This is a genomic window from Streptomyces sp. NPDC046379 (assembly GCF_055587785.1).
Window position 1 is genome coordinate 225,582 of sequence record NZ_JBVJFP010000010.1, and the last position, 56,676, is coordinate 282,257.

Annotated in this window: 51 protein-coding genes and 2 riboswitches (2 of these 53 running past the window's edge); of the genes, 12 read left to right on the plus strand and 39 right to left on the minus strand. The window is 72.6% G+C overall.

What is annotated here, in order from left to right; genetic code table 11:
- A protein-coding gene (locus tag ACZ6KF_RS19500; RefSeq protein ID WP_469158951.1) for a purple acid phosphatase family protein crosses the window boundary here: on the plus strand, positions 1-1,221 show its 3' portion. 339 nt of this gene lie to the left of the window's left edge; the window shows 1,221 of its 1,560 coding nt (coding positions 340-1,560); its start codon lies off the left edge, out of view; the stop codon is at positions 1,219-1,221.
- Between the two features lie 14 nt (positions 1,222-1,235).
- Here the strand turns inward: ACZ6KF_RS19500 and ACZ6KF_RS19505 are convergent, their stop codons facing one another.
- From ACZ6KF_RS19505 to ACZ6KF_RS19520, 4 genes are all read right to left on the minus strand, one after another.
- Complete coding sequence (locus ACZ6KF_RS19505) at positions 1,236-1,367, minus strand: hypothetical protein (protein WP_356632855.1); 132 nt, start codon at positions 1,365-1,367, stop codon at positions 1,236-1,238.
- A gap of 268 nt (positions 1,368-1,635) precedes the next feature.
- Complete coding sequence (locus tag ACZ6KF_RS19510; protein ID WP_469239379.1) at positions 1,636-2,172, minus strand: GNAT family N-acetyltransferase; 537 nt, start codon at positions 2,170-2,172, stop codon at positions 1,636-1,638.
- Between the two features lie 106 nt (positions 2,173-2,278).
- On the minus strand, positions 2,279-3,910 hold the full coding sequence (gene pruA / locus ACZ6KF_RS19515) for an L-glutamate gamma-semialdehyde dehydrogenase (RefSeq protein ID WP_356632851.1): 1,632 nt from the start codon (positions 3,908-3,910) through the stop codon (positions 2,279-2,281).
- 38 nt (positions 3,911-3,948) lie between these two features.
- Positions 3,949-4,875, minus strand: coding sequence for a proline dehydrogenase family protein (locus ACZ6KF_RS19520; RefSeq protein WP_469177130.1), 927 nt, complete (start codon positions 4,873-4,875; stop codon positions 3,949-3,951).
- 182 nt (positions 4,876-5,057) lie between these two features.
- Here ACZ6KF_RS19520 and ACZ6KF_RS19525 point away from each other — a divergent pair, with 182 nt between their 5' ends.
- Positions 5,058-6,218, plus strand: coding sequence for a PucR family transcriptional regulator (locus tag ACZ6KF_RS19525; protein WP_356632847.1), 1,161 nt, complete (start codon positions 5,058-5,060; stop codon positions 6,216-6,218).
- A gap of 86 nt (positions 6,219-6,304) precedes the next feature.
- Here ACZ6KF_RS19525 and serA read toward each other — a convergent pair whose 3' ends face one another.
- From serA to ACZ6KF_RS19555, 6 genes are all read right to left on the minus strand, one after another.
- A complete protein-coding gene (gene serA, locus ACZ6KF_RS19530) occupies positions 6,305-7,894 on the minus strand; it encodes a phosphoglycerate dehydrogenase (RefSeq protein WP_356632845.1) in 1,590 nt (529 codons plus the stop codon).
- A 240-nt stretch (positions 7,895-8,134) separates the two neighbouring features.
- Positions 8,135-9,133, minus strand: coding sequence for a ketol-acid reductoisomerase (ilvC, locus tag ACZ6KF_RS19535; protein ID WP_356632843.1), 999 nt, complete (start codon positions 9,131-9,133; stop codon positions 8,135-8,137).
- Positions 9,134-9,252: 119 nt separating this feature from the next.
- The gene (ilvN, locus tag ACZ6KF_RS19540) at positions 9,253-9,777 is read right to left on the minus strand and encodes an acetolactate synthase small subunit (RefSeq protein ID WP_043504310.1); all 525 of its coding nucleotides are present in this window, start codon (positions 9,775-9,777) and stop codon (positions 9,253-9,255) included.
- A 26-nt stretch (positions 9,778-9,803) separates the two neighbouring features.
- Positions 9,804-11,654, minus strand: coding sequence for an acetolactate synthase large subunit (locus ACZ6KF_RS19545; RefSeq protein ID WP_356632841.1), 1,851 nt, complete (start codon positions 11,652-11,654; stop codon positions 9,804-9,806).
- A gap of 237 nt (positions 11,655-11,891) precedes the next feature.
- Positions 11,892-14,882 carry a putative bifunctional diguanylate cyclase/phosphodiesterase gene (locus ACZ6KF_RS19550; RefSeq protein WP_356632839.1) on the minus strand — a complete coding sequence of 997 codons (2,991 nt, stop codon included), beginning with the start codon at positions 14,880-14,882 and terminating at the stop codon, positions 11,892-11,894.
- Positions 14,883-15,307: 425 nt separating this feature from the next.
- Positions 15,308-16,255, minus strand: a complete 948-nt coding sequence (locus tag ACZ6KF_RS19555) for a 2-hydroxyacid dehydrogenase (protein WP_469239382.1) — start codon at positions 16,253-16,255, stop codon at positions 15,308-15,310.
- Between the two features lie 72 nt (positions 16,256-16,327).
- Here ACZ6KF_RS19555 and ACZ6KF_RS19560 point away from each other — a divergent pair, with 72 nt between their 5' ends.
- Complete coding sequence (locus ACZ6KF_RS19560) at positions 16,328-17,326, plus strand: aldo/keto reductase (RefSeq protein WP_356632835.1); 999 nt, start codon at positions 16,328-16,330, stop codon at positions 17,324-17,326.
- 341 nt (positions 17,327-17,667) lie between these two features.
- Complete coding sequence (locus ACZ6KF_RS19565) at positions 17,668-18,843, plus strand: PQQ-dependent sugar dehydrogenase (RefSeq protein ID WP_469239384.1); 1,176 nt, start codon at positions 17,668-17,670, stop codon at positions 18,841-18,843.
- A gap of 10 nt (positions 18,844-18,853) precedes the next feature.
- Here the strand turns inward: ACZ6KF_RS19565 and ACZ6KF_RS19570 are convergent, their stop codons facing one another.
- From ACZ6KF_RS19570 to ACZ6KF_RS19590, 5 genes are all read right to left on the minus strand, one after another.
- Complete coding sequence (locus ACZ6KF_RS19570) at positions 18,854-19,087, minus strand: DUF6191 domain-containing protein (RefSeq protein ID WP_469158945.1); 234 nt, start codon at positions 19,085-19,087, stop codon at positions 18,854-18,856.
- A gap of 37 nt (positions 19,088-19,124) precedes the next feature.
- Positions 19,125-22,178 carry a helix-turn-helix transcriptional regulator gene (locus ACZ6KF_RS19575; protein WP_469239424.1) on the minus strand — a complete coding sequence of 1,018 codons (3,054 nt, stop codon included), beginning with the start codon at positions 22,176-22,178 and terminating at the stop codon, positions 19,125-19,127.
- 410 nt (positions 22,179-22,588) lie between these two features.
- On the minus strand, positions 22,589-22,774 hold the full coding sequence (locus ACZ6KF_RS19580) for a hypothetical protein (RefSeq protein WP_356632829.1): 186 nt from the start codon (positions 22,772-22,774) through the stop codon (positions 22,589-22,591).
- Between the two features lie 234 nt (positions 22,775-23,008).
- The gene (locus ACZ6KF_RS19585; RefSeq protein ID WP_356632827.1) at positions 23,009-23,563 is read right to left on the minus strand and encodes a hypothetical protein; all 555 of its coding nucleotides are present in this window, start codon (positions 23,561-23,563) and stop codon (positions 23,009-23,011) included.
- A 133-nt stretch (positions 23,564-23,696) separates the two neighbouring features.
- Positions 23,697-24,056 carry a hypothetical protein gene (locus tag ACZ6KF_RS19590; RefSeq protein ID WP_469239386.1) on the minus strand — a complete coding sequence of 120 codons (360 nt, stop codon included), beginning with the start codon at positions 24,054-24,056 and terminating at the stop codon, positions 23,697-23,699.
- A 74-nt stretch (positions 24,057-24,130) separates the two neighbouring features.
- On the opposite strand from ACZ6KF_RS19590, the gene ACZ6KF_RS19595 reads away from it, so the two are divergent.
- Positions 24,131-24,937, plus strand: a complete 807-nt coding sequence (locus ACZ6KF_RS19595; RefSeq protein WP_469158943.1) for an SAM-dependent methyltransferase — start codon at positions 24,131-24,133, stop codon at positions 24,935-24,937.
- 176 nt (positions 24,938-25,113) lie between these two features.
- On the opposite strand, the gene gatB is transcribed toward ACZ6KF_RS19595, so the two are convergent.
- The 9 genes from gatB to ACZ6KF_RS19640 all read right to left on the minus strand — a co-directional run bounded on the left by gatB (position 25,114) and on the right by ACZ6KF_RS19640 (position 36,127).
- Positions 25,114-26,625, minus strand: a complete 1,512-nt coding sequence (gene gatB, locus ACZ6KF_RS19600) for an Asp-tRNA(Asn)/Glu-tRNA(Gln) amidotransferase subunit GatB (protein WP_356632821.1) — start codon at positions 26,623-26,625, stop codon at positions 25,114-25,116.
- A 15-nt stretch (positions 26,626-26,640) separates the two neighbouring features.
- Positions 26,641-26,880 carry a hypothetical protein gene (locus tag ACZ6KF_RS19605; protein ID WP_356632819.1) on the minus strand — a complete coding sequence of 80 codons (240 nt, stop codon included), beginning with the start codon at positions 26,878-26,880 and terminating at the stop codon, positions 26,641-26,643.
- Positions 26,877-28,373, minus strand: coding sequence for an Asp-tRNA(Asn)/Glu-tRNA(Gln) amidotransferase subunit GatA (gene gatA, locus ACZ6KF_RS19610; RefSeq protein ID WP_356632817.1), 1,497 nt, complete (start codon positions 28,371-28,373; stop codon positions 26,877-26,879). The genes ACZ6KF_RS19605 and gatA overlap by 4 nt, the downstream gene beginning before the upstream one ends.
- Before the next feature lie 5 nt (positions 28,374-28,378).
- Complete coding sequence (gene gatC, locus ACZ6KF_RS19615) at positions 28,379-28,675, minus strand: Asp-tRNA(Asn)/Glu-tRNA(Gln) amidotransferase subunit GatC (RefSeq protein ID WP_004925108.1); 297 nt, start codon at positions 28,673-28,675, stop codon at positions 28,379-28,381.
- 116 nt (positions 28,676-28,791) lie between these two features.
- The gene (locus ACZ6KF_RS19620; RefSeq protein ID WP_469177118.1) at positions 28,792-31,185 is read right to left on the minus strand and encodes a putative bifunctional diguanylate cyclase/phosphodiesterase; all 2,394 of its coding nucleotides are present in this window, start codon (positions 31,183-31,185) and stop codon (positions 28,792-28,794) included.
- A gap of 259 nt (positions 31,186-31,444) precedes the next feature.
- On the minus strand, positions 31,445-33,640 hold the full coding sequence (gene ligA, locus ACZ6KF_RS19625) for an NAD-dependent DNA ligase LigA (protein WP_469177116.1): 2,196 nt from the start codon (positions 33,638-33,640) through the stop codon (positions 31,445-31,447).
- 13 nt (positions 33,641-33,653) lie between these two features.
- Positions 33,654-34,661 carry a methionine synthase gene (locus ACZ6KF_RS19630; protein ID WP_469239389.1) on the minus strand — a complete coding sequence of 336 codons (1,008 nt, stop codon included), beginning with the start codon at positions 34,659-34,661 and terminating at the stop codon, positions 33,654-33,656.
- A gap of 210 nt (positions 34,662-34,871) precedes the next feature.
- Positions 34,872-35,561, minus strand: a complete 690-nt coding sequence (locus tag ACZ6KF_RS19635) for an SDR family oxidoreductase (protein ID WP_356632808.1) — start codon at positions 35,559-35,561, stop codon at positions 34,872-34,874.
- A gap of 26 nt (positions 35,562-35,587) precedes the next feature.
- Complete coding sequence (locus ACZ6KF_RS19640; protein WP_469239391.1) at positions 35,588-36,127, minus strand: LOG family protein; 540 nt, start codon at positions 36,125-36,127, stop codon at positions 35,588-35,590.
- A 51-nt stretch (positions 36,128-36,178) separates the two neighbouring features.
- Between ACZ6KF_RS19640 and ACZ6KF_RS19645 the strand changes: the two genes are divergently transcribed.
- Positions 36,179-36,502 (plus strand): DUF427 domain-containing protein, encoded by a 324-nt coding sequence (locus tag ACZ6KF_RS19645; RefSeq protein WP_469158937.1) that lies wholly within the window; start codon positions 36,179-36,181, stop codon positions 36,500-36,502.
- A 73-nt stretch (positions 36,503-36,575) separates the two neighbouring features.
- On the opposite strand, the gene mnmA is transcribed toward ACZ6KF_RS19645, so the two are convergent.
- Positions 36,576-37,706 (minus strand): tRNA 2-thiouridine(34) synthase MnmA, encoded by a 1,131-nt coding sequence (gene mnmA, locus ACZ6KF_RS19650; protein WP_356632802.1) that lies wholly within the window; start codon positions 37,704-37,706, stop codon positions 36,576-36,578.
- A gap of 60 nt (positions 37,707-37,766) precedes the next feature.
- Between mnmA and ACZ6KF_RS19655 the strand changes: the two genes are divergently transcribed.
- Positions 37,767-38,429 (plus strand): N-acetylmuramoyl-L-alanine amidase, encoded by a 663-nt coding sequence (locus ACZ6KF_RS19655; protein ID WP_356632800.1) that lies wholly within the window; start codon positions 37,767-37,769, stop codon positions 38,427-38,429.
- On the opposite strand, the gene ACZ6KF_RS19660 is transcribed toward ACZ6KF_RS19655, so the two are convergent.
- The 4 genes from ACZ6KF_RS19660 to ACZ6KF_RS19675 form a co-directional block, all read right to left on the minus strand.
- Positions 38,320-38,802, minus strand: coding sequence for a DUF1304 family protein (locus ACZ6KF_RS19660; RefSeq protein WP_469239426.1), 483 nt, complete (start codon positions 38,800-38,802; stop codon positions 38,320-38,322). The genes ACZ6KF_RS19655 and ACZ6KF_RS19660 overlap by 110 nt on opposite strands.
- A 93-nt stretch (positions 38,803-38,895) precedes the next feature.
- The gene (locus ACZ6KF_RS19665; RefSeq protein WP_469158935.1) at positions 38,896-40,065 is read right to left on the minus strand and encodes a cysteine desulfurase family protein; all 1,170 of its coding nucleotides are present in this window, start codon (positions 40,063-40,065) and stop codon (positions 38,896-38,898) included.
- A gap of 126 nt (positions 40,066-40,191) precedes the next feature.
- A complete protein-coding gene (locus tag ACZ6KF_RS19670; RefSeq protein ID WP_469239393.1) occupies positions 40,192-40,458 on the minus strand; it encodes a DUF4190 domain-containing protein in 267 nt (88 codons plus the stop codon).
- An 83-nt stretch (positions 40,459-40,541) separates the two neighbouring features.
- On the minus strand, positions 40,542-40,709 hold the full coding sequence (locus ACZ6KF_RS19675; RefSeq protein WP_356632792.1) for a hypothetical protein: 168 nt from the start codon (positions 40,707-40,709) through the stop codon (positions 40,542-40,544).
- A 174-nt stretch (positions 40,710-40,883) separates the two neighbouring features.
- On the opposite strand from ACZ6KF_RS19675, the gene ACZ6KF_RS19680 reads away from it, so the two are divergent.
- The gene (locus ACZ6KF_RS19680) at positions 40,884-41,510 is read left to right on the plus strand and encodes a TetR family transcriptional regulator (protein WP_356632790.1); all 627 of its coding nucleotides are present in this window, start codon (positions 40,884-40,886) and stop codon (positions 41,508-41,510) included.
- Positions 41,511-41,556: 46 nt separating this feature from the next.
- Here the strand turns inward: ACZ6KF_RS19680 and ACZ6KF_RS19685 are convergent, their stop codons facing one another.
- From ACZ6KF_RS19685 to ACZ6KF_RS19730, 10 genes are all read right to left on the minus strand, one after another.
- On the minus strand, positions 41,557-42,405 hold the full coding sequence (locus tag ACZ6KF_RS19685; protein ID WP_469239395.1) for a thioesterase family protein: 849 nt from the start codon (positions 42,403-42,405) through the stop codon (positions 41,557-41,559).
- Between the two features lie 25 nt (positions 42,406-42,430).
- Complete coding sequence (locus ACZ6KF_RS19690; RefSeq protein WP_469158931.1) at positions 42,431-43,138, minus strand: trimeric intracellular cation channel family protein; 708 nt, start codon at positions 43,136-43,138, stop codon at positions 42,431-42,433.
- A 106-nt stretch (positions 43,139-43,244) separates the two neighbouring features.
- On the minus strand, positions 43,245-44,399 hold the full coding sequence (locus ACZ6KF_RS19695) for an ABC transporter ATP-binding protein (protein ID WP_356632786.1): 1,155 nt from the start codon (positions 44,397-44,399) through the stop codon (positions 43,245-43,247).
- Positions 44,396-45,400, minus strand: a complete 1,005-nt coding sequence (locus ACZ6KF_RS19700) for an ABC transporter ATP-binding protein (protein ID WP_356632784.1) — start codon at positions 45,398-45,400, stop codon at positions 44,396-44,398. Before ACZ6KF_RS19700 ends, ACZ6KF_RS19695 begins: the two co-directional genes overlap by 4 nt.
- 6 nt (positions 45,401-45,406) lie before the next feature.
- Entirely contained in the window at positions 45,407-46,363 is a 957-nt protein-coding gene (locus ACZ6KF_RS19705; protein WP_356632782.1) for an ABC transporter permease, read from the minus strand.
- Position 46,364: 1 nt separating this feature from the next.
- Positions 46,365-47,369: an ABC transporter permease gene (locus ACZ6KF_RS19710; RefSeq protein ID WP_356632780.1), complete on the minus strand. Its 1,005-nt coding sequence runs from the start codon at positions 47,367-47,369 to the stop codon at positions 46,365-46,367.
- A gap of 100 nt (positions 47,370-47,469) precedes the next feature.
- Positions 47,470-49,137, minus strand: a complete 1,668-nt coding sequence (locus ACZ6KF_RS19715; RefSeq protein WP_356632778.1) for an ABC transporter substrate-binding protein — start codon at positions 49,135-49,137, stop codon at positions 47,470-47,472.
- A gap of 273 nt (positions 49,138-49,410) precedes the next feature.
- Complete coding sequence (locus ACZ6KF_RS19720; protein ID WP_469158930.1) at positions 49,411-50,199, minus strand: enhanced serine sensitivity protein SseB C-terminal domain-containing protein; 789 nt, start codon at positions 50,197-50,199, stop codon at positions 49,411-49,413.
- A 73-nt stretch (positions 50,200-50,272) separates the two neighbouring features.
- Complete coding sequence (locus tag ACZ6KF_RS19725; RefSeq protein WP_356632774.1) at positions 50,273-51,076, minus strand: enhanced serine sensitivity protein SseB; 804 nt, start codon at positions 51,074-51,076, stop codon at positions 50,273-50,275.
- Positions 51,077-51,675: 599 nt separating this feature from the next.
- Positions 51,676-52,338, minus strand: a complete 663-nt coding sequence (locus tag ACZ6KF_RS19730; protein WP_356632772.1) for an AAA family ATPase — start codon at positions 52,336-52,338, stop codon at positions 51,676-51,678.
- Between the two features lie 180 nt (positions 52,339-52,518).
- A riboswitch (glycine riboswitch) is annotated at positions 52,519-52,619 on the plus strand.
- Positions 52,620-52,732: riboswitch (glycine riboswitch) on the plus strand.
- Between the two features lie 75 nt (positions 52,733-52,807).
- Between ACZ6KF_RS19730 and gcvT the strand changes: the two genes are divergently transcribed.
- From gcvT to ACZ6KF_RS19750, 4 genes are all read left to right on the plus strand, one after another.
- Complete coding sequence (gene gcvT, locus ACZ6KF_RS19735) at positions 52,808-53,926, plus strand: glycine cleavage system aminomethyltransferase GcvT (protein ID WP_356632770.1); 1,119 nt, start codon at positions 52,808-52,810, stop codon at positions 53,924-53,926.
- A 124-nt stretch (positions 53,927-54,050) separates the two neighbouring features.
- Complete coding sequence (gcvH, locus tag ACZ6KF_RS19740) at positions 54,051-54,428, plus strand: glycine cleavage system protein GcvH (RefSeq protein WP_356632768.1); 378 nt, start codon at positions 54,051-54,053, stop codon at positions 54,426-54,428.
- Positions 54,429-54,443: 15 nt separating this feature from the next.
- A complete protein-coding gene (gene glyA / locus ACZ6KF_RS19745; RefSeq protein ID WP_469239397.1) occupies positions 54,444-55,706 on the plus strand; it encodes a serine hydroxymethyltransferase in 1,263 nt (420 codons plus the stop codon).
- Positions 55,707-55,823: 117 nt separating this feature from the next.
- Positions 55,824-56,676 carry the 5' portion of an L-serine ammonia-lyase gene (locus ACZ6KF_RS19750; RefSeq protein ID WP_356632764.1) on the plus strand. 515 nt of this gene lie beyond the right edge of the window, so 853 of the gene's 1,368 nt are visible here — the first part of the coding sequence; its start codon is at positions 55,824-55,826; its stop codon lies off the right edge, out of view.

Consider the following 56,676-nt stretch of genomic DNA (forward strand, 5'->3'; position numbering starts at 1 on the left):
CTCGGGGAGCGGATCGAGGCGGAGGTGCGCGATCTGTACACGCCGGAGCTGGACGGGATCCGCGCGGCGGTGCAGCAGTACTACGTCCACGCGGCGCTGGACGGCCTGCTGCCGGGCGCGACGTACTACTACGGCATCGGACACGAGGGCCGCGATCCCGCCTCGCCCGAACACCGCGCCGCCATCGGCTCCTTCCGCACGGCGCCGGCGCGGCCGGAGTCGTTCGTGTTCACCGCCTTCGGCGACCAGGGGGTCGGGGACGCGCCGGAGACCAACAACGAGCTGATCCTGCGCCAGAAGCCCGCCTTCCATCTGCACGCCGGCGACATCTGCTACGCCAACGCCAAGGGCCGGGGCAAGAAGTCGGACGCCTACGATCCCTCCTTCTGGGACCACTTCATGGCGCAGACCTCCCAGGTGGCCGGGTCGGTGCCGTGGATGGTGACGACCGGCAACCACGACATGGAGGCCTGGTACTCCCCCGACGGCTACGGCGGCCAGTTCGCCCGCTGGTCGCTGCCGGACAACGGCTTCGACCCCAAGGGCGCGCCGGGGGTGTACGCGTTCCGGTACGGCAACGTGGGCGTGGTGGCGCTGGACGCGAACGATGTGTCGTACGAGATCCCCGCCAACCTCGGGTACAGCGGGGGCCGGCAGACGGCGTGGCTGGAGGCGACGCTGGGCGAGCTGCGCGCGGCGCCGGAGATCGACTTCGTTGTCGTGTACTTCCACCACTGCGCCTACTCGACGTCCTCGCACGCCTCGGACGGAGGGGTGCGCGCGGAGTGGGTGCCGCTGTTCGCCCGGCACCGGGTGGACCTGGTGATCAACGGGCACAACCACGTCTACGAGCGGACCGACGCGATCCGGGACGGCGAGGTGGGCCGGCCGGTGCCGATCGGCGGGACGACGGACCCGGCGAGGGACGGGACCGTGTACGTCACGGCGGGCGGCGGCGGCAGGGAGCTGTACGGCTTCCCGGCGGGCGTGCCGGAGAGCTACGAGGGCTCGGTCCAGGACGTCGAGTCCGTGGACACCTTCCGCTGGACCCGGTCGCGCGGGGACGCCCGGGAGACGGTGGAGTGGTCGCGGGTGCGCTACCGGGGCTTTTCGTTCCTCAAGGTGGAGGCGCACGCCGGGGCGGCACCGAGGCTCGCGGTGTCGGCGCTGGCGGCGACCGGGCAGCGGGTCGACCACTTCGAGGTGCGGCGCGGGCGGTAGGGCCCGGCCGTGGCTCAGTGGCCGGTGGCGCCGCCGTTGTCGCGGCGGTCGAGGGCGCGCTGGAGGGCCGCGGCGGCGTTCTTGCGGTCGGCCTCGCTGCTGCGGGAGACGTGACGGACTCGGCGGCGTGCGGTCGTCTCGGACATGGCGGATCGGCTCCTTCGTGGTCCCGGAGTGCGGGGAGGAAAGGGGGATGCGAGACGCCGGAAGGGACGGGGAGCGACGGTGCCGCAGGGGTTGCCTGCGCGGGCCCGGCTCACGGCCGTCATTCGCTTGGTCGAGCGAGACGTTCGGCTCCTACAAAACTAAGCGAGGACGGCGCATCTGTCTCCACAATTACTCGGACTTCCTACTATCTGAGACGGCCGGACGGACCACGCCCCGCCGACCTGCCGCTTTCCCGGCCCGTGTGGCTCAGAGCACGTCGCCGTCCCGCCAGTCGAAGCACAGCTCGCCCTCCGCGTGGAGGGGCCCGGCGAGCGCGGCCCGCACGTAGGTGCTGCCCTCCTCCTCGGGGAGCCGGACGACGCCCCCGGGACCCAGCGCGGCCACCCTCCCCGGCCACGCGCTCCAGCCCCGCGCCTCGTACAGCGCGGCCCCCTCGTCGCTGGCGGAGAGGGCGCCGAGGTCGTAGGCACGGTCGACGATCCCCTCCAGCACGCCCATGACCCGGCCCCCGAGCCCGGTACGGCGCACGTCCGGGCGCACGGCGACGTTCTCGACGTACCCGGTGCGCAGCCAGCGCTCCCGGTGCCGCACCCGCCGCATCACGACCGCCCCGTGCGCGGCGAGCCCGGCGTCGTCGTCCACGAGGACGTGCATCCCGCCGAGACCGTGGTCGAAGTCGTCGTCGCTGAAGTCCCCCGCGAACACGGCGTCCAGGAAGCCGCGCAGGGCACGCAGTTCGGCGGGGGCGAGGTCGGCGGTGTGGACGGTACGGATCGTCGTCATGGGCCCAGTATTCGGGATGCCGTGACCCGCGCGGGCCGCCCGCCGCCTCCCACGCGAACGGGCCGGGTCCCCGTGGACCCGGCCCGTCGGCGACGGCTGACGGAGGTCAGCCCATGTGCGGGTAGGTGTAGTCGGTCGGCGGGACCAGCGTCTCCTTGATCGAGCGGGTCAGCGTCCAGCGCGTCAGGTTCTGCGGGGCGCCGGCCTTGTCGTTGGTGCCGGAGGCGCGGCCGCCGCCGAAGGGCTGCTGGCCGACGACGGCGCCGGTCGACTTGTCGTTGATGTAGAAGTTGCCCGCCGCGTAGCGCAGCTTCTCCATCGTGTACGCCGCCGCCGCGCGGTCGCCCGCGATGACCGAGCCGGTGAGGGCGTAGTCGGACACCGACTCCATCTGCGTCAGCATCTCGTCGTACGTGTCGTCCTCGTAGACGTGCACGGCGAGGATCGGGCCGAAGTACTCGGTCGTGAAGACCTCGTTCTGTGGGTCGGTGCACTCGATGACGGTCGGGCGGACGAAGTAGCCGACCGAGTCGTCGTAGGAGCCGCCCGCGACGATCGTGCACGCCGGGTCCTGCTTGGCGCGCTCGATGGCGGCCTTGTTCTTGGCGAAGGCGCGCTCGTCGATGACCGCGCCGATGAAGTTCGACAGGTCGGTGACGTCGCCCATGGTGAGGTAGTCGACCTCGGCCGCGAACTCCTCCTTGAAGCCGGAGTTCCAGATCGACGCCGGGATGTAGGCGCGGGAGGTCGCGGAGCACTTCTGGCCCTGGTACTCGAAGGCGCCGCGAGTCAACGCGGTCTTCAGCACCGCGCGGTCGGCGCTCGGGTGGGCGACCAGGAAGTCCTTGCCGCCGGTCTCGCCGACCAGGCGCGGGTAGGAGCGGTACTTCTCGATGTTGGCGCCGACCGTCTTCCACAGGTACTGGAACGTCTTGGTCGAGCCGGTGAAGTGGATCCCGGCGAGGTCCCGGTGGTGCAGGGCCACCTCGGAGACCTCGATGCCGTCGCCGGTGACGAGGTTGATGACGCCCTTGGGCAGCCCGGCCTCCTCCAGCAGCCGCATCAGCAGCACGGCGGCGTGGGTCTGGGTGGGGGACGGCTTCCAGACGACGACGTTGCCCATCAGCGCGGGGGCGGTGGGCAGGTTGCCCGCGATGGCCGTGAAGTTGAACGGCGTGATCGCGTAGACGAAGCCCTCCAGCGGGCGGTGGTCCAGACGGTTCCAGACGCCCGGGGAGTTGGCCGGGGGCTGCTCGGCGAGGATCTGCCGGGCGTAGTGGACGTTGAACCGCCAGAAGTCGACCAGCTCGCAGGGGGTGTCGATCTCGGCCTGCTGGGCGGTCTTGGACTGGCCGAGCATGGTGGACGCGGCCAGCGTCTCGCGCCAGGGTCCGGCCAGCAGCTCGGCGGCGCGCAGGATGATCGCCGCGCGGTCGTCGAACGCCATCGCACGCCAGGCGGGCGCGGCGGCCAGGGCCGCGTCGATGGCGTCCTGCGCGTCCTGCCGGGTGGCGTTGCCGTACGTGCCGAGGCGGGCCTTGTGGTTGTGCGGCTGGACGACGTCGAAGCGCTCGCCGCCGCCCATCCGCCGCTCGCCGCCGATGGTGCAGGGCAGGTCGATCGGGTTGTCGGCCAGCTCCTTCAGCCTGGCCTCCAGCCGGGCGCGCTCGGGAGAGCCGGGGGCGTAGCCGTGCACCGGCTCGTTGACGGGGGTGGGGACCTGGGTCACAGCGTCCATGAGATCCGTAACTCCTTGAACTTGAGCGGGTGGTGGGCTCAGCCCTTGCTGACCATCGAGCGGACGAAGAAGCGCAGGTTCGCCGGCTTCTCCGCGAGCCGCCGCATGAAGTAGCCGTACCAGTCGGTGCCGTACGCCGTGTAGACGCGCATCCGGTGGCCCTCGGCGGCGAGCCGCAGGTGCTCCTCGCCGCGGATGCCGTACAGCATCTGGAACTCGTAGTCGCCCGGCTTGCGTCCCGCGCGGTGGGCGAGTTCCTGGGCGATGGCGATCAGACGCGGGTCGTGGGACCCGATCATCGGGTAGCCCTCGCCGTCCATCAGGACGCGCAGGACGCGGACGTACGCCTTGTCGATCTCGTGCCTGTCCTGGAGCGCGACCTTCGCGGGCTCCTTGTAGGCGCCCTTGACCAGGCGGACCCGGCTGCCGTTCGCGGCCAGGCGGCGGGCGTCGGCCTCGGTGCGCAGGAGGTACGCCTGGATGACGCAGCCCGTCCGGGGGAAGTCCCGGCGCAGCTCGTCGTGGATGGCGAACATCGAGTCGAGGGTGGTGTGGTCCTCCGCGTCCAGTGTGACCGTGGTGCCGATCTCCGCGGCGGCCTCGACGACCGGGCGGACGTTGGCGAGGGCCAGCTCGTGCCCGCCGGGCAGCGCCTGGCCGAACATCGACAGCTTCACGGACATCTCGACGCGTTCGCCCAGCTCCAGCGGCTTCAGGCGGTCGATCAGCTCCAGATAGGCGTCACGGGCGGCGGTGGCCTGCTCGGGCGTGGTGATGTCCTCGCCGACGACGTCCATGGTCAGTTCGAGGCCCTTGGCGGTGAGGTCCTCGACGATCGGCACGATCTCGTCCACGGTCTCGCCGGGGATGAACCGGTCGACGACCTGCTTCGTCACCGGGGCCGCCGAGATCAGGCGTCGCATCCGGTCGCTGCGCGACGCGGCGAGAATCACGGGACCCAGCACGGGGCACCTCCACATACCAACCCGAACGAGGCCGCATCCCGACGGTCCGGGAACGGCACGGAGAACCACCGTGAAAGTTAAGGATCCCTCGGATCGTCGGCCATCGACAGCTGTCACGCATCCCCGCCGCAGATCTCAGACATCTGTATGAAGGTGGCGCGAAAGTGCGGGAGAATGCCGTGGTGACGTCGGATTACAGGGGTGACTACCAGGAGCTGGTCGACGAGATCTCCGAGCTGCTGGGCGCCCCGGCGACGCTGGAGAACCGCGACTTCGAGCTGATCGCCTTCGGCGCCTACGACAGCGAGGGGGAGCTGGACGCCTCGGCCCTGGACCCGGTCCGGGCCCGCTCGATCCTGACCCGCCGCTCCACGCCCGCCGTCCGCGCCTGGTTCGAGGGCTTCGGCATCACCCGGGCGACCGGCCCGGTGCGCATCCCCCGGACGCCGGAGGCGGGGGTGCACCGGGGGCGGATCTGTCTGCCCGTACGCCATCGGGGTGTCGTCCGCGGCTACGTCTGGCTGCTGGAGGACGAGCCCGGGCCCACCGAGCGGCAGCTGGCCGCCGCCATGGAGGTGACCGCCCGCATCGGGGCGCTGCTCGCCGACGAGGCCCAGCACGGCGCCGACCTGACCCGTGAGCTGCGGGCCGCGGTGACCGCCGAGCGGGGCTGGCAGCGGGACATGGCGGTGGCCGCCCTGCGCACCGAGCTGGGGCCGCGCGCCGAGGGCCCGCACGCGGTGGTGTGCGTGGCGCCGTGGCCGTCCGCCGACCCGGAGGACGCCCCGTCGGCCCGTACGGTGCCCCATGCGACGGCCGTGTGCACGGCGCCGTGGGGAACGGCGGGGCAGGGCCTCGCGGTGCTGGTGCGGCTGCGCGCCGCGGACGTGCCGGGGCCGGCGCTGACGGCGGCGTCCCGGCTGCTCGGGGAGGGCGCGCGGGCCGGGGTCGGCGAGCCGTTCACCGGTCTGGCGGGTCTGGCGACGGCCTGGCAGCAGGCATCGGCCGCGGCCCGCGCCGCGCTCGCCGAGCCCCGCTTCGGGCCCGTCGCCGAGTGGTCCCGCATCGGCCCGTACCGCCTGCTCACCGCCCTGTCCCCGGAGGCGGCCCGCGACCGCGCCGTGGCCCCGCTGCTCTCTCCCGCCCAGGCCGAGCTGGCCCGCACCGCCGAGGCGTACCTGGACCGCGCGGGCCAGGCCGGCCGCACCGCCGCCGACCTGGGCATCCACCGCCAGACCCTGTACTACCGGCTGTCCCGTGTCGAACAGCTCACCGGCCTGGACCTGGCCGACGGCGAGGACCGCCTGCTGCTGCACATGGCCCTGAAGGCGGCCCGGATCTGACCCTCACCACCCGACCGTCGCCCGACATGGCGACGCCGGGCGGCCGAGGAATGCCTCGGTCGCCCGGCGTCGTGCCGAAGCGGGGGTCAGACCAGGTTCACCGAACGGGCCGACGTCGCCCCGATCTCCGCAGCCAGCTCGCCGAGCACGCCCGGGGAGACGGTGTCGTCCACGGTCAGCACGGCCAGCGCCTCGCCGCCCACGTCCGCGCGGGCGACCTGCATGCCGGCGATGTTGATGCCCGCCTCGCCGAGGATGCGGCCGACGGTGCCGACGACGCCCGGACGGTCCTCGTACCGCAGGACCACCATGTGGTCGGCGAGCGCGAGGTCCACGTCGTAGTCGCCGACCGCCACGAGCTTCTGCAGGTGCTTGGGACCGGCGAGGGTGCCGGACACCGACACCTCCTCGCCGTCGCCGAGGGTGCCGCGCACGGTGACGACGTTGCGGTGGTCCGGCGACTCGGAGCTGGTCGTCAGCCGCACCTCGACGCCGCGCTCCTGGGCGAACAGCGGGGCGTTGACGTAGGACACCGTCTCGTCGACGACGTCCTCGAAGACGCCCTTGAGCGCGGACAGCTCCAGCACCTTCACGTCGTGCTGGGTGATCTCGCCGTACACCTCGACGTCGAGGCGGACGGCGACCTCGCCGGCCAGCGCGGTGAAGATCCGGCCGAGGCGCTCGGCGAGCGGCAGACCCGGCTTGACGTCCTCGGCGATGACGCCGCCCTGGACGTTGACCGCGTCCGGGACCAGCTCGCCGGCGAGCGCCAGGCGCACCGAGCGGGCGACGGCGATGCCGGCCTTCTCCTGCGCCTCGTCGGTCGACGCGCCCAGGTGCGGGGTCGCGACGACCTGGTCGAACTCGAACAGCGGGGAGTCCGTGCAGGGCTCCTTGGCGTACACGTCGAGGCCGGCGCCGGCGACGCGGCCCTCCTTGAGCGCCGAGTACAGCGCCTCCTCGTCGACGATGCCGCCGCGCGCGGCGTTGACGATGCGCACGCTCGGCTTGACCTTGCGCAGCGCCTCGTCGCCGATCAGGCCGACCGTCTCGGGCGTCTTGGGCAGGTGGACGGTGATGAAGTCGGAGACCTCCAGCAGCTCGTCCAGCGACAGCACCTTGACGCCCATCTGCGCGGCCCGCGCGGGCTGCACATAGGGGTCGTAGGCGACGACCTTCATGCCGAACGCGGACATCCGCTGGGCGACCAGCGCGCCGATGCGGCCGAGGCCGACGACGCCGAGGGTCTTCTCGGCCAGTTCGACGCCGGTGTACTTGCTCCGCTTCCACTCGCCGTTCTTGAGCGCGGCGTTGGCCTGCGGGATGTTGCGGGCGGTGGCGAGGATCAGACCGCAGGCCAGTTCGGCGGCGGTCACGATGTTGGAGGTGGGGGCGTTGACGACCATCACGCCGGCCTTGGTGGCGGCGGACACGTCGACGTTGTCCAGGCCGACGCCGGCTCGTGCGACGACCTTGAGCCGGTTCGCGGCCGCGATGGCCTCGGCGTCGACCTTGGTTGCCGAGCGGATGAGGATCGCGTCGACGTCGGCGAGGGCGGGCAGCAGCTCGGCGCGGTCCGCGCCGTTGCAGTGCCGGATCTCGAAGTCCGGGCCAAGCGCGTCCACGGTCGCGGGCGACAGCTCTTCAGCGATGAGTACGACAGGTTTCGAGCTCACGTGAGTCCTCACATGTGCAATGCGGACGGCCGTCCCGACGGCCGCAGGCGGTGGAGGGGGGCTTGCCGCGTGTGACGCACGACGCTGTGGGCCTGACGCGTATTAGTACGGCAGTGTAGTGGCGCGGCGGTCGGCGGCTTGCGCCTCTGCGGAAGGATCACCCGTCCGTGGCTGGACCGGGTGGACAACACCGTGGCGCAAAGGGCCGGAGCGCATGGCTCCGGCCCTTCGTCCCGAGGCTTACGCCTCCTCGTTCACCCAGCTCATGAGCTTGCGCAGCTCCTTGCCGGTGGTCTCCAGCAGGTGCTCGGAGTCCTGCTTCTTGTACTCGTTGTACTTCTTCAGACCGCCGTGGTACTCGTCCATCCAGTTCCGGGCGAAGGTGCCGTCCTGGATCTCGGCGAGCACCTTCTTCATCTCGGCCTTGGTGGCCTCGGTGATGATGCGCGGGCCGGTGACGTAGTCGCCCCACTCGGCGGTCTCGGAGATGGACCAGCGCATCTTCTCCAGGCCGCCCTCGTACATGAGGTCGACGATCAGCTTCAGCTCGTGCAGGCACTCGAAGTAGGCGATCTCCGGCTGGTAGCCCGCCTCGGTCAGCGTCTCGAAGCCCGCCTTGACCAGCGCCGCGGTGCCACCGCACAGCACGGCCTGCTCACCGAACAGGTCGGTCTCGGTCTCCTCGGTGAAGGTGGTCTTGATGACGCCGGCGCGGGTGCCGCCGATGCCCTTGGCGTACGACAGGGCGAGCGCGAAGGCGTTGCCGGTGGCGTCCTGCTCGACGGCGGCGATGCAGGGAACGCCGCGGCCCTCCTCGTACTGACGGCGCACCAGGTGGCCCGGGCCCTTGGGGGCGACCATGCAGACGTCGACGCCGGCCGGGGGCTTGATGAAGCCGTAGCGGATGTTCAGGCCGTGGCCGAAGAACAGCGCGTCGCCGTCCTTCAGGTTGTCCTTGATCGACTCCTCGTAGACCTGGGCCTGGATGGGGTCCGGCACCAGGATCATGATGACGTCGGCCTCGGCGGCGGCCTCGGCGGGGGTGACCACGCGCAGGCCCTGCTCCTCGGCCTTCGCCTTGGACTTGGAGCCCTCGTGCAGACCGACGCGGACGTCGACACCCGAGTCACGCAGCGACAGGGCGTGGGCGTGGCCCTGGCTGCCGTACCCGATGACCGCGACCTTGCGGCCCTGGATGATGGACAGGTCGGCGTCGGCGTCGTAGAACAGCTCGGCCACTTTGGGTTCTCTCCTTGGGGTGCAGATGTTGCGTCCCACCGTATGACGGGGGGCGGAAGGGAAGTCTGGGGGTCTCGGCATACGGGCGGCCGGTCGTCGCCGGCCGCCCGGTCATGTCGTTACGCCGACCGGTCCAGTGCGCGCAGCGACCGGTCCGTGATCGAACGCGCTCCGCGTCCGATGGCGATCGTGCCGGACTGCACCAGCTCCTTGATGCCGTACGGCTCCAGCATCTTGAGCATGGCGGACAGCTTGTCGCTGCTGCCGGTGGCCTCGATGGTCACGGCCTCCGGGGAGACGTCCACGGTCTTGGCGCGGAAGAGCTGGACGATCTCGACGATCTGGGAGCGCGTCTCGTTGTCCGCGCGCACCTTCACCAGAACGAGTTCCCGCTGAACGGCCGAACCGGGTTCCAGTTCGACGATCTTCAGCACGTTGACGAGCTTGTTGAGCTGCTTGGTGACCTGCTCCAGCGGCAGGTCCTCCACGTTCACCACGATGGTGATGCGGGAGATGTCGGGGTGCTCGGTGACGCCGACCGCGAGGGAGTCGATGTTGAAGCCGCGGCGGGAGAACAGGGCGGCGATCCGGGCGAGGATGCCGGGGGTGTTCTCCACCAGGACGGAGAGCGTGTGCTTGGACATGGGTCTGATTCCTTTACCTGCGGCTCTCAGTCGTCTTCGTTGTCGCCGAAGTCGGGGCGGACGTCCCGGGCGGCCATGATCTCGTCGTTGGAGGTGCCGGCGGCCACCATCGGCCAGACCATCGCGTCCTCGTGGACGACGAAGTCCACCACGACCGGGCGGTCGTTGACGGAGTTCGCCTCCTCGATGACCTTGTCGAGGTCGGCCGGGTCCTCGCAGCGGATCGCGTAGCAGCCCATCGCCTCGGACAGCTTGACGAAGTCGGGCACGCGGGTGCCCCGGGCCTGCGGGTTGACGTCGTCCGGGCCGGAGTGCAGCACCGTGTTGGAGTAGCGCTGGTTGTAGAACAGCGTCTGCCACTGGCGGACCATCCCGAGGGCGCCGTTGTTGATGATGGCGACCTTGATCGGGATGTTGTTCAGGGCGCAGGTGGTCAGCTCCTGATTGGTCATCTGGAAGCAGCCGTCGCCGTCGATCGCCCACACGGTGCGCTCGGGCGCGCCGGCCTTGGCGCCCATGGCGGCCGGCACGGCGTAGCCCATGGTGCCCGCGCCGCCGGAGTTGAGCCAGGTGGCGGGCTTGTCGTACTCGATGAAGTGCGCGGCCCACATCTGGTGCTGGCCGACGCCCGCGGCGAAGATCGTGCCCTGCGGGGCCAGCTGTCCGATGCGCTCGATGACCTGCTGCGGGGAGAGCGAGCCGTCCTCGGGGAGGTCGTAGCCGAGCGGGTAGGTGTCGCGCCAGCGGCTGAGGTCCTTCCACCAGGCGGTGTAGTCGCCCCGGTGGCCCTCGCCGTGCTCCTTCTGGACGGCCTGGATCAGGTCGGCGATGACCTCGCGGGCGTCCCCGACGATCGGCACGTCCGCGGCCCGGTTCTTGCCGATCTCGGCGGGGTCGATGTCGGCGTGGACGATCTTGGCGTGCGGGGCGAAGCTGTCCAGCTTGCCGGTGACGCGGTCGTCGAAGCGGGCGCCGAGGGCGACGATCAGGTCGGCCTTCTGCAGCGCGGTGACGGCGGTGACCGAACCGTGCATGCCCGGCATGCCCACGTGCAGCGGGTGGCTGTCGGGGAACGCGCCGAGCGCCATCAGGGTGGTGGTGACCGGCGCTCCGGTCAGCTCGGCGAGGACCTTCAGCTCGGCGGTGGCGCCGGCCTTGAGGACGCCGCCGCCGACGTAGAGGACGGGGCGCTTCGCGCCGGTGATCAGCTTGGCGGCCTCGCGGATCTGCTTGGCGTGCGGCTTGGTCACCGGGCGGTAGCCGGGCAGGTCCATGACCGGCGGCCAGGCGAAGGTGGTCTTCGCCTGGAGGGCGTCCTTGGCGATGTCGACCAGGACCGGGCCGGGGCGGCCGGTGGAGGCGATGTGGAACGCCTGCGCGATCACCCGCGGGATGTCCTCCGCCTTGGTGACGAGGAAGTTGTGCTTCGTGATCGGCATGGTGATGCCGACGATGTCCGCCTCCTGGAAGGCGTCCGTGCCGATCGCCTTGGAGGCGACCTGACCGGTGATCGCGACCAGCGGCACGGAGTCCATGTGGGCGTCGGCGATCGGCGTGACCAGGTTGGTGGCGCCGGGTCCGGAGGTCGCCATGCAGACGCCGACCTTGCCGGTGGCCTGGGCGTAACCGGTGGCGGCGTGACCCGCGCCCTGCTCGTGGCGGACCAGGACGTGGCGGACCCGGGTGGAGTCCATCAGCGGGTCGTACGCCGGGAGGATCGCACCGCCGGGAATGCCGAATACCGTGTCGGCCCCGACCTCCTCGAGAGAGCGGATGAGGGACTGCGCACCCGTGACGTGCTCGGGGGCGGGCTGTCCTCCGGATCGGGGCCGCGGCTGCGGGTGAGGGGCCCCGGTGGCCTGCTCGGTCATCGGCATTCTCTTCTCGATGCTGAGGGTTTTTGCGAGGTTTGTGCGATGTACGGCTGTTGTACGGAAGGTGCCCGTGCAACAAAAAACCCCTCGTGCCAAAAGGCAAGCGAGGGGAGCGCGCCGGTGTGGTCGCTGGGGATTCCGGATGATCCTCCGGTGGGTCCCAGCTCAGCCGACGCGCTGTCCAAGTACGAGAATTCGGGTGCGCATGGCACTGACCCTCCCCCCGGCACGCACCCACTGTCAAGTGGGTGGGACGGGAGTCTCATTATGTGAACGAAGGGTCGTGCCGGCCCCGAGAACGGCGGTCATACCGCCGGTGTACACCCCCGCGCCGCCGCCCGCGAACGCGGGCTCGGCCGGTCCGTGCGGCACCGGATATCTCCCGGAGGACAGGGCCCGGCGCAGCCGGTACTCGTCCAGCGGGCCGGAGAACGCCATGCCCACGCCCTGGGTGCAGCCCATCGCGCGCAGGGCGACGACCTGCTCGGGCAGGTCCACGCCCTCGGCCACGGACTGCAGCCCGAGGTCGCCGGCGATCCGCAGCAGCCCGCTGGTGATCTTGTGCAGCCGCGCGGACTCGACGACGCCCTCGACCAGGCTCCGGTCCAGCTTGAGCACGTCCAGCGGGAGTCTGCGCAGCGCGGTGACGGCCGGGCAGCCGCCGCCGAAGCCGTCCAGCGCGATCCGTACGCCGAGCCGTCTGAGGGCGGCCAGCCGTCGCTCCAGGTCGTCCAGGGCGACCCGGGCGTCGATGTCGGACAGCTCGATCAGCAGCGCCCCGGACGGCAGCCCGTGCCGGGTCAGCAGCGCCTCGACGGAGCCGAGCGGCATCGACCGGTCCAGCAGCCGGCGGGCGGACATCCGGACGGCCACGGGCGCCGCGAGCCCTCCGGCGGCCCGCTCCGCGGCCTGGGCGGCGGCCTCCTCCAGCATCCAGCGGTCGAGTTCGGCGGTGCGGTCGCTCTCGGCGGCCACCCGCAGGAACTCGGCGGGCGTGAACAGCACCCCCTGCGAGGACCGCCAGCGCGCCTGCGCGGCGACGGCCGCGATCCGGCCGTCCTCCAGGCACACCACGGGCTGGTGCAGCAGGGTGAACTCGCCGTCGTGCAGCGCGGCCCGCAGGCGCGTGGCCAGCTCCGCCTTGCGTACGACGTCCTGCTGCATCTGCGGCTTGTACAGCTCGACGCGGCCCTTGCCCGCCGACTTCGCCCGGTACATCGCGAGGTCGGCGTTGCGCAGCAGTTCGCCGGCGCCGAGGCCCGGCTCGGCGAAGGCGACGCCGATGGATGCGGCGACCCGGACGTCGTTGCCGTCGATGAGGTAGGGCTGCGACAGGGTGATCCTGAGACGGTCGGCGAGTTCCAGGATGTGCCGTTCGCGGGCGCCGCGGTCGCGGGCGCCCTCGCCGAGGATGAGGGCCGCGAACTCGTCGCCGCCCAGCCGGGAGGCGGTGTCGCCCTGACGGACCGCCTCCTGGAGTCTGCGGGCGGCCTGGATCAGCAGTTCGTCCCCGGCCTGGTGGCCGATGGTGTCGTTGACGGCCTTGAAGCCGTCGAGGTCGATGAAGAGCACCGCCGTGCCCCGGTCGGACGTGCGGCGGCCGGACAGGGCGGCCTGGACCCGCCGGGTGAACAGGGCGCGGTTGGGCAGGTCGGTGAGCGGATCGTGCTCCGCGTTGTGCTGCAGCTGCGCCTGGAGGCGCACCCGCTCGGTGACGTCACGGCTGTTGAAGATCAGCCCGCCGTGGTGCCGGTTGACGGTCGACTCCACGTTCAGCCAGCCGCCGTCGCCGGACCGGAAGCGGCACTCGATGCGGGTGGTCGGTTCCTGCGCCGGGCTGGCGGCGAGGAAGCGGCGCACCTCGTGCACCACGCAGCCCAGGTCCTCCGGGTGGATGAGCTCGGCCAGCTCGGTGCCGACCAGATCCTCGGCGGGACGGCCGTAGACCCCGGCGGCGGCCGGGGAGACGTACCGCAGGATGCCGTTGGGCGCGGCGATCATGATGACGTCGCTGGAGCCCTGCACCAGGGAGCGGAAGTGGTTCTCCTTCTGCGCCAGTTCCTGGGTGAGGGTGATGTTGTCGAGCAGCATGATCCCCTGGCGCACGACCAGGGCGAGCACGACGGTGCCGCCGGTCAGCAGCACCACGCGGTCCACGCTGCGGCCGGTGAGCACGTTGTAGAGGATCCCGAGGGTGCACACGGCCGCCGCGAGGTAGGGCGTGAGGGCGGCCAGGGAGCAGGTGAGCGGCCGGGTGGGCGGGTACCTGCCGGGCTCGCCCGCCGGCGCCGGCGCGGGGCGGGGGGCCGGGTGGGCGTCGCCTCGCTGCCCGGGCAGGTGCTCGCGCACCACCCGGGTCCCCGGCTCGTCACCGCCCTCTCCCGTCCGGGCGGCCACCCAGGGCGCGTACGCCAGCAGCAGCGAGCCGGCGAACCAGCCCGCGTCGAGCAGCTGTCCGGAGCGGTAGGTGTCGTGCAGCAGCGGCGAGGTGAACAGGGCGTCGCACATCACCGTGAGGGCGAGTCCGCCGATCGCCGTGTTGACGGCGGAGCGGTTGGCGCCGGAGCGCCGGAAGTGCAGCGCGAGCACCATGCTCACCAGGGCGATGTCGAGCAGCGGGTAGGCCAGCGACAGGGCGGTGTGGGCGACGCCGGGTCCGCCGCCCTTGGCGGTCTGGGCGAGGGCCAGGCTCCACGAGAGGGTGACCAGGGAGCCGCCGATGAGCCAGGCGTCCAGGCCCAGGCAGACCCAGCCCGCCTTGCTGGCCGGGCGCTTGGCGAGCACCAGCAGGCCGACGATCGCGGGCGGGGCGAAGCACAGGAAGAACACGTCCGCGTAGCTGGGGGTGGGCACGGGTCGCTCCAGGACGACCTCGTACCATCCCCACACGGCGTTGCCGAAGGCCGCCATCAGCGAGGAGAGGGCGAACAGCAGCCATGCGGAGCGGAACCGGACGCGGCGGCTGCGGGCGTACAGGAAGCACGAGACGGCGGCCGCGAACGCGGCGGCGCTGAGGCCGAAGTCGCCCATGACCAGGGCGAGTTCCTCGGATCCCCAGCCGGCGGCGGCGCCGATGGCGTAGGCCGCGCAGAGCACGGCGAGGACGAGTTGCCGCACGGTGCTCGACGGTCCGCGCAGGACCGGCGGGCGGGGCGGCAGCGGGCCCGGCCGGCCGGGGTGCGGCCGCAGCGCCGGGTCGAGCGTGGTCGTGGTCGTCGGGGGCGCGTTCACCGGGGCCTCCCGGTCCGCGCGCCCGGGCCCCGCGGGTCCCGGTGCGCTGGGTGAGCGTGTTTCCTGCGGCTGCCCTGCCGGTGATGGTGCCGGCCGAGGTGGCCGGTGTGACCGCGTCTGCCCGCGGTCGTGCGCCAGGGTCGTCGGCGTCCCCGCCGCGTCGGATCGTTGGTCCATAGGCCGTGCATCGCCCGTCGCCCCCCTCACAGTCCGAAATGTTCATCCCCGGCGCCGAACGGTCAGCGGCGCAGCCCCTGTCGGGACGATACACCAGGATCGTCACTCAGGGACATAGTTCGTCTACGCTCCGTGACCACCAGCGAGAACGTGGAAACGGACCGCTTCCGGCCGGATGCGGACGGTACCGGAAGCGGGTGACGCGTCTGTTGCGCCGTTCTTACCGCGTACCACGCGTACGGCTGAGGTCACCCACCGTTCGCGCCCGTCGTAAGGATCACGTTGCGCAGCGGCTCCTGGTTCACGAATCGTCGGAGCTGATCCGCCAACAGCCGTGTGGCGCGCGGGAGAAAGGCGGACGTGGGCCCTCCGACGTGCGGGCTGATCAGTACGCCGGGGGCGTGCCACAGCGGGTGCCCGGCGGGCAGCGGCTCGGGGTCGGTGACGTCGAGGGCGGCGGTGATCCGTCCGGTCGTCACCTCGTCGAGCAGGGCTTTCGTGTCCACGACGGGGCCGCGGGCGACGTTCACGAGGAGCGCGCCGTCCTTCATCCGGGCGAGGAAGCCGGCGTCCACCAGGCCCCGGGTGGCCTCGGTGAGGGGGGTGGAGAGGATCACCACGTCCGCGTCGGGGAGCAGGGCCGGCAGTTCGGTGAGCGGATGCACGGGACCGCGCGCCGTGGCACGCGCAGAGCGCGCGACGCGCGCCACCCGCGCGAGCTCGAAGGGCGTGAGCCGGTCCTCGATCGCCGCGCCGATGGAGCCGTACCCGACGATGAGCACGCTGCGGTCCGCCAGCGCCGGCCGGAACCCGCCTCGCCACTCCCCCCTGTCCTGGGCCCGCACGAAGTCCGGGATGCCGCGCAGGGAGGCCAGGATCAGGGCGAGGGTCAGTTCGGCGGTGCTGGCCTCGTGCACGCCGCGCGCGTTGCACAGCCGCACCCCGGGCCTCAAGTGCCGCAGCCCCGGCTCGACATGATCGATCCCGGCGGACAGCGTCTGCACCACCTGAAGGGACGTCATGCCGGGCAGGGGGCGCACGGCGATCTCGGACGGCTTCATGTAGGGCACGACGTACCAGACGCAGTCGGCCGGGTCCGCGGGGAACTCGGCGCCGTCCCAGAAACGGTAGTCGAGCCCCGCCGGGAGCCCGTCGATCTCCTCCGGGGGGATGGGCAGCCACACGTCAGCAGTCATGGTCGGAGGCTATGTCAGGGCCCGACGACGGCAGAGGTTAGGTTGGGCGGAAGCTAGGGAGGTCACGGGCAGGTGGAGCGCAGGACGATCGGCGCGGCGGCTCTTCGGGTGGGGGCCGTCGGGCTCGGGTGCATGCCGATGAGCTGGGGGTACAGCACGTCCCGGCAACGGGGGGACGAGTCGGTCAGGGCTGTGCACCGGGCGTTGGATCTGGGCTCGACGCTGCTGGACACGGCCGACATGTACGGCCCGTTCACCAACGAGCTGCTGGTGGGGCGGGTGTTGAAGGAGCGGCGCGAGGACGCGTTCGTGTCGACCAAGGTCGGCCTGCTGGTGGGCGAGCAGCACATCGTGGCCAACGGCCGCCCCGGCTATGTGAGACGGGCCTGCGACGCCTCGCTGCGGCGGCTCCAGACGGACGTCATCGACCTCTACCAGTTGCACCGCGCCGACCCGGAGGTCCCGGTCGAGGAGACCTGGGGCGCGATGGCGGAGCTGGTGCGCGCCGGGAAGGTGCGGGCGCTGGGGCTGTGCGCGGTGGGCGTGCGCGGCGGGCGGCGGTCGGGAGCTCGGCTGTACGACGCGACGATCCGGCAGTTGGAGCGGGTGCAGCAGGTCTTCCCGGTGGCCGCGGTGCAGGCGGAGCTGTCGGTGTGGTCGCCCGAGGCACTGCGCACGCTGCTGCCGTGGTGCGCGGCCCGCGGCATCGGCTTCCTGGCGGCGATGCCGCTGGGCAACGGCTTCCTGACCGGCACGCTGACGCCGGGCGAGGGTTTCGAGCCGGACGACATGCGCGCCCGGCATCCCCGTTTCACCGCGGAGATGATGGCCGCGAACCAGCCGATCGTGGTCGGGCTGCGGCACATCGCCGCCCGGCACGGCGAGCACGTGACCCCGGCGCAGGTGGCGCTGGCCTGGGTGCTGGCGCAGGGCCCGCACGTGGTGCCGGTGCCGGGGACGAAGCAGGAGCGCTGGGTGACGCAGAACGCGGGCGCGGCGGGGTTGCGGCTGTCGGAGCAGGACCTGGCGGAGGTGGCGGGGCTGCCTGCGGCGCAGGGGTCGTGGGACTGAGCCGGGGGGGCTGTGGGGCGAGGGCTCCGGCGGTCGGTGGAGGGTTCGACGGCGGTGGAGGGTTCGGCAGTCGGTCGGGGGTTCGACGGTCGGCCGCGGGGTCGGCGGCCGGTGGAGGGTTCGACGGTCGGCCGCGGGGCCGGCGGCCGGTGGAGGGTTCGACGGTCGGCCGCGGGGCCGGCGGCCGGTGAGGGACTCGGCGGTCGGTCGCGGGGCCGACGGTCGGTGGAGGGTTCGACGGTCGGTCGCGGGGCCAGCGGTCGGTTGAGGGTTCGGTGGAGCGGGAACCTGTGAGGCGCGAGCGGTGTATGACAAGGAGAACCCGCCGCGTCGAAGGGACCATGATCGTGCAACGTCGAGCTGTGTCGGCCGTACTGGCCGCGGCCGCGCTCCTGCTCACGGCCGGCTGCTCCTCCGACGACGAGGGGGGCGGCCCCGCCGCGGGCGGTGCGAGCACGGCCCCGGGCGGTTCCTCGGCCCCGGCCTCGCCGTCGTCGTCGTCCGCCGAGCAGGCCCCGCCCGCCAAGGGCTCGGTCAAGGTGGTGCGCACGGTCGCCGAGGGCCTGAGGAGTCCCTGGGGGCTGGCCCCGCTGCCGGGCGGCGGCCTGCTGGTGTCGTCCCGCGACGAGGGGACGATCACGCATGTCGACGAGAAGACCGGCCGCACGACGGAGGTGGGCGAGGTGCCCGGGGTGTCCGCGCAGGGCGAAGGCGGCCTGCTCGGCCTGGCGCTCTCCCCCGACTTCGCCTCCGACAACATGATCTACGCCTACTTCACCTCCGCCTCGGACAACCGCATCGTGCGGATGCTCTACGACGCGGACAAGCCCGCCGGCCAGCGGCTGGGCGCGCCGGACACGGTGTTCCGGGGCATCCCCAAGGGCTTCATCCACAACGGCGGCCGGATCGCCTTCGGCCCGGACGGAATGCTGTACGCGGGCACCGGCGAAAGCGGTGAGGAGGGCCTGTCCCAGGACAAGGAGTCGCTGGGCGGCAAGATCCTGCGGATGACCCCGCAGGGCGAGCCCGCGCCGGGCAACCCGTTCCCCGACTCGGCGGTGTACTCGTACGGGCACCGCAACGTGCAGGGTCTGGCCTGGGACGCGAAACAGCGGCTGTTCGCCGCGGAGTTCGGGCAGAACACCTGGGACGAGCTGAACGCCGTCGAGCCGGGCGGCAACTACGGCTGGCCACGGGCCGAGGGCAGGTCCGGCGGCTCCGGGTTCCTCGATCCGATCGCCCAATGGAAGACGGACGAGGCCTCGCCCAGCGGCATCGCCGAGGCCGAGGGCTCGATCTGGATGGCGGGCCTGCGCGGCGAGCGCCTGTGGCGCGTACCCCTGAAGGGCACGGAGGCCGCCGCCGACCCCCAGGCCTTCCTGGAGGGCGAGTACGGCCGGCTGCGCACGGTGGTGGCGGCGGGCGGCAACCGGCTGTGGCTGGTGACGAGCGAGACGGACGGCCGCGGGTCCCCCGCCGGGGGCGACGACCGGATCCTGGAGCTGGAGGTGAGCTGACCGCCGCTGCTCAGCCGGAATCCTCCTCGGCCCGGTCTCCGGTTCCGTACCCGGTGTCCCCGCCGGACTTCGGCTCCCGCGACCGCTCGGGCGCGCGGACGACGACCTTGCCGGAGGCCAGGTCAATCGGTCCGCGCCCGGGGTCGGCATCGCCGACGTCCTCGCGGGTCAGTTCCAGCCGCTCCCGTTCGTCGCGGGTGTGCTTGCGTCCGGGGGCGAACAGTTCCTCGAAGGCGTTGAACACGGGTTCCCTCCGGCCGTCGTTCCCCGCAGCGTACGTCTCAGCCGCCCGCCCGGGAGGGGGTCGTGCCGGCGGGGAACAGGTCGAGGCGGTGGGCCAGGGCGGCGGCCTCGCCCCGGCTGGAGACGTCCAGCTTGGCCAGGATGTTGGAGACGTGGACGCTGGCCGTCTTGGGAGAGATGAACAGTGCCTCGGCTATCTGGCGGTTGGTGCGGCCGGCGGAGACCAGGCGCAGGACGTCCCGCTCCCGGCTGGTCAGGCCGAGGGCGTCGGCCGGGTCGAGGGCCCGTGCGGGGGCCTGTGCGGAGCCGCCGACCCGGCCCAGGCGGGCGCGCTGGGCGAGCAGCGCCACGGAGTCGGCGAGGGGGCGGGCGCCGAGGTGTTCGGCGACGGCGTGGGCGAGGCGCAGCAGTTCGGCGGCGCGGTCGCGGGCGTCCTCGTCGGCGGTTCCCGGCACGAGCAGGGACTCGGCGAGCCGGTGGCGGACGCGAGCGAGGTCGTAGGGACGCTCCAGGGCCTCGAAGGCGGTGACGACCGGGGTCCAGTGGTCGGGGCCGGCGGCGCCCTCGGCGCGCAGGAGTTCGGCGCGGACCCAGCCCTCGTAGGCATGCCAGACGGGGAACCTGGCGGGGAGGGTCCTGGCGACGTCGCGGATGCGCCGCAGAGCCGCGGCACGGCCCGCTGCTGCGGCGGGCAGGGCGCGGGCGTCGGCCTCGGCGGTGGCCGCGGCGAGCAGCAGGGGCCAGCCGTAGCGCTCGGTGCCGGGCGGGGTTCCGGCGTCCAGGGCGCGGTCGAGTTCGGCTCGGGCGTCGAGGACGCGGCCCTCGGCGGCTGCGACGCCGACGGTCATGCGGGCCAGCGGCAGCCACTGCTGGGGCATGGGGTCGTGGGAGCCGAAGTAGGCGCGGGCGACGGCCAGCAGACGGTTCGCCTCGGCCACGTCGCCGCGGCCCAGGGCGAGATGGGCCAGGCACAGGGCGCCGGAGCCCTGCGGCTTGGCGCTCTGACCGCGGCGCAGCACGTTCTCCGCGGCCTGCGCGGCCTCGTCCCAGCGGCCGAGGAAGTACAGGGTGTCGGAGAGGTTGGACCACACCCAGGCCTCGGTGTCGAGCAGGCCGAAGCCGTGGGCGAAGCCGACGCCCTCCTCCAGGATGGGGGCGGCCTCGCGGGAACGGCCCACGGACTCGAGCGCGGAGGGCAGGTTCACATAGGCGCGCCCGGCGACATGGGCGAAGCCCTCGGCGACGGCTCGCTCCTTGACCTCGTACATGTCGGCGATGCCGGACTCCGCGCCGCCCGCCTCGACGGTGAGGGTGCCGAGGGTGAGGCGGGCGTTGAGTTCGGTCTCCCGGGCGCCGACCATGCGGGCGTACTCGACGGCGCGTTCGGCGGCGGCGAGGGCGTCGGGGCCGGGTTCATGGAGCATCGACCAGTTGGCGACGGCGGTGAGGACCTCGGCGTGCACCTCGGAGGGCGGCAGGCCGCGCACGAGTTCCAGTGCGGTGCCCAGTTCCTGCCAGCCGTCGCCGCGGGCCAGGGACTGGATCAGCCGGGAGCGCTGGGCCCAGAACCACGCGGCGCGCAGCGGGTCCCGCTCGTCCTCCAGGAGGTTCAGCGCGCGCCGGGTGATCTTCAGGGCGCGTTCGCGTTCGCCGCAGAAGCGGCCGGCGACGGCGGCCTCGGCCATCAGGTCGAGGAACCGCAGCGGGGTGGCCGCCGGGTCGCAGCCGCAGGGGGCCCAGACCTCCACGCAGTCGCCGAGCCGCAACCCGGACCTGACCTCCTCCGGGGTGGCGTCCCACAGCTCCATCGCGCGTTCCAGCAGCCCGAGTTGCTCGGCGTAGGCGTGCCGGCGGCGGGCGGCGACGGAGGCGTCCAGGACGGCGGGCAGGGCCTTGGCGGCGTCGTGCGCGTGGTACCAGTAGCTGGCCACGCGCATCACACGCTCGTCGGCAGGGACGAGACCCGGGTCGGACTCCAGGGCCTCGGCGTAGCGGCGGTTGAGGCGGGAGCGCTCACCGGGCAACAGGTCGTCGGCGACGGCCTCGCGGACCAGGGAGTGGCGGAAGCGGTAGCCGTCGCCGTCGGGCGTGGCGAGCAGCAGGTTGGCGCCGACGGCGGCGCGCAGGGCTTCGATGAGGTCGTCCTCGGAGAGCCGGGCGACGGCGGCGAGCAGCCGGTACTCGACGGTGGAGCCGCCCTCTGCGACGATCCGGGCGACCCGCTGGGCGCTCTCCGGCAGCGCCTCCACCCGGACGAGGAGCAGGTCGCGCAGGGAGTCGGTGAGTCCGGTGCGGCAGCCCTCGTGGACGGCGACGGCGAGTTCCTCGACGAAGAAGGCGTTGCCGTCCGAGCGCCGGAAGATGTCGTCGACCTGGTCCGGGTCGGGCTGCCGGGCGAGGATGCCGGCGATCTGGCAGCCGACCTCGGCGCGGTTGAAGCGGCCGAGTTCGACGCGGCGGACGGTGCGCAGCCGGTCGAGTTCGGCGAGGAGGGGGCGCAGCGGGTGGCGGCGGTGGATGTCGTCGGAGCGGTAGGTGGCGAGGACGACGAGGCGGCCGGTGCGCAGGGTGCGGAAGAGGTAGGCGAGAAGGTGGCGGGTGGAGGTGTCCGCCCAGTGCAGGTCCTCCAGGGCGACGACGACCGTGCGCTCGGCGGCGACGCGTTCCAGCAGGCGGGCGGTGAGTTCGAAGAGGCGGGCCATGCCCTCCTCGTCGTGCCGGCCGACGCCCGTCTCGCCGAGTTCGGGGAGAAGCCGGGCCAGTTCCCCCTCCTGTCCGGCGGCGGCAGCGGCCAGTTCGGCGGGCAGGGCGCGGCGCAGGGCGCGCAGGGCGGTGGAGAAGGGCGCGAAGGGCAGTCCGTCGGCGCCGATCTCGACACAGCCGCCGAGCGCGACGACGGCGCCCGCGCGGTCGGCCCCGGCCGTGAACTCCTCGACGAGGCGGGTCTTGCCGACGCCGGCCTCGCCGCTCACCAGAACGGCCTGCGGCTCGCCCGCGTGAGCGCGGGCGAGCGCGTCGTTCAGTGCGTCCAACTCCACGGTGCGGCCGACGAACACGGGACTGACGGACCAGTTCTCCACGGGCCCGAGCATCGCACGCGGGTCCGACAGCAGGGCACCGGTTTTTGCGGGGCTCGCGCTGTCGAAGGGCCGCACGCGGCCCACGGAGTCGGCGGGGCGCACCCGGCCGGTGGGGCTTACGCGGTCGGCGGGTCGTGTCCGGTCTGCGTGGCTTGCCCCGTCCACGAGACTCACCCCGTCCACGAGACTCACCCCGTCCATGGGGCTCACCCCGTCCACGAGACTCACCCCGTCCATGGGGCTCACCCCGTCCACGAGACTCACCCCGTCCATGGGGCTCACCCCGTCCACGGGATTTACCGCGTCCGCGGAACTCACTCGGCCCGCGGGCCTCACCCGGTCCACGGGACCCAGGCGGCCTGCGGGCCTCACTCGGCCGACGGGACCCAGGCGGCCTGCGCGGCCCGTGCCGCCCGCGCGCCTCACGCGGCCCGCGGGGAGCGGTGCCGGCGTGGGCGGCGGCTATGCGACTCGCTCTCCGCGGTGCGTGCGGCGGCTTCGGCGCGGGCCGCGCGGTCGCGTCGTACGACCTCGCGGGCCAGCCGCTCGTTCTCCGCCAGGCGGATCAGATCGGCGGACCGGACGCGGTGCGCTTCGTACTCGTACATCGGTGGCTCCCCGGTGGGTGACGGTCGTGGCTGTCGCGGTGTCGCGATGCCTCAACCTTCGTCTCCCAGGGGGGTGCCGCACATCGGGAGAGTTCCGCATCCTGTGGGGCCGAGCGGCCTTAGATACGGCCCGGGACGCTGCCCGGACGGCTCGAACGGGGATGAGGGGCCCCCGGGGCGGACGTAAGGAGGTGGGCGGGCGCCTTACGCGAGCCCCGGGGCGACCCCTCGGGGTCAGCCGGTGGAGGGCAGGCCGAGCAGGACGTCGGTGTACTTCAGGACGGCGAGCAGCAGGCCGATGACGCCGAGGGAGACGCCGGCCCAGGCGACCGACTTGATCCACGGGGCCTGCGGCCGGCCGGGGGCGCCGAAGGCGGGGCGGGCGAGGACGACGACGCCGACGATCAGGGCGGCCAGCGCGAAGACGCCGGCCCACAGCGCGGTGGCCTGCCAGGCGTCGCCGTAGCCCTCCTTGACCATGGCGGCCACGCTGGAGGACGTGGACGTCTGCATCTGGCCGATCAGCGACTCGCGCGCGGAGGCGACGGTGCCGACCCAGCCGCCGGTGAGCGAGACCAGGCCGAGCGCGGCGGCGACGACCGCGCCGGCGCCCTGACCGACCCCGGTGGGGCCGCCCGCGGCCGGGGCGTCGTCCTCCGCCTCGGCGGGCAGGCTCTCGCCGCCCTCGGCAACGGGAGCGTTGGGCGTCTCCTCGTCGGTGTGCGCCGCGGCGGCCTCGGTGGCGCCCTCGGACTCGGTCCCGGTCTCGTCAGCAGTCTTGGTTCCCATGCGGGCACCGTACGGACCGAGTCTGAGAGTCCCCTTAATGATCGTCGCGACGGGCGGGGCCCGCCGGTCCGGGCGGCAGGGACGGCGACGGCCGGGTGAAGGGCGTCCGGTCCGATGCCACGACAGCGAGCGATCAGTCGAAGTGGTCGCCCAGCGCCATCACCATCACCCCGCCGACCAGCAGCCACAGCGCCCGCCGGGTCCGCCCGCGCGCGCCCAGGACGGCGGCGAGGGCGCAGACGGCGGCTCCGGCGGCGTAGGCGAGGGGCACCAGCGGCGGGGCGGAGCCGGTGAGGCGCAGCGCGGCGGCGGCCAGCCCGGTCAGGGCGAGCAGCGCTCCGGCACCGGCGGCGGTCCGACGGGCCCGCCCGGCTTCCGGCCCCGTGCCCTCCGGTACCTCGTCCTGCGGGCCCGGGCCCTCCGGCTCCCCCGCCTCCGCATCGGCCTCCTGCGGGCCTATGTCCACCGGTTCGGAATCAGCGCGTCCGTTCATGCCGGGCGAGCGTAGTGCCCGCGGGAGGGAAATCGGGGTGCGGGTGGTCCCGGCGGCTGCTATCCAGGACCCCTATGACCACCGACTCCGCGAGCACCCGGCCGCCCAGTGATCCCGCCGCCCGTGTGCGGCACCCGGACCATCCCCGCAGCAACGGCTACGACGTCCGGTGGCTGATCGACAACCAGATGGGCCCGCACCCCCTCTGGCTGCTGGAGTCGCTCGCCCCGGCCATGGGCCTCGACTCGCTGCCGCCCGGCGCCCGCGTCCTGGACCTCGGCTGCGGGCGCGCCCTGACGTCGATCTTCCTGGCCAGGGAGTACGGCTTCCAGGTGACCGCCGCCGACCTGTGGATCAAGCCCGACGAGAACGCCGGGCGGATCGCCGCGGCGGGCGTCGCCGACCGGGTACTGCCGGTGCACGCCGAGGCGCACGACCTGCCGTTCGGCGAGGGCTCCTTCGACGCGATCGTGTCCATCGACGCGTACCAGTACTTCGGCACCGACGACCTCTACCTGCCCACCCTCACCCGGTTGCTGAAGCCCGGCGGCCGGATCGGCGTGGCCGTGCCGTCGCTGCGCGAGGAACTGGACGGGACGGAGCCGCCCGCGCACCTGGCGCCATGGTGGGAGCCGGCGTTCTGGTGCTTCCACTCCCCCGCCTGGTGGCGCCGCCACTGGACCCGCAGCGGGGCCGTCGAGGTGGAGGCGGCGGACTGGCTGCCGGACGCCTGGCGCGACTGGCTGCTGTGGAGCGAGGTGTGCGCCGAGGAGAGCGACAGCGAGTTCATGGCGGACATGGCGCGTTCGTCGGCCCGGATGCTGCGCGCCGATGAGGGACGCACGCTCGGCTTCGCCCGGGTGGTGGGACGCCGGCTCTGAACGTGTGCGTCACAACGGCCGGCACTGGGCGACCTGGAATGCGGCCCGGGACCGCTCGGGGCCTCGGCGCCCCCGGGAACCTGTCCGACCCCACGTCGGCAAGGTGAACGCGCGGGGCGGCGCCCGGAACGCTCGGTTCCGGGCGCCGCCCCGTCACGTACCGGCAGTTGTCGGCGTCAGCCCTCGACGCCCAGCTTCTGCAGGATCAGTTCCTTCACGCGGGCCGCGTCCGCCTGGCCTCGGGTCGCCTTCATGACCGCGCCGACCAGGGCGCCGGCCGCGGCCACCTTGCCGCCGCGGATCTTGTCCGCGACGCCCGGGTTGGCGGCGATGGCCTCGTCCACGGCCGCGGTGAGCGCGCCCTCGTCGGAGACGACCTTGAGTCCGCGCCGGTCGACGACCTCGTCCGGTGTGCCCTCGCCGGCGAGGACGCCCTCGATGACCTGGCGGGCCAGCTTGTCGTTCAGGTCGCCGGAGGCCACCAGTTCGGTGACGCGGGCGACCTGCTGCGGGGTGATGGCCAGCTCGTCCAGGGCCTTGCCGGACTCGTTGGCGCTGCGGGCCAGCTCGCCCATCCACCACTTGCGGGCGGAGGCCGCGTCGGCGCCGGCGTCGATCGTGGCGACGATCAGGTCCAGCGCGCCGGCGTTGAGGATGGCCTGCATGTCCGTGGCGGAGACGCCCCACTCCTCGCGCAGCCGGTTGCGGCGCACCAGCGGCAGCTCGGGAAGGGAGGCGCGGATCTCCTCGACCCACTCGCGGGACGGGGCGACCGGCACCAGGTCGGGCTCCGGGAAGTACCGGTAGTCCTCGGCCTCCTCCTTCACGCGGCCGGAGGTGGTGGACCCCGTGTCCTCGTGGAAGTGACGGGTCTCCTGGACGATCGTCCCGCCCGACGACAGCACGGCCGCGTGGCGCTGGATCTCGAAACGGGCCGCGCGCTCCACGGACCGCAGCGAGTTGACGTTCTTCGTCTCGGAGCGGGTGCCGAACTTGTCCGCGCCCTTGGGCATCAGGGACAGGTTCACGTCGCAGCGCATCTGGCCCATCTCCATGCGGGCCTCGGAGACGCCGAGCGCGCGGATGACCTCGCGCAGCTCACGCACGTACGCCCGGGCGACCTCGGGGGCGCGCTCGCCGGCCCCGACGATCGGCTTGGTGACGATCTCGATGAGCGGGATGCCGGCCCGGTTGTAGTCGAGGAGGGAGTGCGAGGCGCCGTGAATACGGCCCGTCGCGCCGCCGACGTGGGTCGACTTGCCGGTGTCCTCCTCCATGTGGGCGCGCTCGATCTCCACGCGGAAGGTCTCGCCGTCCTCCAGCTGCACGTCGAGGTAGCCGTTGAAGGCGATCGGCTCGTCGTACTGGGAGGTCTGGAAGTTCTTCGGCATGTCCGGATAGAAGTAGTTCTTCCGGGCGAAGCGGCACCATTCGGCGATCTCGCAGTTCAGCGCCAGGCCGATCTTGATCGCGGACTCCACGCCGGTCGCGTTGACGACGGGGAGCGCGCCGGGCAGGCCGAGGCAGACCGGGCAGGTCTGGGTGTTCGGGTCGGCGCCGAGCGAGGTCGAACAGCCGCAGAACATCTTGGTCCTGGTGCCGAGTTCGACGTGGACCTCGAGGCCCATGACAGGGTCGTACGACGCCAGCGCGTCCTCGTACGACACCAGGTCGGTCGTGGTGGTCACGGTGAAACTTCCCTCTCAGCCCAGCAGGACGTCGTCGTCGCCCAGCCGCTTCAGCTCGCGGTACAGGATGGCGAGGCCGGTGACGATGGCGACGGCGGACACGGTGGCGTCGATCAGGACCAGCGTGTCCTTCTCGGCGCGGGCCTTCTTCAGCCGCTTGGCGACGCCGATCGCGCCGAACGCGGTCCCGGCGATGGACAGGTACGTGCCGGACCTGGACTTCTTGAAGCCCTTGGCCTTGGTCAGTGCACTCACAGCGACGGAGCCTCCTCGAGCAGCGGGTGCCCCCACTTTTCCACGAAGGCGGCCTCGACGGCGGCGCCGACCTTGTAGAGCCGGTCGTCCTTCATCGCCGGGGCGATGATCTGCAGGCCCACCGGGAGGTTGTCCTCCGGGGCGAGACCGCAGGGCAGGGACATGGCCGCGTTGCCCGCCAGGTTGGTCGGGATGGTGCACAGGTCGGCCAGGTACATCGCCATCGGGTCGTCGGCGCGCTCGCCGATCGGGAAGGCGGTGGTGGGCGTGGTCGGCGACACGATCACGTCGACCTGCTCGAACGCCTTCTCGAAGTCGCGCGTGATGAGCGTGCGGACCTTCTGCGCGGAGCCGTAGTAGGCGTCGTAGTAGCCGCTGGACAGGGCGTACGTGCCGAGCATGATGCGGCGCTTGACCTCGGGGCCGAAGCCGGCCTCGCGGGTCAGCGAGGTGACCTCCTCGGCGGAGCGCGTGCCGTCGTCGCCGGTCCGCAGGCCGTAGCGCAGGCCGTCGAAGCGGGCGAGGTTGGAGGAGCACTCGGACGGGGCGATCAGGTAGTACGCCGACAGGGCGAGGTCGAAGGACGGGCAGTCCAGCTCCACGATCTCGGCGCCCAGCTCCTTCAGCAGTGCGACGGACTCGTCGAACCGCTGGATGACGCCGGCCTGGTAGCCCTCGCCGCGGAACTGCTTGACGACGCCGACCCGCATGCCCTCGACCGAGCCGTTGCGGGCGGCCTCGACGACCGGCGGGACCGGGGCGTCGATGGAGGTGGAGTCGAGCGGGTCGTGCCCGGCGATCACCTCGTGCAGCAGGGCCGCGTCCAGGACCGTACGGGCGCAGGGGCCGCCCTGGTCCAGGGAGCTGGAGAAGGCGACCATGCCGTAGCGGGAGACCGCGCCGTACGTCGGCTTGACGCCGACCGTGCCGGTGACGGCGGCCGGCTGGCGGATGGAACCGCCGGTGTCGGTGCCGATGGCGAGGGGGGCCATGTGCGCGGCCAGCGCGGCGGAGGAGCCGCCGCCGGAGCCCCCGGGGATCCGGGTGAGGTCCCAGGGGTTGCCGGTCGGGCCGTAGGCGCTGTTCTCGGTGGAGGACCCCATGGCGAACTCGTCCATGTTGGTCTTGCCGAGGATGACGACGTCGGCGGCCTTCAGCCTCTGGGTGAGGGTCGCGTCGTACGGCGGGATCCAGCCCTCGAGGATCTTGGAGCCGACCGTGGTCGGCATCCCCTCGGTGGTGAAGATGTCCTTGAGCGCGAGCGGGACGCCGGCCAGCGGGCCGAGCTTCTCGCCCCGCTCCCGCTTCCCGTCCACGGCGCGCGCCTGGGCGAGGGCGCCCTCGCGGTCGACGTGCAGGAAGGCGTGCACCTTCTCGTCCACGGCCTCGATGCGGGCCAGGTGGGCCTCGGCGACCTCGACGGCCGTCAGCTCGCCGGAGGCGATCTTCGCGGCGGTCTCGGCCGCGGTGAGCTTGATGATTGAGTCCGTCATGCGGATTACTCCTCCCCCAGGATCTGCGGCACCTTGAAACGCTGCTGCTCCTGGGCGGGGGCGCCGGAGAGCGCCTGCTCGGGGGTGAGCGACGGGCGGACCTCGTCCGGGCGCATGACGTTCGTCAGCGGGAGCGGGTGCGAGGTCGGCGGAACGTCTTGGTCGGCGACCTCGCTGACGCGGGCGACCGCGCCGATGATGTCGTCCAGCTGGCCGGCGAAGTGGTCGAGCTCTTCGGGCTTCAGCTCCAGACGCGCCAGCCGGGCGAGGTGGGCGACCTCCTCGCGCGTGATGCCAGGCATGCAGCGATCCTCTGGGGTGAGTGTGTGTGGTTTGGGGCCAATCCTATGGGTCGGGGGCCGAAGGCTGTTAAACGGTTTCCCAGCGGCCCCTGTTCCCGGGCGGTCCCGGAACCGGATCACTCGTCCCCGGCCGCCGCCGGGAGGGCCGCCGCGGGGCGCACCCAGCCCCGGGCTCCGCGGGCGCGCAGCCACGCCGTGGTCTCCTCGGGCGGCATCGCCGCGGCGACGAGCCAGCCCTGTACGGCGTCGCAGCACAGGTCGCGCAGGCGCTCCCAGGTCTCGTCGTCCTCGACGCCCTCGGCGACGACGAGCAGGCCGAGCGAGTGGGCGAGGTCGATGGTGCAGCGCACGATCTCGGCGTCCTCCGCGTCGACGGCCAGCCGGGCCACGAAGGAGCGGTCGATCTTCAGTTCGCTCACCGGGAGCCGTTTGAGGTGCACCAGCGAGGAGTACCCGGTGCCGAAGTCGTCCAGGGACATCTTCACGCCGTGTCCGGTGAGGCCGGCGAGGGTGTCGGCGGCGCGCTGCGGGTCCTCCAGCAGCACGTGCTCGGTGATCTCCAGCTGGAGGGCGCCCGCCGGGACGCCGTGCCGGGCCAGCCGGGCGGCGACGGAGCCGGCGAAGCCGGGGCTGTGCACGTCGCGCGGGGAGACGTTCACCGCGACCGGCACGAACAGGCCCTGCGCGCGCCAGCGGGCGACCTGGGCGAGCGCCGTCTCCAGGACGTACTCCGTCAGATGGGGCATCAGGCCGGAGGTCTCGGCGATCGCTATGAACTCGTCCGGCGGCACCTTGCCCCGCTCGGGGTGCACCCAGCGCACCAGCGCCTCCAGGCCCGCCACCTGGCCGTCGAAGCGCACCTTCGGCTGGTAGTGGAGCTCGACCTCGTGGGCGTCCAGGGCCCGGCGCAGGTCGGCGAGCAGGCCCAGACGGTCGGGGGTGTTGGAGTCCCGCTTGGACTCGTAGACCTCGACGCCGGTGCGGTCGCGCTTGGCCTGGTACATCGCGACGTCGGCCCGGCGCAGCAGGCCCTCCGCGTCGAGCGCGTGATCGGGGAAGACGGCGACTCCCGCGCTGGCCTCCAGGACGAGGGTCAGGCCGTCGAGGTCGAGCGGGGAGCCGAGGGCGGCGACGAGGCCGCGGGCGATTCGGGTCGCTGACGTGGTGGAGTCGGCGACCGGCAGTAAGACGGCGAACTCGTCGCCGCCGAGCCGGGCGGCCTCGGCGCCCCGGGGCAGGGCGAGGCCGAGCCGGTCGGCGGTCTGGAGCAGCAGCCGGTCGCCGGCGAGATGGCCGAGGGTGTCGTTGACCGAGCGGAAGCGGTCGAGGTCGATGAGTACCAGGGCGGTGCGGGCGCCGATGCGCTCGGCGTCGTCGAGGGCGGTCCAGGTGCGCTCCAGGAGCCACTGGCGGTTGGGCAGCCCGGTGAGCGGGTCGCGCAGCTGTTCCTCGGCGCGGGCGCGGGCCATCCAGAGGGTGGAGTCGAGGGCGATGAGCGGGATGGCGAACAGCGGGAGCAGGATCGGTTCCGCCATGGCGACCACGCAGACCAGGGGCGCGATGCCGAGCAGGGCGACGGCGACCAGGCCCTGACGGGCGAGGGCGGTGCGGGCGACGGTGGGCAGGCCGCGGGAGCGGGGGGCGTGCAGGTACCACAGCAGGGTGCGGGTGACGAGCAGATAGGCGGCGGCGACCAGGACGACGGCGGGGACGGTGTAGACCGTCCAGGTGGCGGGGGCCCAGGGGTGCTCGACGGAGGGGACGCGGCCGAAGGAGGCCATGACGAGGGCTCCGGCGCCGATGCCGACGACGTCGACGGCGCCGTGCAGCAGGCCCTGCCGCCAGCGATGGCGGCGGGCCGCGCCGACGAGGACGACGACGGTGAGGCTGACCATGCCGGCCGGCACCCAGCCGTAGAGCAGCAGCACGGCGAGGGTGAGGGCGGCGCCGGAGCCGGTGCCGCCCCACCAGCGGGCGCGGCCGAGGGCGACGAGGTGGCCGACGATGATGCCGGTCAGCACGGCCAGGGACCAGCCGGCGGTGCCGGACGGGAAGAGCGCGTGCTGACCGGTGAAGGCCCGCAGGAATCCCGCGCCGAGCGCGATCGCGGCGCCCGCGACGACGGCGGCGGGCAGCAGGGGCCACGCCAACTGCCGCTCGGCGTCGGTCCCGTCGCCCGTCGCGGCCCCGGTCCCGACGCCGGGGAAGCCGGGCTGCCCGCCGTGCCCGCCGCGCGGGAGGCCGCCACGCGTCGGACCGCCCTGTGCCGGGCCACCGGCGTGTCCGGGCCTGCGGGGACGGGCGGCGGGTCCGGCGTCCGGGCAAGCCGTCCCGGCCGCGGTGTGTCCGGCCGCCGGACGGGCGGCACGGCCGGTGGTCGTGGTGCGGTCGGCGGCCGGGGCGGCGGTGGGAGCCGCACCGGCCCGCCATGCCGTCCGCAGGCCCCCTCGCCAGGCGCCGGCCATTCGGCGCAGCCGTGAATACGGGGCGGCGCTCTCGGTCGGTTCCATTCCCGTCCCTCTCACAGCCGGCGGTGCCCGCGCCACGCGGCCCGATGCCCGACGTCCCTCACTGCACCGCGTGGGAAAACCCTTTCCCCCGGCCCTTCGAAAGGCAGGGGGTGCCCCGACCGCAGCCGGGCACGGCAGGCGCACATCTCAACAGTAGGCCGCGGAAGGCTTCCAGGGGCAGCGGTCGTCGACGGTTGCCCGAATACGCCGCACCCGCCCTGATGCATCTCATTTGCGCCGATCGGGTGTTCTTCCACCGCTATTCGGGTGTCGGCAAGGCGGATTCCGCCGCGGCTTCGGGCCCTTGCTCCAGCAGGACCTTGAAACCGTCCTCGTTGAGCACCGGCACTTTCAGCTGCATCGCCTTGTCGTATTTCGATCCGGGATTGTCACCCACAACGACGAATGCCGTCTTTTTTGAAACCGAACCGGTCACTTTCGCGCCTCTGCTCTGCAGTGCCTCCTTCGCCCCGTCCCGCGTGAAGTCCTCCAGCGTGCCGGTGACGACGACCGTCAGCCCTTCGAGCGGACGCGGCCCCTCGTCCTCGCCGGTGCTCTCCTCCTCCATGCGGACGCCCGCGGCCTTCCACTTGCGGAGGATCTCCTGGTGCCATTCCTCGGCGAACCACTCCTTGAGCGAGGCGGCGATGATCGGCCCGACGCCCTCGGTGGTCGCCAGCTCCTGCTCGCTCGCCTGCTCGATGCGGTCGATGGAGCGGAACTCCCGGGCCAGCGCCTCAGCGGCGACCGGGCCGACGTGACGGATCGACAGCCCGGTGATGACGCGGGCCAGCGGCCGCTGCTTGGCCGCCTCGATGTTCGCCAGCATGGCCAGCGCGTTCTTCCTCGGCTCGCCCTCCTGGTTGGCGAAGACCGTGGCGACCTTCTCCTCGCCGGTCTTCGGGTCCCGCTTGGGCAGCCCGCTGTCCTGGTCGAGGACGTACGCCTTGATGGGCAGCAGCTGTTCGACCGTGAGGTCGAACAGGTCGCCCTCGTCCGTCAGCGGCGGGTCGGCCGGCTCCAGCGGCTTGGTCAGGGCAGCCGCGGCGACATAGCCGAAGTGCTCGATGTCCAGCGCCTTGCGGCCCGCGAGGTAGAACAGGCGCTCGCGCAACTGGGCGGGGCAGGTGCGGGCGTTGGGGCAGCGCAGGTCGACGTCGCCCTCCTTCATCGGCCTGAGCGGCGTGCCGCACTCGGGGCACTCGGCCGGCATCACGAACTCGCGCTCGCTGCCGTCGCGCAGGTCGGCGACCGGGCCGAGGATCTCCGGGATGACGTCGCCCGCCTTGCGGATGACCACGGTGTCCCCGATGAGGACGCCCTTGGCCTTGACCACGTCCTGGTTGTGCAGGGTCGCGAACTCGACCTCCGAGCCCGCCACCGTCACCGGCTCGACCTGGGCGTACGGCGTGACCCGCCCGGTGCGGCCGACGCCCACGCGGATGTTGATCAGCTTGGTGTTGACCTCCTCCGGCGCGTACTTGTACGCGATCGCCCAGCGCGGGGCCCTGGAGGTGGAGCCGAGCCTGCCCTGGAGCGGGATCTCGTCCAGCTTGACGACCACTCCGTCGATCTCGTGTTCCACGGAGTGGCGGTGCTCGCCGTAGTGGGCGATGAACTCCCGCACCCCGTCGAGGCCGTCGACCACCCGGTTGTGCGGGGAGGTGGGCAGGCCCCACTCCTTGAGCAGGTCGTACGCCTGGGAGAGCCGGGTCAGGCCGCTGAAGCCCTCCAGGGCCCCGATGCCGTGCACCACCATGTGCAGCGGCAGCGACGCGGTGACCTTCGGGTCCTTCTGCCGCAGCGAACCGGAGGCGGAGTTGCGCGGGTTGGAGTAGGGCTTCTCGCCGGCCGCCACCCGCCGGGCGTTGAGTTCCTCGAAGGCCGCCATCGGGAAGTAGACCTCCCCGCGGATCTCCACGAGATCGGGCACTCTGTCGCCCTTGAGCCGGTCCGGGATCTCGGCGATGGTCCGGACGTTGGTGGTGACGTCCTCGCCGGTGCGGCCGTCGCCGCGGGTGGCCGCGCGGGTGAGGCGGCCGTGCTCGTAGGTGAGGTTGACGGCGAGGCCGTCGACCTTCAGCTCGCACAGGAAGTGGTACGGCTGCTCGCCCAGTTCACGCGCGATGCGGTCGGCCCAGGCGGCCAGCTCGTCGTCGTTGAAGGTGTTGTCCAGCGACAGCATCCGCGAGCGGTGCTCGACGGAGGTGAACTCCGACTCGTACGACCCGGCGACCTTCTGCGTCGGCGAGTCCGGCGTGCGCAGCTCGGGGAACTCCTCCTCCAGCTCCTCCAGGGTGCGCAGCAGCCGGTCGAACTCCGCGTCGCTGACGACCGGAGCGTCCTTCACGTAGTACCGGAATCGGTGCTCCTCGATCTCCTCGGCGAGACGCGCGTGCCGCTCCCGCGCCTCGGCGGGTACCGCCGTGCTTTCCGCCTGCTTGTCGCCGGCCACCGTTGTCCTCCCGTTACTCAGGGTTGTCCGCGAGGGATCTCGCCGCCCGGACGCAGTGGGCGAGGGCCCGCCTGGCGTACTCCGGCGAAGCGCCCGCGAGACCGCACGCCGGGGTGACCGTGACGGCGTCCGCGAGCAGTCCCGGTCGCAGCCCCAGCCTGCGCCAGAGCGTCCTGACACCCATGACGCTACCGGCAGGGTCTGACAATGGGCCGTCCGTCCCCGGGACGACACCGGCGAACAGCCGGGTGCCGCCCTCCACCGCCTCCCCGATGGCGTCGTCGTCACGCTCGGTGACGAGCGAGAAGTCGAAGGAGATCGCTGCGGCGCCGGCCCGCCGCAGCAGGGCGAAGGGGACGTCGGGGGCGCAGGAGTGGACGACGACGGGGCCGCCGTCCTGCACGGCGAAGACCTCCCGCAGCGCGCCCTCCACGACCTGCCGGTCGACGGCCCGGTGGGTGCGGTAGCCGCTGGCCGTGCGCACCTGTCCGCGCAGCACCGCGGTCAGGGACGGCTCGTCGAGCTGGAGGACGACCTGGGCACCGGGCACCCGGCGCCGTACGTCCTCCAGGTGCAGCCGCAGGCCCTCGGCGAGGGAGGCGGTGAGGTCCCGGCTCGCGCCGGGGTCGGAGAGGGCGGCCTCGCCGTTCCTGAGCTCCAGGGAGGCGGCCAGCGTCCACGGCCCGACGGCCTGGACCTTGAGCGGGCCCGTGTAGCCCTGGGTGTACTCCTCCAGGGCGTCGAGGTCCTGCACGAGCCAGGACCGGGCCCGCCGGGTGTCGCGGCCGGGGCGGTCGCCGATCCGCCAGCCGCTGGGCTCCACGCGCGCGTACAGCTCCACGAGCAGGCCCGCGGTCCGGCCGATCATGTCCGCGCCGGGGCCGCGGGCGGGCAGCTCGGGCAGGAACGGGAAGTCCTCGAAGGACCCGGTGACGGTCTTGACGGCCTCCCGGGCGTCGTCTCCGGGCAGGGAGCCGACGCCGGTGGCCGGGCCGAAGGGGGTGTTGCTGTTTTCGCTCACGCCGGGAAGCGTACGGAACGCTCCGCGAAAGCGGGGTGGTCGGTCCCGCGCCCGCCGGGCGGGGGGTTCGTCGCCGGGTGCGGCACCGATGTGGTTGCTCGCGCAGTTCCCCGCGCCCCCTTGAGAAGCGTGTGCCTGCACATGCCCCTGAAAGGGGCGCGGGGAACTGCGCGAAGGGCACGGCGCAGCCGCACCCGGAGACGTGACCCCCTAGCGGCCCGGGCGGACCGTCAGGTCGTTGACCTCGGCGTCTCGGGGGAGGTCCAGGGACATGAGGATGGTCGTGGCGACCGACTCGGGGTCGATCCACTGGGACGGGTCGTACTCCTTGCCCTCCTGCTGGTGGACCTTGGCCTGCATGGGGCTGGCGGTGCGGCCGGGGTAGACGGAGGTCACGCGGACGCCGTTGCCGTGCTCCTCGTGGCGCAGGGAGTCGGCGAGGGCCTTCAGGCCGTGCTTGGAGGCCGCGTAGGCGGACCAGCCGGCGTGGGCGTTCAGGCCGGCGCCGGAGTTGACGAACACGACGTGGCCGCGGGCGGCGCGCAGCTGGGGCAGGAAGTGCCGGGTCAGCTCGGCCGGTGCGATCAGGTTGACGTCGATCTGGTGCCGCCACGTCTTGGGGGTGAGGTCGCCGACCGGGCCGAGGTCCACCACGCCGGCGATGTGCAGCAGGGAGTCCACCCGGTCGGGCAGCGTCTGGTGGGAGAAGGCCCAGCTGAGCCGGTCGGGGTCGGCGAGGTCGCCGACGAGGGTGCGGGCGCCGGGGAACCGCGCCGCCAGTTCCTTCGCGCGGCCCGCGTCGCGCGCGTGCAGGACGAGGTCGTCCCCGCGCGCGTGCAGCCGGCGGGCCACGGCGGCGCCGATGCCGGAACCCGCCCCGGTGATCACATGGGTAGCCATGTCCGCCATGCTCGCATCACCCGGCGTCAGGCCACGCCCCGGCTCTCCTCCAGGTAGGCCAGCGCACCCACCGGCTCCTCGGCGAAGAAGACCAGGTCGGTGAGGGGGCGGGGCAGGAAGCCCTCGTCCTCCATGCGCCGGAACTGCTCCTTGAGGCCGTCGTAGAAGCCCTCGGTGTTGAGCACGACGACCGGCTTCTCGGTGTGGCCGTGCTTCTTCAGCTCCATGATCTCGGTGGCCTCGTCCAGGGTCCCGGTGCCGCCGACCATGACGACCACGGCGTCCGACTTCTCCAGCAGCAGGCGCTTGCGCTCCGCGAGGTCCCGCGCGACCACCATCTCGTCGGCGCCCTGGTAGGCCTTGTACGCCAGGAACTCCACCGAGACGCCGACGAGCCGCCCGCCCGCCTCCCGCACCCCGTCGGCGACGACCTTCATCAGACCGGCGGCGGACCCGCCCCACACCAGGGCGTGGCCGCCCTTGGCGAGGAGCTTGGCGAATTCGCGCGCGGGGCGCGTGTACCGCTCGTCGAGGTCGGCGGCGGAGAGGAAGACGCAGATGTTCATGCGATCACCGTACGCGGGAACAAGCGGCGTCCGTCTCGCGCTTTTTCCGGCATGACCGAAGGACACACGATCACCATCGAGCAGGGCACGCGGCGCGTGCGGGTCGTCCGTGACGGGCAGGTGCTCGCGGACAGCTCACGGCCGCTCGTGCTGCGCGAGACGGGCTGTCCGGTGCGGTACTACCTTCCCGCCGAGGACGTCCGCACGGACCTGCTGACGCCCTCCGACACCCACACCCACTGCCCCTTCAAGGGCACCGCGTCCTACTGGTCGCTGCCGGACGCGCCCGACCTCGTCTGGTCCTACCCGGAGCCGAAGCCGGCGGTGGCACGGATCAAGGGCCACCTCTGCTTCTACGACGTCGAACCGGACTGACCCCCGCGCGCGGGCGGCGGCTCGGCCGGCCGCGCCGTCGACGCCTTGCCCCGCCCCTCGCGCGGACGGTCGTTCAGGCCACCCCGGCCGTCGCCCGCACCGTCGAGGCGATCGTCGCCGACCCCACCACGCGCGTGCCGTCGTACAGCACGATCGCCTGGCCGGGGGCGACCCCGCGGACGGGCTCGGCGAACTCCACGCGCAGTTCGCCGTCCACGAGCCGCGCGGTCACCGGCGTCTCGTCGCCGTGGGCGCGCAGCTGGGCGGTGTAGGCGCCGGGACCGGTGGGGGCCGTGCCGCACCAGCGGGGCCTGACCGCGGTCAGGGCGGTGACGTCGAGGGCGTCGGCCGGGCCGACCGTCACGGTGTTCGTGACCGGGGAGATGTCGAGGACGTAGCGGGGCTTGCCGTCGGGCGCCGGGGTGCCGATGCGCAGGCCCTTGCGCTGACCGATGGTGAAGCCGTAGGCGCCGTCGTGGGTGCCGAGGCGGTTGCCGGCCTCGTCCACGATGTCGCCCTCGGCCCTGCCGAGCCGCTTCGCGAGGAAGCCCTGGGTGTCGCCGTCGGCGATGAAGCAGATGTCGTGCGAGTCGGGCTTCTTGGCCACCGCGAGGCCCCGCCGCTCGGCCTCCGCGCGGATCTCGTCCTTGGTGGTGACGGTGTCGCCGAGCGGGAACATGGCGTGGGCGAGCTGCCGGTCGTCCAGCACGCCGAGGACGTAGGACTGGTCCTTGGCCATGTCGGAGGCGCGGTGCAGTTCGCGGGTGCCGTCGGGGCGGACGATCACCTTGGCGTAGTGGCCCGTGCACACGGCGTCGAAGCCGAGGGCGAGGGCCTTGTCCAGCAGGGCGGCGAACTTGATCTTCTCGTTGCAGCGCAGGCACGGGTTCGGGGTGCGGCCCGCCTCGTACTCGGCGACGAAGTCCTCGACCACGTCCTCGCGGAAGCGGTCGGCGAGGTCCCAGACGTAGAACGGGATGCCGATGACGTCGGCGGCGCGGCGGGCGTCGCGGGAGTCCTCGATGGTGCAGCAGCCGCGCGCGCCCGTGCGGAAGGACTGGGGGTTCGCGGAGAGCGCCAGGTGGACGCCGGTGACGTCGTGGCCCGCCTCGGCGGCGCGGGCGGCGGCCACGGCGGAGTCGACCCCGCCGGACATGGCGGCGAGGACGCGGAGGGGGCGGGAGCGCTGCGGGGTGTCAGTCATAACGCATCCAGGGTACGGGGGCGCGGGAACCGGAGCCCGCGAGTATCCGTTCTCGGTCACATGGAGCAGAACAAGGGCGGCGCCGGCCCGCGGATCGGGCGGCGCGCGCTGATCGCCGGGGGCGCGGCGGCCGTGGCCGGCACGGGCGCGCTGCTGGCCCGCGACGAGCTGTCGCGGCTGTGGTGGCAGGTGCCCGGCGTGGACAAGCCGCGGGTGGCGGGCGCGGTGGACCACCGGGGCGCGCGCTGGGTGGGGGCCTCGCCGGCGAACTGGCGGATGGCGGACCGCCCGGCCGACTACGCGATAGACATGGTGGTCGTCCATGTCACCCAGGGCAGTTTCGACAGTGCGGTGAAGGTGTTCCAGGACCCGGAGCACGGCGCCGCGTCGCACTACGTGGTGCGCGGGGACGGCCACGTCACCCAGATGATCCGCGAGCTGGACGTGGCGTACCACGCGGGCAACCGGGACTACAACGAACGCAGCGTCGGCATCGAGCACGCCGGCTTCGTGGACCGCCCCCAGGACTTCACGGACGCGATGTACGCCGCGTCCGCGCGGCTGACGGCACGGATATGCCGGCGGTACGACATCCCGGTCGACCGCGAGCACATCATCGGGCACGTGGAGGTGCCGGGCACGGACCACACGGACCCGGGCCCGCACTGGGACTGGGACCGCTACCTGAAGCTCGTGCGGCGGGCGCGGACGGCCGTGGCGTGACGCGGCGGCCGGGCCGTGGCGTGGCTCGGCCGAGCGCGGCGGCGACGAGGGCGAGGGCCGGGGCGACGCCCCGGCCGAGGGCGCCCCGCCGCAGGCGCGGGAAGGACACGCCGACGACGGAGGACACGACGAGGAACGCGCACGGGCAGCCGACCGGTGTGCGGCCGACGGTGGTGTCCCCGGTGTGCGGGGCGACGACCCGGGCGACGAGGCCGAGGCCGAGCAGCATGTTGTGGACGGCGACGCCCGAACGCCACAGGGTGACCTCGGGGGCGTCCGCCGTGGACGTGGTGAGGAAGCGGCGGACCTCGGGACGGCCGTAGGGGAAGCGCTCCAGGATCCCGACCACGAGGTGGATCAGGGCGGCGAGCAGCGCGAAGACCTGCGCGACGAGGTTCGCGTCCGGGGTGTTGGCCTCTGCCCGCTTCCCGGCAAGGCCGTACCCGGGCGCACGGGACCGGCGCCCTTACGTCAGCCCCGCCGCCCGAGCCCGTTCCACCGCCGGTCCGATGGCCCTGGCGAGCGCCTCGACGTCGTCCGGGGTGGAGGTGTGGCCGAGGGAGAAGCGCAGGGTGCCGCGGGCCAGGTCGGGGTCGACGCCGGTGGCGAGGAGGACGTGGCTGGGCTGGGCGACGCCGGCGGTGCAGGCGGAACCGGTGGAGCACTCGATGCCCTGGGCGTCGAGGAGCAGCAGCAGGGAGTCGCCCTCGCAGCCGGGGAAGGTGAAGTGGGCGTTTGCCGGCAGCCGCCCCGCGGGGTCCGGGTCGCCGCCGAGGATGGCGTCGGGGACGGCCGCGCGGACCTTGGCGACCAGGTCGTCCCGCAGGGCGCCGATCTCCCGGGCGAACCGCTCCCGGTGCTCGGCGGCGTGCCGTCCGGCGACCGCGAAGGAGGCGATGGCGGGGACGTCGAGGGTGCCGGAGCGGACGTGGCGTTCCTGTCCGCCGCCGTGCAGCACCGGCACGGGGCTGTACTCGCGGCCGAGGAGCAGCGCGCCGATGCCGTACGGCCCGCCGATCTTGTGACCTGAGACGGTCATCGCGGCGAGGCCCGACCCGGCGAACCCGATCGGGAGCTGGCCGAAGGCCTGCACCGCGTCGGAATGCAGCGGGACGCCGAACTCGGCGGCCACCTCGGCCAGTTCACGCACCGGCTGGACGGTCCCGATCTCGTTGTTGGCCCACATGACGGTGGCCAGGGCGACGTCGCCGGGGTCGCGGGCGACGGCCTCGCGCAGGGCCTCGGGGTGGACCCGGCCGTGGGAGTCGACGGGGAGGTACTCGACGGTGGCGCCCTCGTGCTCGCCGAGCCAGTGCACGGCGTCCAGGACGGCGTGGTGTTCGACGGGGCTGGCGAGGACGCGGGTGCGGGCCGGGTCGGCGTCGCGGCGGGCCCAGTACAGGCCCTTGACGGCGAGGTTGTCGGCCTCGGTGCCGCCGGAGGTGAAGACGATCTCGCTGGGCCGTGCGCCGAGGGCGTCCGCCAGGGTCTCGCGGGCTTCCTCGACGGCTCGCCGTGCGGCGCGGCCGGATGCGTGGAGGGAGGAGGCGTTGCCCGTGACGCCCAGGTGGGCGGTCAGGGCCTCTGCCGCCTCCGGGAGCATCGGGGTGGTCGCGGCGTGGTCGAGGTATGCCATGGTGCCGCCGATTCTACGGCTCCCGGCCCCGGCGCCCTCAGCCGCGTGGCCCACCGCGGCCGTCGCGACGGCGCCGCACCCCGCCGTGCCCGGTCGTGGCGCTCCGTCCGCCTCGCGAGCACGGGTCTAGAAACTCCAGGAGATCGTGCCGTCCGCCTGCACGAACGCCGCCAGGACGACCAGGTCGGCGATGCCCAGGCCCATGCCGAGCAAGGCGCGGCCACGGCGCCGGGTGCCGCGGCGCAGCGCGACGGCGGCCAGGGCGACGGCCGTCGGGCCGAGGAAGAGGCTGAGGACGAGCAGGCCCAGCAGGCCGAGGACGAAGGAGGCGACGGCCATCCCGTCGGCGTCGCGGATGCCGGTGCGGCGCGTGGCCGGTGCGGTCAGCTGCATGGTCCGTGCTCCCGTTCGCTGGTGCGGCGGTGGGTGCGTTCGTGAGGACGGCGTCGGCGGTCGTGCGTTCGCCGCCACGGCGGTCAGTGCGCGGGCGTCCGGCGACGGCGGCCGTGCCGTTCGCGCAGGGCGAAGACGGCGAGCCAGACGGCGATCACCGCGGCCAGGACGGCGGTGAAACCCAGCGGCGCGTGGGCGACGGTGCCCAGGACGACGCCGAGCAGGAGCAGTGCGGCGACGAGGAACAGCACGGGAATCGCATCCCTTCCGGTTGCCTCTCGGATCGGCCCGGCCGACCGGACGGCATCGACTCGGCCGGTCCGGCCGGCCGGACACTCTGCTGTGTACACACCTGTTCACTGACTTACCAGTCCAAACAATCCGGCGGGTTCAGATTTCCGGAGAACGGTTGTTGACTGCATGGCATGAGTCACACCGTCGGCATCCGGCAGGCGCAGAAGGCGAAGACCCGGCGGGCGCTGCTGGACGCGGCGCTGGAGCTGCTGGAGGAGCAGAGTCTGAGCAGCCTGGGCCTGCGCGAGGTCACCCGTGCCGTGGGGGTCGCGCCGACCGCCTTCTACCGCCACTTCCGCTCCACGGCGGACCTCGGCGTGGCCCTGGTGGAGGAGTCGCTCGGCAGCCTGCACCCGCTGATCCGGTCGGCGGTGTCCACGACCGGCGACAGCGACGAACGCATCGCGCTCGCCGTGGAGTTGATCGCCCGCCAGGTGGAAGCACACCCCGCGCACATCCGTTTCCTCGCCCGTGAGCGGCACGGCGGCGTCCAGCCCGTGCGGGAGGCCATACGGGACCGGCTGGCCCGGTTCGCCGAGGAGGTGGGGGCCGCGCTGGCCGGGGACCCGCTGTCGCGGGGGTGGAGCGAGGACGACCTGGCGATGCTGGCGGGCCTCTACGTCGACCAGATGCTGGCGACCGCCTCGCTCCTCCTGGAGGCGCTCGACGCCCCGGAGGAGGAGCGCGGGCGGGTCATGCGGACGGCCGCGCGCCGACTGCGGCTGATCGCCGTCGGCCGGGAGCACTGGCTGGACTGATCCCCCGCCGGGCGGCGGGACGCTCGGCCCGACGGCGACGGAGCCCTCAGTCCGACAGCCGCACGCGTGCCAGCTGCCGGGACTGGGCGACGAGCCGGTCCTCGCTGTCCCAGACCTCGCCGTCCTCCTCCAGGAACCCGCCCGCGAGGTTGCGGGTGGTGATGGAGACGCGCAGCGGGCCGGGGGCCGGGCGGCAGCGGACGTGGACGGTCAGCTCGACCGTCGGGACCCAGCCGCTCAGGCCCAGCTCGAAGGCGGTCGGCGGGAGGGCGTCCACCGCGAGGAGCAGCGAGAGGGGGTCGGCGTCGCGGCCGTCGGCGAGGCCGAACCAGGCGCGCATCTCGCCCTTGCCGGACGGCGCGCCGAGCGCCCAGCCGAGGGTGGCCGGGTCCAGCTTGAGCATCAGCCGGTCGGTGATGGCGGAGCTGCCGGGCACGGGGGCCGGGGCGTCGGAGGGGCCGAAGCACTGCTCCACCGGCGGGATCGCGGGCGGCTTCGCGGTCGTGCGGACGTCGTCGGGCAGGGCGCCCAGGTCGCCGTAGGAGGCGAGGACGCGGATCCGTTCGACCTCGGCGCCCTGCTCGTCGTACTGGAAGAGCGAGGCCTGGCCGGTGGAGAGGGTGCGGCCGGTGCGGACGGTCTCGGTGCGCACGACCGCCGGGCCGGGCCGGGAGGCGGTGAGGTAGTGCGCGGAGATGGTGAACGGGTCCGGGTGCGGGAGCGCGTCCGCGAGGGCGCGGCCCAGGACGGCCAGCAGATAGCCGCCGTTCACGGCGTTGATGATGGTCCAGCCGGCGGACAGGTCGATGTCGTAGACGCCGTGCGCGCGCCGGGTGACGGCGGTGTCGCGGTCGAACTCGCTGTCGCCGATGGTCGCCTGGGATGCCTGAGCCATGGCGGTACGGTACAACAAACAACTACTAAGCGGTAGCTTTTTCCGATGGCCGGTCCAGCCGCTCCGCCCCCTCCGGCATCTCCTCCCGCACCGTCGACCGCCGGTTCCAGGCGCGCGGCGCCCGCCAGTGGTAGCGCATCGCCAGCAGCCGCAGCACGAAGGCCGTGACGACCGCCAGCCCCGAGGTCACCGGCGTCAGGACGTCGTGCTGGATGCACAGCGCGACCATGGCGGCGCCGACCATCGCGGGCACGGCGTACAGATCGCGGTCCCAGCGCAGCAGTGAGGGCACCTCGTTGGCGAGGACGTCGCGCAGCACCCCGCCGCCGACCGCGGTGGCGAGCCCGAGGGCGGCCGAGGCGGTCAGGCCGAGCCCGTGCTCGTAGGCCTTGGTCGTGCCCGAGACGCAGAACAGCCCGAGCCCGGCCGCGTCGAAGACGTTCACCCCCGATTGGATGCGCTCCACCTGCGGGTGCAGGAAGAAGACCAGGAGGGCGGCGAGGAGCGGGGTGAGGAAGTACCCGAGGTCCGTGAACGCGGCCGGCGGCACGGCGCCGATGACCAGGTCGCGGAAGAGTCCCCCGCCGAGCGCGGTGACCTCGGCGAGCACCGCGATGCCGAAGACGTCGAAGTTCTTGCGGACGGCCAGCAGTGCGCCGGAGATCGCGAAGACGAAGATGCCGACCAGATCCAGGGTGTGCTGGACGGAAGGGCTGAACAATTGCTGGAGCACCAGAACATTGTGACGCGCCCCGGGGTGGACCTTACAAATCAAGGTCCACCCCGTGAGACGGTCGGCAAATCAAAGGCCGACCCAGAGGGTCACCACGGAGGGCCGACTAGCCGGCCTTCTCCGCCTCGGCCGCCTTGCCCGTCTCGGCCGCCTTCTCCGCCTCGGCCGCCTCGGCCGCCTTCCCCGCCGCGCCCACCGCCGCCGGCGCCGGATTGTCGTCCAGCCCCTCCCGCGCCGCCGGGACCACGTCCCCCGTCGTCCGCGTCAGCGTCCCCGCGGCGATCTCGGCGGCGTAGTGGCAGGCCACCCGGTGTCCGCCGCCGACGTCGGTCAGCGCCGGCCGCTCGGTGGCGCACAGCGTCTCCTGCACCCACGGGCACCGGGTGTGGAACCGGCATCCGGCGGGCGGGTCGGCCGGCGAGGGCAGGTCGCCGGTGAGCAGGATGCGCTCGCGCCGGTCCTCGACCTCCGGGTCGGGCACGGGAACCGCCGACATCAGGGCCTTGGTGTAGGGGTGCCGCGGCTCCGCGTAGAGGGCGTCGCTCGGGGCCTCCTCCACCAGCGCGCCCAGGTACATCACGCCGATCACGTCGGAGATGTGCCGGACCACCGCGAGGTCGTGGGCGATGACCACGTAGGTCAGGCCCAGCTCCTCCTGCAGCTCCTCCAGCAGGTTGATCACCTGGGCCTGGATGGACACGTCCAGCGCGGACACCGGCTCGTCGCAGATGATCACGTCCGGCTCCAGGACCAGGGCGCGGGCGATGCCGATGCGCTGGCGCTGGCCGCCGGAGAACTCGTGCGGGTAGCGGGACAGCGCGTTGGACGGCAGCCCGACCTTGGCGAGGATCGCCTTGATCTTCTCGCGCCGCTCCTCCTGGGTGGCGCCGATGCCGTGGGCGATCATGCCCTCGGAGAGGATCGACTCGATGTTCTGCCGGGGGTTGAGGGAGCCCAGCGGGTCCTGGAACACCATCTGGAGCCGGCGCCGGAAGCGGCGCATCTCCTCCTCGGGCAGCTTGGCCAGGTCGGTTCCGTCGAGCACGACGCCGCCCTCGGTGATGGGCACCAGGCGCAGCACCGCCCGCCCGAGGGTGGTCTTGCCGCAGCCCGACTCGCCCACCAGGCCGTAGGTCTGGCCGGCCTCGACCTTGAGGGAGACGCCGTCGACGGCGTGGACGTGGCCGACCGTGCGGTCGAAGAGGACGCCCTTCTTGACCGGGAAGTGGACCTTGACTCCGTCCAGTTCGAGCAGGCTCATGCGCGGACCTCCTCGGCCTTGGCGTCGTCGAGTACGGGGTGGACGCACCGCACCTGGTGTCCGGCCGCCCGGGGCGCGGCGAGCGGCGGGGTGCCGCCGAGGCAGTCCAGCTCGTAGCGGTCGCAGCGGGGCGCGAAGGCGCAGCCGTCGGCCCAGGCGATCCGGTCGTTGATGGAGCCCCGGACGGGGGTGAGCGGTTCGCCGCGCGGGGCGTCGAGCCGGGGGATGGAGCCCAGCAGCCCGTGCGCGTAGGGGTGGGTGGGGTGGGCGAACAGTTCGCGGCGCCCCGCGGACTCCACGACCTTGCCCGCGTAGAGCACGTTCACCTCGTCGCAGAGGCCGGCCACCACGCCCAGGTCGTGGGTGATCATCAACAGGGCGGTGCCCTCCTGGTCGACCAGTTCCTTCAGCAGTTCCAGGATCTGCGCCTGGATGGTGACGTCGAGGGCCGTGGTGGGCTCGTCGGCGATCAGCAGGCCCGGCGCGCAGGCCACCGCCATGGCGATCAGCGCGCGCTGGCGCATGCCGCCGGACATCTGATGCGGGTACTCCTTGAGCCGCCGGGTGGGGTCGGGGATGCCGACCCGGTCCAGCAGGCTCGCCGCCTCCTTGCGGGCGGCCTCGCCCTTCAGGCCCCGGTGGCGCTCCAGGATCTCGGTGACCTGGACGCCGATCGGGACGACCGGGTTGAGGGAGGACAGCGGGTCCTGGAAGATCATCGCGATCCGGCGGCCCCGCAGGTCGCGCAGCGCCCTGCGGCTCATGGAGAGCAGGTCGGAGCCGTCGAAGTCGGCGCGGCCGGTGATCTCGACGCCCTTGGCCGGCAGGAGCCCCATCAGGGCGAGCGAGGTGACGGACTTGCCGCAGCCCGACTCGCCGACCAGCCCCACGACCTGGCCCTGGTCGACGGAGAACGAGACGCCGTCGACCGCCCGGGACTCCTTGCGGCCGTGCTGTCCGCCGAAGGTGACGGTCAGTTCGTCGACTGAGAGAAGTGGCATGGTGGTTCAGCCTCGCAGCTTCGGGTCGAGGGCTTCCCGCATGGCCTCGCCGAGCAGGGTGAAGCCGAGCGCGGTGATGATGATGCCGAGAGCCGGGTACACCGCCATCATCGGTGCGTTGTCGAAGAAGTCCTGGGCGCGCGCCAGCATGACGCCCCACTCGGGGACCGAGGGGTCGGGGTTGCCGAGCCCGAGGTAGGACAGGGCCGCCGCCTCGATGATGGCGGTGGCCAGCGAGAGGGTCGCCTGGACGATCACCGGGCTGAGCGAGTTCGGCATGATCTGCGTGACGACGATGCGGCGCCGGCGCACGCCCAGCGCCTGTGCGGCCAGCACGTAGTCGGCGCCGCCCTGCGCGAGCATCGAACCGCGCAGCAGGCGGGCGAAGATCGGCACCTGGACGACGCCGACGGCGATCATCACGGTGGTCAGGGACTGGCCCATGACGGCCGCGACGGACACGGCGAGCAGCAGCGAGGGCAGCGCCAGCATCATGTCGGTGACGCGCATGACGAAGGAGTCGAGTCGCTTGCCCTTGTCGCCGCCGAGGGTGGCCGCGGCGCCGGAGAGGCCGCCGATGAGGAAGCCGACGACGAGTCCGATCATGGTGGAGACGACGCCGACGAGCAGGGTCTGCCGGGCGCCCACCAGCATCCGGGAGAACATGTCGCGGCCGAGGTGGTCCAGGCCCAGCCAGTTCTCGCCGCGGGGTCCGACGAACTTGCCCTGGTTGACGAGGACTTCGCTGCGCCAGGTCTGGGCGGTCGGCGAATGCGGGGCGATCCACGGGCCGACTATGGCCAGCAGCACGAAGACGGCGATGACGCCGGCCCCGATGATCGCCATCTTGCTGGTCCGCAGCCGCCGGTAGGCCTCTTTCCACAGGCTCGCGCCGGTCGTGCTCTCGTTGTGTGCGGTGAGCTCCGCGAGGCGCTGGATCTTCTCTGTCTTGGTGGTGCTCACGTCAGTGCACCCGCACTCTCGGGTCGATGAGGCTGTACGCCACGTCCACCAGCAGGTTGATCAGGACGTAGATGATCGCGATGAACATGATGAAGCCGACGAGGACCGGGTAGTCGCGGTCGTCGATCGCCGTCCGGATGAAGGAGCCGATCCCGCCGAAGGAAAACACGGACTCGGTGAGCACGGCGCCGGACAGCAGCGAGCCGGTGAGCAGGCCGACCGCGGTGACGACCGGCAGCATGGCGTTGCGCAGCACGTGCCGCCCGCGCACCACGCTGCGGCGCAGGCCCTTGGACTCGGCGGTGCGGACGTAGTCCTCGCCGAGCACTTCGAGCACGCTGGCACGGGTCATGCGGACGATCACGGCGAGCGGGATGGAGGCCAGGGTGATCGCGGGCAGCACCAGATGGTGGACCGCGTCCAGGGAGGCGTCGAACTCGCCGGTGAGCACGCCGTCGAGGACCGCGAAGCCGGTCACCTCGGTGGCGTCGATGCCGCTGTCCTGGCGGCCGTAGCTGGGGAAGAGGCCCAGTCCGACGGCGAAGACGTCCTTGAGGATCAGGGCGAGGAAGAACACCGGCACGCAGATGCCGACGAGCGAGCCGGAGACGGCGGTGACGTCGAGCCAGCCGCCGCGCTTGCGGGCGGCGAAGTAGCCGAGCGGCACGCCGATCACGATCGCGATGATCATCGCCGCGACGGACAGTTCGACGGTGGCCGGGAAGCGCAGCGTGAACTCGTCCCACACGGGCTGACCGGTCTGCACCGAGGTGCCCAGGTCGAGTTCGCCGATGCGCTTGAGGAAGCGCCAGTACTGGATGTGGAGGGGCTGGTCGAGCCCCAGTGCGCGGTTGATCCGTGCCACTTCGGCCTCGGTGGCCCGCTCCCCCAGGATCGCTGAGGCGGGTCCGCCGGGCAGCCGGTTGAGCCAGAGGAACAGCAGAACCGACAGGCCGAGCAGGGTGGGAATCAGCTGGAGCAGTCTTCGTACGACGAGACGCAGCACCCCGCATGCCCCTTTCTTACGTCAGTGACTTCAGCGAAGGGTCCGCCCGGCCGCCGAGTTGCAGCAGCCGGGCGGACCCGTGTGCGATGCCTGTCTCTACTTACTTGAAGGAGATCTCGGCGAAGTTCTCCTGCGTGAGCGGGGAGACCTTCGGCGGGTTCACGTTCTTGGCGAACGCGATCGCGGGCGGCGACGAGGAGACCGGGACGCCCGGCAGGTAGTCCATGATGACCTCGTTGGCCTTCTGGTAGGCGGCGGTGCGCCCCGCGGTGTCGGCGATCTTCGAGCCGGCGTTCACCGCGTCGAACAGCTCCTTGTTCTTGAAGCCCCACTGCTTGTCGTACTCGGCGAACCAGGTGCCGATGAAGTTGTAGCCGTCGTTGAAGTCACCGGTCCAGCCGAGCATGTGCAGGGCGCAGGAGCCGGCCTCGGTGGCGTCCAGGTAGTCCGGGGCCCACTTCATCGGCTTCGGGGTGACCGTGATGCCGGCCTTCTCCAGGTCGGCCTTCATCAGCTCGAACAGGTCCTGCGGCGAGGGCATGTACGGGCGGGTGACCTCGGTCGGGTAGCAGAACTCGATCTTGAGGCCGCTCTCGCCGGCGCTCTTGAGCAGCTGCTTGGCCTTGGCGGTGTCGTACGGGTACTGGGTGACGTTCTCGGAGTAGCCCGCCACCGTGTCCGGCATGAACTGGGTGGCCACCTTGCCGCCCTCGGGCAGCTGGGTCTTGACCAGGTTCTCGCGGTCGAGCGCGTGCGCGATGGCCTGGCGGACCTCCTTCTTCTTCAGCGCCGGGTTCTTCTCCTGGGTCATGCCCACGTAGAAGAGGTTGAAGACGCCACGGGTCGGGACCTGGAAGCCCTCGCCCTCGAGGGTCTTGACGTCGGCGGGCGCGACCAGGTCGTAGCCGTCGATGTCACCGGCCTGCAGCGCCTGACGGCGGCCGTCCTCGGTGTCGATGGTGCGGATGACCAGGTTCTTGACCTTGGCCTTCTCGCCCCAGTAGCCGTCGAAGGCCTCCAGGGAGACCTCCTTGTTGCCCTTGTTCCACTTGGTGATCCTGTACGGGCCGGTGCCGGCGACGAGGCCGGCCTCCTGGCTGTACTTGGGGTACGTGATGGCGTCGCCCTTGGCGGTCGCCTCCTGCTTCTCGTACTCCTTGAGGGCCTTCGGCGAGTGGATGGCCAGGGCCTGGAGGGAGAAGCCGCCGGGCAGGTTCGCGGAGGGCTTCTTGACCTCGATGACGGCGGTGTGCTCGTCCTTGGCGGTGCAGGACTTGTAGTTCGCCTCGGGGGTCTCGGGGTCCTCGTTCTTCGCGAAGCCGCCCATGATGGTCTGCCAGTAGTAGGAGACCGCGCTGGACTGGTAGGTGCCCGTCCAGTTGAACCAGTGGTCGTAGTTGGCGCACACGGCCGCGGCGTTGAAGGTCTCGCCGTCGTGGAACTTCACGCCCTTGCGGAGGTTGAAGGTCCAGACCGTGCCCTTGTCGTTGCTCTCCCAGGTCTCGGCCAGGCCGCCGACGAGCTTGCTGCCGCCCGACTCGTGCTCCAGCAGCGCCTCGAAGGCCTGCCGGGTGACGCGGAAGGTCTCGCCGTCGCTCGCGAGCGCCGGGTCGAGCGAGCTCGGGTCGCCGGGGGCGCCGAACACGAAGGTGTCCTTGTCCCCCTTCTGGTCTTCCTTGTCTCGCTCACTGGCGCAGCCGGTGGCGATCACACCGACCGCCAACGCGGCCGTGATCGCCCTGGCGGCACGGGATCTGAGTATGCGCATAGGGAGGCCACTCCGGGTTCCACTGTGGGGAAAGCACTGTTGACCGCCCGAACACTACAGACGCGGCCGGAAAACGAGAACAGTCCGCATAGCGGTGATACCTACCTGAGATTTGAACACTCGATAAATCGGAAGCTACCGGTACATCAAGGATGCGGAGGTTTAACGTGCAGGACACGGCCGAAACTTGGCTGTTCACGAGGGCATGACGGGGACCCGCGCGGGGCGGGTGGACGCGTTCGCGGAGTGAGACGGAAGGGGTGGCGCGGGCGCTCAGTAGGCGCGCGCGGGCGGGTAGCCGTAGCCGCCGGCCGGGGCGGCGTGGGCCTCGCGGTCGTAGAACGGACGGGCGTTGGCACGCAGCCACATGGCGACCGGGTCGTGTTCGTCGGACATGGCGACGGTGGACACCGGCAGGCCGTCCGGGACGGCGCCGATGGACTGCTGCATCATCGCGCGCACGGAGTCCACGGCGGGCGGGGAGGTGTCGTACACGTCCAGGCCGATGGCCAGATACGGCGCTCCGAGGGCTGGCTGCACCCACGCGCGGCGCAGCGAGCGCACGGCCGGGGTGCGGTGGGCGTTCTGCGCGAGGAGGGCGTAGAACTGCGGGACCTCGACGGCGGGTTCGGACAGCCGCAGCGGGCCGGCGGGCTGGCGGTCCAAACCGGCGGCGATACGCCGCAGATCGAGCCAGGGGATGCCGACGCCGCCGCCGGGGGCGTGCGGATTCAGCCACAGTCCGTAGTGGTCGGGGTAGAGGGTGCGGGCCACGTCGAGGGCGTCGACCACCTCGTACGACCGGTTCCAGCCGCTGGCGGAGAGCTCCTGGGCGGAGGTGACGCAGGGCGCGTAGTGGTGGCCGCCGACCTCCATGTCGCCGTACTGGGCGTCGGGGGAACCGGCCTGGCCGTGCCACAGCAGCATCCAGACCTGGCCGACGGAGGGGGTGGCGAGGGCGCGCAGCAGCGCCTCGTAGGCGTCGTAGCGCCCCGGCGTCACCTGGCGCAGCATGTGCTCGACCTGGCCGGCCGCGGCGGTTCCCGTGCCGCTCGCGCTCACTTCTTACCGCCCCTTCGTCCCACGCCCGCTTTGAGCCGTGACCCTAGCTTAGGGCCTTGGCGACGAATCGACTTCAGCCGTTCTGCGGGAGAATTTGCGTATAGAAGGGGCGCACCCGCTCGCGCATCCAGTGGCCGACGGGGTCGTCCGTGACGTCCAGCAGGACCAGGTTCACCGGCCAGCGGACCGGGACCCGGCCGAGGGCGCGGCCGAGGGCGTCCAGCGGCAGGGCGCGCAGGTCGCCCTCCCAGGCGGTGAGTTCGACGCCGACGAACATCACGGGGTCGGCGGTCTCGATGGCGGCCAGGCAGCGGCGGGCGGTGCGGACCACGCCGATGCCCTCGAACTCGGCGGAGGCGGCGGAGAGGAAGTCGACCGGGTCGTCCTGCCAGTCCGGCTCGAACAGCCGGACCCGGCCGCCGCTCGCGGGCCCGTCCAGGGGGGTGCGCCCGGCCCGGCACAGTTCGGCCACCGCGGGCGGCGGCAGCGGGATCCCGACGACGCCGCCGGGGTTGACGGCGATGCCGGCCTGCGGGGGCAGTCCGCGCGCGAACTCGACGGCGGGGGCGATGGTGTACGACATGTGCGCGCCGACGACCTGGCGGAACTGCTCCTCGGAGCTGAACACGGGCACGTACGCCTGGCCGGCGATCTCCATGGTGGGCAGGTCCAGCGGGCCGCTGTCGGGTCCGCCGCCGTTGGGCAGCGGCACCCAGACGAAGCTGCGGCCGAGCACCTCGACGATCCGGGCGCCGGCCGTGGGGACGCCGAGGGACGCGGACAGCACCTCCTCCAGCTCGTTGCCGGGCCATCCGCCGTGCGGATGGGGGTGCGCCTGCGCCGGGATGTCCGCGGAGAAGTCCGCCGGGAAGTCCATCTGCCTACCGCCTGCCGAGAACTACTGGTCCGGCTGAAAGGCTACCGTCCGGCGGGCCGGGCCCCGGGCCCGCGACCCCCGGCGCCCACCGCCGGGAAGCCCCCGGCCCACGGCCGCCGGCGCCGGGGGCCCGCCGTCACGAAGCCCCGGTCGCAGACCCCCGGCGTCGGGCGCCGACCACCGCGGAGTTCTCGTGCCCCGGCCCCATTCCCGGCCATCGGGAAACTGCCCGGTCCAGACCCCGTCCCGGACACCGCGAAACCCCGGTCCGCGAACCTGCGCCGGCCCGCCGCCGTCGGTTCCCGGCCCCGCCCCGGCGACCGTGGAACGCCCGCTCCCGGCCCCGCCCCGGCCATCGCGCGGCCGGCCGTGCGCGGCCCGGCCCGGCGTGCGCGGCCCGGCCCGGCGTGCGCGGCACGGCGAGCACGGCACGGCCCGGCGAGCACGCCCCGGCCCGGCGAGCACGGCCCGGCCCGGCGAGCACGGCCCGGCCCCGGTATACGCGATACGCCCCGGTATACGCGGCACGGCCCGGCGTGCGACCGCGAACAGCCCGGTGGCGGACGCCGCGATTCCCGGCCCCGCCCGGGCCCCCGTCCTCAGCCCGTGAACCCGATCCGGCGCAGCGTGTTCGCCGCGTCGCGGTCGAGGAGGACCGCCGAGACGCAGCCGGGCGGCAGGGCGCCCCGTTCGACTCGGGCGAGGAGGCGGGCGGCGACGCGGCGGTGGCGGCGGAAGGCGTAGCGGGAGACGCCCCGGCCGCGCTCGCGCTGCCCGGCCAGCGCCTGCTCGGGGGTGACGTCGAGGAACAGCAGGTGCAGCGTGCCGCCCCGGCGGCGGGCCTCGCGGGCCAGCCAGGCGCGCACCCAGGCCTGGGTGCCGCAGTCGTGGACGACGATGCCCTCGCCGGTGCGCAGGGCGCGGCGCAGCCCGGCGTAGTGGGCGAGGCGCACCAGCGGCCGGTAGAGCCCGTACGGCAGGAAGCCGGGCATGCGGCGGTCCCAGCGGTCGCGGGTGTCCTGGGAGTCGATGCGGACCGCCTTGACGGTCCGGCGCATCAGGGTGGACTTGCCGCTGCCGGGCAGACCGGTGACCACGACCAGGTCGCCGGGACCGAAGAGCAGTGCGTGCGGGCTGCGTCCGGCCCGCTCGCGCAGGTCGCGGACGACCGGCGCGGGGACGCACGCCTCCCCCGCGGACGCGGCGGGCTGCCGGGGCAGCGCGACGGGCGAGCCGGCGGCGTAGGCCGTGGTCCTGTTCACCGTGATCGTCCTCCCCTGGGGCGGTTCACGAGTTCCCGTCCCCGTCGAGTGTAAAGAGAAGGTAATCCGCGGTGTCTCGTGTTTTCGTACTCGTGGTGCCACAGCACGGTTACAGATCGCAGCCTGCCGCGAACCGGCGATGCGTGCAATGATGTGCGCGCCAACTGCATACCGGCCGTTTGAATCCGCGCGGGAGAGTTCCCAGCCGCCACCGGCGCTGGGACGCCGAAGGAGCAAGTCCCTCCCTTGAATCTCTCAGGCACCGTTACCGCACGGGCGAGGCACATCTGAAAAGCGGGCCGCCGCCGTGCGCGGTGGTCCCACCCAAGGTGCAAGCCAGTGACCGGTCACGGTCATGGCGAACCTCTCAGGTTCCGATGACAGATGGGGAGGAACGACCTCGCCCTCCCCCATGCTCGAATGAGCTCGCACGGGAGGTCCCCCCATCGCCCCGGGAGACATCCGTCCGATGAGCAGTTCCGTACCCCGTCGCACCGCCCTCGACGCCCTGCACCGCGAACTGGGCGCGACCATGACCGATTTCGCCGGCTGGGACATGCCCCTGCGCTACGGCTCCGAGCGCGACGAGCACCTCGCGGTGCGCACCCGCGCCGGCCTGTTCGACCTCTCCCACATGGGCGAGATCACGGTCACCGGCCCCGGCGCCGCCGCCCTGCTGAACTTCGCCCTGGTCGGCGACCTCGCCTCCGTCGGCGTCGGCCGCGCCCGCTACACGATGATCTGCCGGGCCGACGGCGGCATTCTCGACGACCTGATCGTCTACCGCCTCGCCGAGGCCGAGTTCATGGTCGTCGCCAACGCCTCCAACGCCCAGGTCGTGCTGGACGCCCTCACCGAGCGCGCCGCCGGCTTCGACGCCGAGGTGCGCGACGACCGGGACGCCTACGCGCTGATCGCCGTGCAGGGCCCCGAGTCCCCCGGCATCCTCAAGGCGCTGACCGACGCCGATCTCGACGGCCTGAAGTACTACGCCGGACTGCCCGGCACGGTCGCGGGCGTCCCGGCGCTGATTGCGCGCACCGGCTACACCGGCGAGGACGGCTTCGAGCTGTTCGTGCGCCCCGGGCACGCCGTCGCCCTGTGGCAGGCGCTGACCGAGGCCGGTCGGGGCGCTGGCCTGGTCCCCTGCGGGCTGTCCTGCCGTGACACGCTGCGCCTGGAGGCGGGCATGCCGCTGTACGGGCACGAGCTGACCACCGCGCTCACCCCCTTCGACGCCGGTCTCGGCCGGGTGGTGAAGTTCGGCAAGGAGGGTGACTTCGTCGGGCGCGAGGCGTTGCTGGCGGCCGCCGCCCGCGCCGAGGAGAACCCGCCGCGGGTCCTGGTCGGCCTGGTCGCCGAGGGCCGCCGGGTGCCGCGCGCCGGGTACGCCGTGGTCGCGGGCGGCGAGGTGATCGGCGAGGTCACCTCCGGCGCGCCCTCGCCGACGCTGGGCCGGCCGATCGCCATGGCGTACGTCGACCCCGCGCACGCGGCGCCGGGCACGCCCGGTGTCGGCGTGGACATCCGGGGCAGTCACGAGCCGTACGAGGTCGTGGCGCTGCCGTTCCACAAGCGCCGGAAGTAACACTTGAGGCGTGGTCCGCATGTGCCGGTCCGCATGCGACTCCGCCCGCCTTCACCCTGCTCAGCAGCGGTTTCCGCAGTCCCCCGTTCATCCGCAGTCCCACGCGTACAGGAGAATCCAGGCCATGAGCAACCCCCAGCAGCTGCGCTACAGCAAGGAGCACGAGTGGCTGTCGGCCGCCGAGGACGGCGTCGCGACGGTCGGCATCACCGCGTTCGCGGCGAACGCGCTCGGCGACGTCGTCTACGCCCAGCTCCCCGACGTGGGCTCCACGGTCGCCGCGGGCGAGACCTGCGGTGAGCTGGAGTCGACCAAGTCGGTCAGCGAACTGTATTCCCCCGTCGCCGGCGAGGTCACCGAGATCAACGAGGACGTGGTCAACGACCCGTCGCTGGTGAACTCCGCGCCCTTCGAGGGCGGCTGGCTGTTCAAGGTGCGCGTCGCGGAGGAGCCGGCCGACCTGCTCTCCGCCGACGAGTACGACGCCCACATCGCCGGCTGAGGAGCCAACGCCGACATGTCGCTTCTGAACACCCCCCTGCACGAGCTGGACCCGGACGTCGCCGCCGCCGTCGACGCCGAGCTGCGCCGCCAGCAGTCCACCCTCGAGATGATCGCCTCCGAGAACTTCGCCCCGGTCGCGGTCATGGAGGCCCAGGGCTCGGTCCTCACCAACAAGTACGCCGAGGGCTACCCGGGCCGCCGCTACTACGGCGGCTGCGAGCACGTCGACGTGGTCGAGCAGATCGCCATCGACCGGGTCAAGGAGCTGTTCGGCGCCGAGCACGCCAACGTGCAGCCGCACTCCGGCGCGCAGGCCAACGCCGCCGCGATGTTCGCGCTGCTCAAGCCCGGCGACACGATCATGGGCCTGAACCTCGCGCACGGCGGGCACCTGACCCACGGCATGAAGATCAACTTCTCCGGCAAGCTCTACGACGTGGTCGCGTACCACGTCGGTGACGACGGCCGCGTGGACATGGCCGAGGTGGAGCGCCTCGCCAAGGAGTCCCGGCCCCGGCTGATCGTCGCGGGCTGGTCGGCGTACCCGCGGCAGCTGGACTTCGCCGCGTTCCGCCGGATCGCCGACGAGGTCGGCGCGTATCTGATGGTCGACATGGCGCACTTCGCCGGTCTGGTCGCGGCGGGCCTGCACCCCAACCCGGTGCCGCACGCCCACGTCGTGACGACGACCACCCACAAGACGCTGGGCGGCCCCCGCGGCGGCGTGATCCTGTCCACGGCCGAACTGGCCAAGAAGATCAACTCCGCGGTCTTCCCCGGCCAGCAGGGCGGCCCGCTGGAGCACGTCGTCGCGGCGAAGGCGGTCGCCTTCAAGGTCGCGGCGAGCGAGGACTTCAAGGAGCGCCAGCGCCGCACGCTGGAGGGCGCCCGGATCATCGCCGAGCGCCTGGTGCGCGAGGACGTCGCCGGGCACGGCGTCTCCGTCCTGTCCGGCGGCACGGACGTGCACCTGGTCCTGGTCGACCTGCGCGACTCCGAGCTGGACGGGCAGCAGGCCGAGGACCGGCTCCACGAGGTCGGCATCACGGTCAACCGCAACGCCGTCCCGAACGACCCGCGCCCGCCCATGGTGACGTCCGGTCTGCGCATCGGGACGCCCGCCCTGGCCACCCGCGGCTTCACGGCCGACGACTTCGCCGAGGTCGCGGACGTGATCGCGGAGGCGCTCAAGCCGTCGTACGACGCGCAGGCCCTCAAGGCGCGGGTGACGGCCCTCGCCGACAAGCACCCGCTCTACCCCGGCCTCGGCGGCTGACCGCCGGGCAGCCGGACGTTCCCGCGGTGAGGCGCCCCACCGGGCGCCTCACCCCGGCGGCGCACACCACCCCCGTGCACCGCCGCCCCCGCACCACCCCGCCCCTGAGGAGTCCCCGTGGCCATCTCGGTCTTCGACCTGTTCTCGATCGGCATCGGCCCGTCCAGCTCGCACACGGTCGGACCCATGCGCGCGGCCCGCATGTTCGCCCGCCGCCTGCGCGGCGAAGGGCTCCTGGACGCCGTCTCCTCCGTCCGCGCGGAGCTGTACGGCTCCCTCGGCGCGACCGGCCACGGCCACGGCACCCCCAAGGCGGTGCTGCTCGGCCTGGAGGGCGACTCGCCGCGCACGGTGGACGTCGAGACGGCGGACGAACGCGTCGAGGCGATCCGCTCCGCCGGCCGCCTCCGCCTCCTCGGCGCCCACGACATCGCCTTCTCCTACGACGACGACCTCGTCCTGCACCGCCGCAAGACCCTCCCGTACCACGCCAACGGCATGACCCTGTGGGCGTACGACGCCTCGGGCGCGGAACTGCTGTCGAAGACGTACTACTCGGTGGGCGGCGGTTTCGTCGTCGACGAGGACGCGGTCGGCGCGGACCGCATCAAGCTGGACGACACGGTGCTGAAGTACCCCTTCCGCACCGGCGACGAACTGCTGCGCCTGACCCGCGAGACCGGTCTGTCCATCTCCTCCCTGATGCTGGAGAACGAGCGCGCCTGGCGCACCGAGGACGAGATCCGCGCGGGCCTGCTGGAGATCTGGCGGGTGATGCGGGAGTGCGTGGCGCGCGGCATGTCCCGCGAGGGCATCCTGCCGGGCGGCCTGCGCGTGCGCCGCCGGGCCGCCATGACCGCGCGCCAGCTCCGCGCCGAGGGCGACCCCCTGGCGCACGCGATGGAGTGGATCACGCTCTACGCGATGGCGGTGAACGAGGAGAACGCCGCCGGCGGCCGGGTGGTCACCG

What these genes read in the sequence shown, in the direction of transcription:
- ACZ6KF_RS19670 (WP_469239393.1), bottom strand. Translation starts at nt 40,458, where the DNA reads ATGCAGCTGACCGCACCGGCCACGCGCCGCACCGGCATCCGCGACGCC.
- ACZ6KF_RS19595 (WP_469158943.1), top strand. Translation starts at nt 24,131, where the DNA reads ATGACCACCGACTCCGCGAGCACCCGGCCGCCCAGTGATCCCGCCGCC.
- glyA (WP_469239397.1), top strand. Translation starts at nt 54,444, where the DNA reads ATGTCGCTTCTGAACACCCCCCTGCACGAGCTGGACCCGGACGTCGCC.
- ACZ6KF_RS19545 (WP_356632841.1), bottom strand. Translation starts at nt 11,654, where the DNA reads ATGCCGATGACCGAGCAGGCCACCGGGGCCCCTCACCCGCAGCCGCGG.
- ACZ6KF_RS19555 (WP_469239382.1), bottom strand. Translation starts at nt 16,255, where the DNA reads ATGACTGCTGACGTGTGGCTGCCCATCCCCCCGGAGGAGATCGACGGG.
- ACZ6KF_RS19580 (WP_356632829.1), bottom strand. Translation starts at nt 22,774, where the DNA reads ATGTACGAGTACGAAGCGCACCGCGTCCGGTCCGCCGATCTGATCCGC.
- ACZ6KF_RS19590 (WP_469239386.1), bottom strand. Translation starts at nt 24,056, where the DNA reads ATGAACGGACGCGCTGATTCCGAACCGGTGGACATAGGCCCGCAGGAG.
- ACZ6KF_RS19680 (WP_356632790.1), top strand. Translation starts at nt 40,884, where the DNA reads ATGAGTCACACCGTCGGCATCCGGCAGGCGCAGAAGGCGAAGACCCGG.
- ACZ6KF_RS19510 (WP_469239379.1), bottom strand. Translation starts at nt 2,172, where the DNA reads ATGACGACGATCCGTACCGTCCACACCGCCGACCTCGCCCCCGCCGAA.
- ACZ6KF_RS19575 (WP_469239424.1), bottom strand. Translation starts at nt 22,178, where the DNA reads ATGCTCGGGCCCGTGGAGAACTGGTCCGTCAGTCCCGTGTTCGTCGGC.
- gatA (WP_356632817.1), bottom strand. Translation starts at nt 28,373, where the DNA reads ATGACGGACTCAATCATCAAGCTCACCGCGGCCGAGACCGCCGCGAAG.
- gatC (WP_004925108.1), bottom strand. Translation starts at nt 28,675, where the DNA reads ATGCCTGGCATCACGCGCGAGGAGGTCGCCCACCTCGCCCGGCTGGCG.
- ACZ6KF_RS19645 (WP_469158937.1), top strand. Translation starts at nt 36,179, where the DNA reads ATGACCGAAGGACACACGATCACCATCGAGCAGGGCACGCGGCGCGTG.
- ilvN (WP_043504310.1), bottom strand. Translation starts at nt 9,777, where the DNA reads ATGTCCAAGCACACGCTCTCCGTCCTGGTGGAGAACACCCCCGGCATC.
- pruA (WP_356632851.1), bottom strand. Translation starts at nt 3,910, where the DNA reads ATGGACGCTGTGACCCAGGTCCCCACCCCCGTCAACGAGCCGGTGCAC.
- ACZ6KF_RS19685 (WP_469239395.1), bottom strand. Translation starts at nt 42,405, where the DNA reads ATGGCTCAGGCATCCCAGGCGACCATCGGCGACAGCGAGTTCGACCGC.
- ACZ6KF_RS19725 (WP_356632774.1), bottom strand. Translation starts at nt 51,076, where the DNA reads ATGGACTTCCCGGCGGACTTCTCCGCGGACATCCCGGCGCAGGCGCAC.
- ACZ6KF_RS19585 (WP_356632827.1), bottom strand. Translation starts at nt 23,563, where the DNA reads ATGGGAACCAAGACTGCTGACGAGACCGGGACCGAGTCCGAGGGCGCC.
- ACZ6KF_RS19565 (WP_469239384.1), top strand. Translation starts at nt 17,668, where the DNA reads ATGATCGTGCAACGTCGAGCTGTGTCGGCCGTACTGGCCGCGGCCGCG.
- ACZ6KF_RS19715 (WP_356632778.1), bottom strand. Translation starts at nt 49,137, where the DNA reads ATGCGCATACTCAGATCCCGTGCCGCCAGGGCGATCACGGCCGCGTTG.
- ACZ6KF_RS19505 (WP_356632855.1), bottom strand. Translation starts at nt 1,367, where the DNA reads ATGTCCGAGACGACCGCACGCCGCCGAGTCCGTCACGTCTCCCGCAGC.
- ACZ6KF_RS19640 (WP_469239391.1), bottom strand. Translation starts at nt 36,127, where the DNA reads ATGAACATCTGCGTCTTCCTCTCCGCCGCCGACCTCGACGAGCGGTAC.
- gcvH (WP_356632768.1), top strand. Translation starts at nt 54,051, where the DNA reads ATGAGCAACCCCCAGCAGCTGCGCTACAGCAAGGAGCACGAGTGGCTG.
- ACZ6KF_RS19620 (WP_469177118.1), bottom strand. Translation starts at nt 31,185, where the DNA reads ATGGAACCGACCGAGAGCGCCGCCCCGTATTCACGGCTGCGCCGAATG.
- mnmA (WP_356632802.1), bottom strand. Translation starts at nt 37,706, where the DNA reads ATGACTGACACCCCGCAGCGCTCCCGCCCCCTCCGCGTCCTCGCCGCC.
- gcvT (WP_356632770.1), top strand. Translation starts at nt 52,808, where the DNA reads ATGAGCAGTTCCGTACCCCGTCGCACCGCCCTCGACGCCCTGCACCGC.
- ACZ6KF_RS19635 (WP_356632808.1), bottom strand. Translation starts at nt 35,561, where the DNA reads ATGGCTACCCATGTGATCACCGGGGCGGGTTCCGGCATCGGCGCCGCC.
- ACZ6KF_RS19700 (WP_356632784.1), bottom strand. Translation starts at nt 45,400, where the DNA reads ATGCCACTTCTCTCAGTCGACGAACTGACCGTCACCTTCGGCGGACAG.
- ACZ6KF_RS19695 (WP_356632786.1), bottom strand. Translation starts at nt 44,399, where the DNA reads ATGAGCCTGCTCGAACTGGACGGAGTCAAGGTCCACTTCCCGGTCAAG.
- ACZ6KF_RS19655 (WP_356632800.1), top strand. Translation starts at nt 37,767, where the DNA reads ATGGAGCAGAACAAGGGCGGCGCCGGCCCGCGGATCGGGCGGCGCGCG.
- ACZ6KF_RS19665 (WP_469158935.1), bottom strand. Translation starts at nt 40,065, where the DNA reads ATGGCATACCTCGACCACGCCGCGACCACCCCGATGCTCCCGGAGGCG.